The sequence below is a fragment of the Paraburkholderia graminis genome (genome assembly GCF_003330785.1).
Taxonomy (GTDB): domain Bacteria; phylum Pseudomonadota; class Gammaproteobacteria; order Burkholderiales; family Burkholderiaceae; genus Paraburkholderia; species Paraburkholderia graminis.
The window spans coordinates 570,747-627,667 of sequence record NZ_CP024935.1 but is presented as its reverse complement, the minus strand read 5'-3'; the positions used below and the strand labels follow the sequence as shown (position 1 = coordinate 627,667).

The window sequence follows — 56,921 nt, the reverse complement described above, 5'->3', positions numbered from 1 at the left end:
CCGATATTCCGCGCGGTATTCCGATGAGCCCGCCGGGGTCCTGTTTAAGGATAGCCACTTACGATCGGACACGCGATGCGACGCGGCGTCACCATGACAAGCTCGCACCGGGTAGCACGATCAATGTGCACTGTACCTGAACCGCGCCCTTTCCGTTCGGCAGCAACACTGTTTTGACTGACTGCGCCGCGGCGCCTGGAGATTGTCCAGAACATTGCGCGTGCAGACGCGGGTTGCAAGAAGCGGACCGCGGCACGCATGCCGGAGTTCGTTGCGCCGATCAGCGAACGGAAGCTGCTGCTCGCCGCGCGAGCGTCAGTCAGCGTCCTGCACGTTGGCCGCGCTCACCCACCACGCGTTCTTGCCTTGCGGCAATGCGACCAGCACCGCGGACGGATCGTCCACGCCGTCGTCCGCGACCTCGCACACGGCAAGTCCGTCGGGCAAATGCTTCACTTCCCCGGCCGACTGAAAGAGCGCGATGCGCTGCGCGTTCAGCGGACGGAGTTGACGATAGACATCGAAGCTGATGGCCGCGGGCACATCGCCGCGAATTTGCAGCGCGTCGGCTTTGCCGCAATGCGCCGGCTCGGCGGCGAACACGGGCGCGGCGCCGACCGCGCATGCAACGCTCAGCACGGCAAGCGTCGCTGCGGCAAGACGTGAATAAGTCATGGTAATTCTCCAGGAATGAGTTGATTCGGCGAGTTCGATGCGAAAGCCGCGTGCTGAAAGACGGCGAGCGGCGACGACAAGTAAGTAATGCGGGCTGGCGGCACGCGCTGACAAAAAGCGTTTGTGGGTCACGCCCGCAAAGCTGGAGACAGGATCGAGCGTTCCGGCGCATTCAACCTTTTTCGCAAGCGCGGCGCGATCCGCGCCGACACCAACCGTTACGGCTGCGTGCCGCGCCCCGCTGCGCGCCCGCTGTCGGCGCTGGTGGCGACATCCAGCCGGCTGATGTCGCAAGACTCCTGGCTAAAGCCAGAATAGACCACCGACCAATCACCGACGATCGCCGCCTGCGCTTCCGCAAGACTCAGCTTGCCTTCGCAGACGCAGCGCTTGAGCATGACCGCCGCGCGCGCCTTGCGCCGCTCGCCCTGCCGTCCCGCCCAAGGCAGAAGGCCGAGATTGGACGGCGCGTCCGGCGAGCCGCCGAGCACCACGGGCACGCGCCGATCGAGCGCGAACTCGGCGCCGTCGTCTGCGTCGATGCCGCGCTCCGCGAGCATCCGGTCCTTGTGCGCCATCAGTTCATCGAACGGCGGCGAGACCGCGCTCGCATAGCCAGGGCGGCAAATCGTCTCGCGGATGGATTGCTGCGTCACGCGTTCGTCGAGCATGGCCGCGTCCTGCGCATACACTGCGCCGACGCGCACTGCGAGCAGCGCGGCAAGACCCAGCGTCAGCGTGAAACGCGCGCGCCACGCGCGCCGCCGCGCGAACGCAACTGCGCGCGGTCGAAAGGTACTGCCTATGTGGTCGCCGGAAGCCTCGCCGCGACGCCTGTCTGCAATGCCTGCCTTCATTCGTCGGCGCGCCTGTCGAGGCACGCGGTAGTTCAATTCGCAAGGCAATTAAAACACATTCGATACGCATACGGAAAAAACCGCCGACTCTGAGCGGTGCGCGGGAGCGCTACCAACTTTCCACGGCGACCGCGACAGCCGCCGTGGAACCCCGCGCTTTCGCTATTGCGCCGTGCGCGCCTGCAACGCCCGGATGCGGCTAAGTGCCTCAGTGTTGGCCACCGTCGAGTCATACATGTGCGCGAGGTCCGCCTTCAGCGCGGTGCGCGAGCCGCCGTCGAGATAAATCATGTGGCCCGACGGATAAAAGCGCGCCGACAGGTTCTGCCGCACCTGCTGACTGAGCAGCGGCATTTGCTGCAAATCGAGCACCGTCTGATAGAACGGCGTGACGAAATCATAAAAGCCGTTTGCCGACAGCACCTTCAGATCGGGATTGAGCGCCATGACCGCCGCGAGGTCGCCGGCCGTGTACAGAATCACGTTGCCCTTGTCGTCCACGCCCTTCTGCGCGCCGGTCGGGTCGATGTGGCTGAAGTCCCAGAACTGGAACGCCTGGTCGTTGAGATCCGTGAAGGCCGAGTTCGACGTGTACTTCAACTGCTCGTTCAGATAGACGTTCCACATCGTCGTGTAGACGCCCGACACAGCCGTCATGGTCGGATCGTTGCCGCCCGAGTTCGGATCGATCTTGCCCGCAATGCCGGTGCCGATGGCGGTGACGCGGCCGTCGTAGGCACCGAGCACGAGACCCTTGGACTTGAGCAGCGTGGTCAGGAACAGCGAATTGCCGCGGCTGTCGTACGACGCTATGTCGAGACTCCACGCAAGCAAGGTCGTCTTGTCGATGCCGGTGTATTCGGCGAGCTTCTCGACCGTCGCTGCGTCGGTGGTGGGGAATTTGCGCAACGCCGCGAGGTAATCGGTGCGGGCGAACTGCGCGACTTCCTCGGCGAACGCGCCGAGATCGGTCGGCCGCGGCGCGATGCCGAGCTTCTTGTGATACCACGCGTCGGCGGCGGCCGTGGGCAGCGCGCCGACCGGATTGCCGGCCTGCGTGTAATCGAGTATCGACGATTGCAGCGTGATGCCGTTCAGATCGACGCCGCCTTCGTGCAACCGGTAAGCGACCACGCAACTGCGCGCCGTGCCGTACGACTCGCCGAACAGATACTTCGGCGAATTCCAGCGATTGTTCTTCGTCAGAAAGCGCTTGATGAACTGCGCGATCGAATCGGCGTCCTGGTCGACGCCCCAGAAGTCGCGGTTCTTCTTCGGCGCGACGGCCGCGGAATAGCCGGTTCCGACCGGGTTGACGAAAATCAGGTCGCTCTTGTCGAGCAGGCTGTCGGGGTTGTCTTCGATCGTGTACGGCGCGGGCGGCGTGAAGTTCGGCATCGACGTCCTGATGCGGCGCGGCCCGAACGAGCCGAGCAGCACGAACACCGCGGAAGAACCGGGCCCGCCGTTATAGAAGAACGTGAGCGGCCGGGTTTCTTCTTTCTGGTTGTCCTGCGTGAACGCGACGTAGAACATCCGCGCGGCGGGCTGCGAACTGCTCGGGTCGACGATCACCAGATGGCCGACCGTCGCCGTGTAGTCGATCTTTTTGCCGTCTATCGTGACCGAGTGATGCGTGATCGCAGCGTTCTCGTCGGTCGCGGTGACGGAATCGTCGGGGCCGTTGCCGTAGGCGACCGGATCGAAGAAGGGCTGGTCGCCCGCCTTATGCTTGCCCGCCGCTGCCGGCCTGGCTGACGCTTCGGAATTGTGCGGCGACTGCGGACTAACGGACGCTGGCTCTGTGCTTGTCATGATCGCTCCATGGGTACGTTCACGTCTTGTGCCGGTGCTGCGGGACTCGTGCCGATCGACTCGCTAGACAACTCGCCGATCAACCTGCTGACTATAGTGCGGCAGCCACTTTCTGACCATTGGGACTGCCGAGTCCCGTGCAGGCGTCCCAGCCCTTGGACGCCGCGAAGCTGCCGTTATTGCCCTGCGTGATGTCGTTGCACACGCCCGCCGCCTTGTACAGCTTCGGATTCACGAAGCCCGCCGGCGCGCCCTTCGCCGCGTTGATGCGCGCAATCAGCGCGGCCCACAGCGGCGCGACCGCGCTCGTTCCGCCTACCACCGTTTGCGTGCCGCCGACCAGCACCGTGTAGCCGGTCAGCGGCGAGGCATCGCCGGCGACATCGGGCACGCCGCGCTTCGCAAGCGGCTTCTTGCCGCCCGCCGACAACGCCACCGAAAGCCCCTCCTGCCACGCCGGCAACGCAAACGCGCCGCTCACGCCACCGCCGCCCGCGCCGCCTTGCGGCCCGTCGTTCCACACCACCTCGTGCGTGATCGACGTGCCCGACGCGGTGAGGCTCGTGCCGCCGCACGCGAGCACATACGGGCTCGCCGCCGGAAAGTCGACGTTATCGCCGCCATTGGCGCCGTCGCTCGAGCCGCTGTCGCCCGACGCCGCGCACACCGTCACGCCGAGCGCCGCCGCGGTTTGCAGCACGCTGTTGAACGCCTTCAGCGACTGGCTCGTCCAGATCGACTCCGGCCCGCCCCAACTGATCGAAATCACCGACGGCTTGTTGACCGTGTCGTGCACCGCGCGGCTCACCGCGTCGATAAACCCGGCGTCGCTGTTCGGCGCGAAGTACACCGCGATCGTCGCGCCCGGCACGATGGCGCCGACAATCTCGATGTCGAGCGTGACCTCGCCGTCCGGGCCGTTCGGATCGCCGGTCGGTTCGTTGCGCGCCTGGTCGACGCTGACCGATTTCACCGTGGGCGAAGGCACGCCGAGGCTCGCGAAGTACGACTTCAGATCCGCCGGATCGTAACCGCCGCCCAGCTCGATGATGCCGACGCACTGGCCGCTGCCGTCGCCCTGCGGAAACTTGTAGAGCGACGCCAACTGCAGCGGCGTGAACGAAGCCTGATGTGTTTTAGCCGGCCTGAACGGCGGACGAATGCGAAAGTGCGGCCGCGCCTGCGGACGGTTGTCGAGCCCAAGCACCGCCTCGACGACGTCGTGCAGATCGTCCGGCACGTTGACCGCGCCGGTCCGTCCGCGGAATTCGCCGGACGTATGGTGCTGATACTTTTCGAGCTTGACTTCGAACGCGCTCTGGAACTGCGCGACAGTGCCCGACAGCAGCACCGAGCGCGCGGCCAGATCCTCGCGTACCACCGTCAGCCCATGCGCGGCGGCAAATGCCTTGACTTTGGCGACGTCGTCGGGGGCTGCGCCGTAGTCTTTGGCCATCGCCTCGCGCGACAGCGGCTTCACGTTGGGGTCGCCGGCTTCGATCCGGCTCATCAGCGCGTCGAACTGCGCCTGCTGCTGACGGCGCAGCATCACGAAGACCTCGATCTTCTCCGATGGATCGCAGTCGCCGATGAGTTTGGAACCTCGTTCTACGTTGCGCTCGCTTCCGGGCAGCGGATGCTTGGTGGCCATGTGCGACTCTCCTCTTGGCATGACGGCGCCGGATGCGAGACGGACCGGCGCACGCGCCCATCCACTCAACGCCCGACGACAGCTATTGGAAGGTGCTGCATGCGAAGCGCGGCATGCGGGACTTCGCAAACCTTCGGACCAATGCATTCGAACACAGTTCCAGTCCGAGCGGCAGTCGGCCGAATGGCCAGGCGCCGCGGCGTCCGATGCATGGTCCGCGGCGCTCGGCTATGATGCTGCAGCGGCCGTTTAGCCGTTACATTGCATTGCCTCGCGCGTCCGCGCGCAAGATCGAAGAATCAGAGGAACCTCATGTCAATCTCGATGTATCAAGCATCACTGCCTGTGCTGATTCGCGGCCTCACCAATCTGCAAGGCATCCTCGGCAAAGCTCAGGCGCACGCCGCGCAAAAGCAGATCGAACCTGCGGTGTTCACGAACGCGCGCCTCGCGCCGGACATGTTGCCGCTCACGCGTCAGGTGTATATCGCAAGCGATACCGCGAAGGGCTGCGCCGCGCGGCTTGCGGATGTCGAAGCGCCCAAGTACGAAGACGTCGAACAGACTTTCGACGAACTGCACGCTCGCCTTCAAAAGACGATCGACTATCTGAAGGAATTCACCCCGCAGCAGATCGACGGATCGGAAGAGCGCGCGATCACATTGAAAATGCGCAGCGGTCCGATCGAGTTCACCGGTCAGTCGTATCTGCTGGGATTTGTGCTGCCGAACTTTTTCTTCCACGTGACGACCGCTTACGACATCTTGCGTCATAACGGTGTGGAGCTCGGCAAGCTCGACTATCTGGGCGGGCTGAAGTAAGAGCCGGCCTTGTGCGCGCGGCTGAAGTTCAGTGATCGGCCGCGCCGGCCGGCGTCGTCGAGACGCCGGCTGTGGGTAATAGCATCGGCACGCAGGCTGTCGGCGCACGACACGAGCCGCGAGCGCAGCGTTAACTCGCAGGCGTCCGCCCAAGCCGCGTCAATCGAGCGACAGCCGCACCGCGAAGCCGATCAGCGCCGCCGAAAAAGTCCAGCGCTGCAACGTTTGAGCAAGCGGATGCGCGCGCATCCATTGGGCGATCCGCGCGGCGCCGACTGCATACGCCAGGTCGAAGCAGAAGCCGACGGCGAGCAGCACCGAACCCAGCTCGATCATCTGCAACGCGACCGGTCCCGCTTCGGGACGCACGAACTGCGGCAGCAGCACCGAACAGAACAGCAGCGCCTTCGGATTCAGCAGGTTGGTCAGCAAGCCCTTGACGAACGCAGCCCGCAACTGCGGCATGCCCGTCTGCGAGGCCTGCTGCTGCACGCCGCCGGTCCCGTCGCGCGACGCGCCGCCCTCGGGCAACGCGAACACCGGCGAGCGAAAAATCTGGATGCCGACCCAGGCGAGATAAACCGCGCCGCCATAGCGCACGACGTCGTATAGCCACGGCGCGTTGCGAAGCAGCGCGGCCGCGCCGCAAGCGGACAGCGTGACATGCGTCGCACGCGCGACGCCGAGCCCGCAAGCCGCCGCAAAACCGCTGCGCACGCCGCGCCCAATACTGGTTTGCAGGATCAGCGCCATGTCCGGGCCAGGCACCGCGTAGACGACCAGCAGTGCGGCGATATAGACGGCGAGAAGATGTGCGGAAATCATGAGAGCCTCGTGGATTCGATGGCTCTATCTTGCTATCGTCGATGGAGGGTTTGTTGGCGAATTTCCGGCGCGGCGGCGTGAGGTTTGGTGGAATACGCTAACATCGCGTCATCTACATCAGCTTTCCCCCAGCACAAAACATCGGCCGCCCGACCATGACAACCGATCTCGACAAGACCGACCGCGCGATTCTCGCGGCGCTGCAAAAAGACGGCCGCATGTCGAATGCGAAGCTCGCCGAACTCGTCGGGCTGAGCGAGACGCCTTGCGCGCGGCGGCTCAAGCGCCTGGAAAACGAAGGCTATATTGGCCACTATCGCGCCGTGCTCGCGCGTCCGGCGCTCGGCTTCGGCGTGGTCGCTTTCGTTCTCGTGCGCTTTGCCGTGCACGACAAGAATCTCGCCAACCGCTTCGAGCGCGAGGTGCAGGCGATACCGCGCATCATCGCGTGCCACAACGTGTCGGGCAGCGCGGACTATATCCTGCAAGTGGTCGCGCGCGATCTCGACGACTACGGCACTTTCATGCGCGACCAGATGCGCAGCCTGCCTGGCGTGACGTCGGTGGAATCGGCGCTATCGTTGCGCGAGGTGAAGGCGGACAGCGGCTTGCCGCTATCGTGAGTGCGAACGTGGCATAGTCACGCCTTTTCACGGGGTGCGCGTTGCATCAACGTTGCATCGCAGGTGGCATCAATCTGACGCCGGCAACGCGTCGGCGAACACGGAGTTTTCATGGACAACATCGATCACGAGAAAGCGCGGGCGGAAGAAGCCGCCGCAATGGAGCGCGTATTGACGGCGACGCAGCGGGTCAAGACCGCGTTCGCTTCGTTGCAGTCGCAGTTTCCGCCGGCCGGCAGCGGCAATCCCTCGCAATTCGCGCTGCAAACTTTCGACGCCGCGCTGCAGGAACTCGAAGACGCCCAGGCCGCCTTCGACGAACTGCTGGGCGAGTTGCTCGACGGCAATCGGTAAGGCGCGTTGAACGTCCGGTAAAGGCGCGCGTTAGTGCTCAGCCCGCACGCGTTTCGATCGCCGGCTCGCAAAGAATCGGAAAATTGACCGAGTTCGCGATATAGCACTTGTCATGCGCCGTGTGGTGCAACTGCTGCGCCAGTTCGGCGTTGCCGCCCGCCTGAATGACCACGCGCGGACGCAGCACGATCTGCGAAAAGCGGCCCTGCTGAGGACTGTCGAGCATGGTCCCTTCGGCGTCGTCGCGATAGTCGACGACGACAATGCCCGCGTCCGAGCAAAGGTGCAGATACCACAGCTTGTGACACGCCGAGGCCGCCGCAACCAGCAGGTCCTCGGGGTTCCAACGCTTTGCGTCGCCGAGAAACGCGGCGTCGGACGAGCCCGGAATGTCCGGCTTGCTTCCCGAAGCGATCACGTGATCGCGGCTGTAGTCACGATAGCCGGATGTGCCGCTGCCGCGATTGCCCGTCCATTGAACGGAGACCTGGTAGTTGTGCTCGCCGTATGCCATGCGCGCTTCCTGTGATGGGGTGAACCGGTGGATGAAGCGTTCATTTTAAAGCCGCTTATGCGCTGCAAACCACCGCTCGCGCGCGTCGATCTAGCGCGGCGCCGCCGGCCTGCCGCTGAGACTCGGCACTCGCGGATCGGGGTTCTGATTCAGGCTCGTGCCGTTCGCTCGCATCGTGTTAGGGACGTGGCCTGAGTTCAGACCCGTGCCGACGCCGCCTGCGCTGAGGCCTGTGCCAATAGAGCCGCCAGGCGTCGCAAGTCCGGGCGAAGGCGTGAGCGTCGAGCCGACCGTTCCGCCGCCAGCCACGTTTCCGGTAGACGGCACCGCGCGCGTGCCGCCCGACTGCGCGTTCGCCGTTCCGACCGCGCCGCACAGGGACGCCGCGATCACCACTGTTGCTGCCATACGGCCCATTACGATTTTCATTGCTCCACTCCGTCATTTCCGTCCGTTCGACTGCGCGCGATAACGCGCCGCTCAACCTGTATGACGAACCGCGGCCTGCTTCGTTCACGCTCGTAACAGCTTATGTCCGCGTTTCGCCTCGGACCGCCTGCCGCTGTGCAAAGTCGTACAAATCCTTACAAAGCAGCGCGGGCGGAACGTGCACCGGACGCGTCGCGCAACCGTTATTGCAGGCACCTACCCGCGGAGACCGCAATGAACACGAACGTCACGACCAGCACTTCACCGCGCAGCCGTATCCATCCGTTGATCGCCGGCGCAGCGGTGGCCGTCATCGTCGCAAGCGCGACGGGGATCGCCGCGATGACCGGCTTGCTGCCCACGTCGCATGCAGTGACCGAACCCGCGGTTTCGCCCGCGGCGCTCGCCGCGCAAACCGCGAGCGGCACGCTCAACGCGCAGCAGCCGTCGGCGGCGCAGCAAACGGCGCAGCAAGCCGTGCCGCAAGCCGCCCAACAACCCGCCGCGCAAACGGCGCAAGAGCCGGCACAGCATGTCGCGCCCGCGAAACCGCCGGTGCATCGCACGCATAGCGGCGGCGCGACTGCGCCCCGCTACGCGAACAACAACGGCTACCAGACGGCCAACGAACCGGCGACGCGCCCGGTTCCCGCCGATCCGTACGCCGGCGAAGTGGTCGCGATCAACGCCGTGCAGTCGCCCGAGCCGACGACCGGCCTCGGCGCACTCGGCGGCGCGGTCGCGGGCGGGCTCGTCGGCAACCAGATCGGCGGCGGACGCGGCAAGATCCTGACGACGATTGCCGGCGCTGTCGGCGGCGGGCTGGCGGGCAACGGCATCGAGCATGCGGTGCGCAAGCAGACGAGCTATCAGGTGCAGGTGCGCATGCAGGACGGCAGCTACCGCAACTTCGACTATCAGACGCAGCCGCCGGTCCAGGTCGGCGAACGCGTGCATGTTTCGGGCGACCAGCTTTCGGCTTCGTGAGCGTGACGCTTAGCGTTTGACGGGCTTTCCTCGCGTATGTCGGCGCGCGGGGAAAGCACTCACAGAGAAAACGGCAGGACCGGCACCGCACGCCACCGCCGACGATGCAAACCCGCCGCGCGCGTTATGATCGACCGTCACGCCCAAACGGCCCAAACGGCTGATCGCGCACGATGGAGCAAGCGTACGTCCACCTCCTGCACCTGCTGGCCGGTCATCCGGAATGGCTGCTCACGGTCGTATTCCTCGCGGCCTTTCTCGAGTCGGTTGCCGTCATCGGCACATTCGTTCCCGGCAGCACCGCGATGTTTCTCGCGGGCGCGCTCACGGGCACCGGCTCGCTGAGCCTCGGCTGGGTGCTCGCGTGGGCGATCGCGGGCGCCATCGCCGGCGACGGCCTCAGCTTCTGGATCGGCAGCCGCTACAAGAGCCGGATCGTCAAGCTCTGGCCGTTCTCCCGTCATCCCGAAGTGCTGGAAGCCGGCTACCGCTTCTTCGGCAAGCATGGCGCGAAGAGCGTCGTGCTCGCGCGCTTCGCCGGACCGTTGCGCGCGATCGTGCCGGTCGTCGCCGGCATGCTCGGCATGTCGCCCGTGCGCTTCTACGCGATGAACGTGCTGTCCGCGCTGCTGTGGGCGCCCGCGCATATTCTGCCGGGCGTCGTGTTCGGCGCGTCGGTGCTGCTTGCCGGCGCGGTGTCGTTCCGGCTCGTCGTGATTCTCGCGCTGCTCGTCGCGAGCATCTGGCTCAGCTATCGCGCGGCGGCTTTTCTGCTGTCGCACGCTCACGCATGGTCGAATGCGGCCGGTCGCCACCTGGGCAGTTGGGCTTGCCGTCATCCGGGGCCGGTCGGCCGCGTCGCGCGCAGACTGCTCGATCCCGAAGCGCCGGATGCGACCAGCATCCTCGCTGCGTCGCTGATCGTGCTCGTATGCGGCGCACTGTTCTTCGGCATCCTCGAAGACGTGATCAGCGGCGACCCGCTGACGCACGTCGACCAGTCCGTCTATCGCTTCATGCAATCGGTGCGCACGCCGTGGGGCGACTCGCTGCTCGCCGGCCTCGCGACGCTCGGCAGCACCGGCACGCTTGCCGCGCTGATCGTCGCTGTCACGCTGTGGATGGCATGGGAGCGGCGCTGGCGCACCGTGGGCTACTGGCTCGCGGCCGTGCTCTTTTCGCAGTTGCTGATCTTCGCGTTGCAACTCGCGATGCAACGCGCCGCGCCGAACGCGCTGATGACCGACGCCTACGTATTCCCGAGCAATCACGTGGCGGCGACCGTCATCGTGTATGGCTTTCTTGCGTTCCTGCTCGCGCGGCGGGTCGGCATGCTCGAGGGTCTGCTCGTCGTCACCGCGAGCACGCTTGTCGTCATCGTCGTCGCGCTGGCGGGCGTGTACTTCGGCCGCTACTGGGTGTCGGACGCGATCGGCGGCGCGGCGCTCGCCTATGTGTGGGTGGCGATTGTCGCGCTCACCGCGATATTGCGGCATCCGCAGCCGCCGCCAGCGCGCCGCTGGATGCCGGCCGTCATGCTCGTGACGGTGCTCGTGAGCGTGGGCGTCCAGTCCGGCGTCGGCATGAGCGGCGCGCCGGCGGGCGGCCTGACGCTGGTGCCGCTGCCGCTCACGCACGTGACGCAGCAGCAATGGACGGATTCGGTGTGGAAGCAACTTCCCTGCTATCGCTCGGATATGGGCGGCGACCGCAAGGAGCCGCTCACGCTGCAATGGGTGTCCGACGGCGATACGCTGCGCCGGCAATTGCGCGAGCAGGGATGGATCGAGGGCACGACGCTCTCCGTGCATAGCCTGCTTTCGCTCGCCTCGCCCGATGTGCCCGCGACCGCGTTGCCCGTGTTGCCGAAACTGAACAACGGCGTGCCGTCGTCGCTCGTGTTCATGCGTCCCGGCGACACGCGCAATCGACGCGACGTGCTGCGCTTCTGGCCGAGCGGCTATGCGGTCGATAACGGCACGTCCGCCGTGCCGCTGTGGATCGGCTCGATCGCGCATGAACGGTTGTCGCGTGCATCGTGGCCGCTTAACCTCGTGCGGGTCGACAGGCAGTTATCTCGGGACGAGACAGGCGTGAAGCTCAATGGTAAAGAAGGCGTCGCGGTACTAGCGACAGTGAGCTGCCGCGGCGTGCCCGTATCCCTGCTCGCCGCTGCGGGAGAATGACCGGCGTCAGGCCGCGCGGATGAGATGCGATGAAATCGCGATGCGAGCCTGTCGCCCGTTGCCCGCTATCGCTATTGCACCGTGTAGCCCTTGCCTTGCATGCACGCGCCGTATGCATGCCAATAAGTCGTCATCGAAGATTGCTGCGACGCTGTAGCGGACTGCGCCTGCGCCGCATGCTGCTGACGGCTGCGCACTCCGCCGGCGAGCACGCCCGCGGTCGCGCCCACCGCGGCGCCGTGTCCCGCATCATTGCCGCTCACGTCCCCGACGATCGCACCCGCGGCCGCGCCTCGCGCCGCCCCTCTGACGCGCGCGCCGGTCGGGCCCGCTGGTGGCGCGGGCGTCTGCGCGACGACAGCCGGATCGATGCCGGTGCTTTGCTTCGCCCAGGCATAGCACGCGCCGTCATCCGACATCTGCTGCTGTTGGCTTTGTCCATGCGCGGGATAGGTTGCCGGTTTCTGGGCATAAGCAAGCGCGCTCGCGCTTGCCAGAATCAATGCGGCGAATCGCTTCATTTGAAACCTTCTAGTGAGGAACACTGACGGCTCATGCATCTGCTGAACAAGGGCAGTCTGCGAGGCGCACAGCTCAACGCATCTTACGTGGCAGGCTCGCGGCAGCCGAGAGCAATGCAGCTAAACACGAACAGCTTTGCTTAACACCGTGCGCACCGATTCATGCGCTACGATTCCCTTCACCGAATGATTCTTCCTGCTTGGAAGATAGAAAAGTCCATTAGCAAATGCAAGGCTATGCTTAGATATGCCTACGTTTTTTCGGACCTGCATTAACCTGTCCAAGTGCTAATTGAATACGGCGTTCATAGATCATCCTTTCGCCAAGTTCAACCCGAATTTATTTGGCTCGAGCATTGCAATTCCATATGGAATAGAGCTAATAATCTCGCCATTGAAACGGGGATATACCGACACGAATGCCTGACACGCTTACCGCACACGCCCATTCCATTCCCGCATTTCGCAGTCCAATGTTCGTCACGCCGTGCCCGTCGATTCATGTGCAAGCACGAGCGCACACCACGAGCCCGCCCTCATCCACATCACAACGAGACATGCAACTTCGACACACGGAGATTCCATCGTGAAACGCTCAAGCGCAATCCAGGGGGCAACGCTAATCGCGATTGCCATACTGGCCGGCTTGCCGGTCATGCTCGATGTCGCGACTCCCGCGGCCCACGCGCAAACCTCGGCGAAGATATCCAGTCAGCAACTCGATTCGCTGACCGCGCCGATCGCGCTCTATCCCGACGCATTGCTCGCCCAGGTGCTGATGGCCACGACCTTTCCGCAGGAAGTCACGTCCGCGGCGGCGTGGTCGAAGGCGAATCCGAACAGCAAGGGCGACGACGCGGTCAGAGCCGTCGCCGCAGAACCGTGGGACCCGAGCGTGCAATCGCTGGTGGCGTTTCCACAGGTGCTCGCCACGATGGATGGCGTCGAAGCCCGACTGGGTCGCGCAACTCGGCAACGCGTTTCTCGCGCAGCCGAACGACGTGATGGACTCCGTGCAACGTCTGCGCAAACAGGCGCAAACAGCCGGCAATCTGAAGACGACCGAACAGCAGAAGGTCATCGTCGAACAGAGCACGATTCAGATCGTGCCGGTCAATCCGCAGGTCGTTTATGTGCCCACGTATAACCCGACGGTGGTGTACGGCGTGTGGCCCTACCCTGCCTATCCGCCCGTGTATGTTCCGCCGCCGCCCGGCTATGCGGTCGCGAGCGGGCTCGCCGCGGGTCTCGCGTTCGGCGTGGGTATTGCGATCACGAGCGCGTTGTGGAGCGACGTCAACTGGAACAACCACAACGTCAACATCAATGTGAACCGATACAACAACATCAACGTGAACCGGCGCCTCGACGTGAACAGCAACACCACGCGATGGAATCGCGACACGACGTTCAACCGGAACGCATCGGCGAATCTCGGCGGCGGCGTGCAGCGCGACGCTTACCGCGGGCGCGACGTCTCCGCGTCACGCGCGCAAGCGCAGCAGGCGCTGCAGAACCGCACCGGTCAAAATCTCGGCGGCAGCGCGAGCGAGCGTCTGCAAGGCATTCAGCATGGCGGCACGAACGCCGGCAACATTCGGGCGAGCGCGCAGAACGTCAATCGCGACAACGCGCTGCGCGGCGCGGGCAACGGCCCGGCCGCACGGCAGGACATCGAGCGCGGCCAAGCAAGCCGCCAGGCGCAAGCCGGCTCGCACAACGGCCTCGGTGCAGGCGGTGGTGGACAGGAACGCGGCGGACTCGGCGCAGGCGGCGGCGGACAGGAGCGCGGCGGCCTCGGCGCAGGCGGCGGTGGACAGGAACGCGGCGGCTTCGGTGCAGGCGGCGGTGGACACGAACGCGGCGGCTTCGGCGCGGGCGGCGGTGGACAACGCCACCTCGGCCGGCAACGTTGAACGATACCCAGGAGCCGCTCATGAACCACATTCAATCGATTCGCGCTTGTCTCGCGAGATTCACCGCAGTGCCGCTGTCGCGCCATCTTGCTCACACGACGATTGCGATCTCGTCGCTACTCGTCTGCGCGGCACCGGCGCATGCGCAAGCCGTCTATCCGACACCGGAAGCCGCCGCCGATGCATTCGCCGACGCGCTCGCCATCAACGACCACGCGGCCATGCAGCACGTGCTCGGCCAGCACTACGACCGCTTCATTCCGTCGAAGGACGTCGGCGACGAGGACATCTACGAATTCCTCGGCGCGTGGGCCGCGGGCCATCGCATCGTCGACGACGCCGCGCCGCTTTATGGCCGCCCAAGCAAGCATCTGTCGGTCGGCACCGGCGGCTGGACGCTGCCGATTCCGCTCGTGCAGGCATCAAGCGGCTGGCGTTTCGATCCCGCGGCGGGCAGCGACGAAATCCTCACGCGCAGGATCGGCCGCAACGAACGCGCGGCGATCATGACGTCGCTTGCCTATCTCGATGCGCAGCGCGACTATCGTGCATCGGCCGGCCATTACGCGCAGCGCCTCCTCAGCACACCGGGTCAGCACGACGGCCTGTACTGGCCCACTGCTGCCGGCGAAGCGGAAAGTCCGCTCGGTCCACTCGCAGCCGCGATGCCGAACACGGGGTCGGTGAGCAAGGAGGGCTATCACGGTTATCGCTTTCGCATTCTGAGCGCGCAGGGTTCGCACGCGAAGGGCGGCGCGCTCGACTATGCGGAGAACGGCACGCTGACGAAGGGCTATGGCCTCGTTGCGTGGCCCGCCGAATACGGCAAGACCGGCGTGATGAGTTTCATCGTTAATCAGGATGGCCAGGTTTACGAAAAGAACCTCGGGCCGCAGTCGGCAAGAAAAGCGGCGGCGCTCCGATCGTTCGATCCTGATGCGTCGTGGGAACCCGTAGCGCCGTGAATGCCGATACCGACGCCGATGCCCGTATGAACGAAGAAAACCTGGTTGCCTGCCACGAGTGCGACGCGCTGTTCCGCAAGCGCCGGTTGCGCGGAAAGTCGTCCGCGCATTGCCTGCGCTGCGGCGCGATCCTGTATCGCGGCTTGTCGACGAACCTCGACGGCATTTGTGCGCTGACGCTCGCGTCGCTGTTCACGTTCGTGATCGCGCTCGGCACGCCGCTCCTCGAACTCGAAACGGGCGGCATTACTTCGCACACGAGCCTGTTCGGCGCACTCGTCGCGCTATGGAACGAGGACATGCAACTGGTCGCGGCCATGGTGTTCTGCTCGACGGTGCTGTTCCCGCTGACCGAACTGGCCGCGCTGCTATATGTGCTGACTTCCATTCGCCAGGGCTACGTGCCGCCGGGCTTTAATCGCGTGCTACGCGCCATTCAGTTCGTGCGGCCGTGGGGCATGATCGAAGTATTCATGCTCGGCGTGCTGGTCACGATCGTAAAGATGGTGAGCCTCGCGCGCGTGGTTCCGGGCGCAGCGCTGTTCGCCTTCGGTGCGCTCACGTTGATGCTGGTGCTCGTCGTCATGTTCGATCCTCGCACGCTCTGGGACTTCGCAGACGACATCCGCGCGCGCCGCGCAGCGCAGCCAGGACGCACGCGCGGCAACTGGCTGCCGGTCGCGGCTCCGCGCGGTCCGTGGCATAAACACCGGGTCACGCGATGAACACACTCACCGCATCGAAAGCCGGCCTGCTCACGTGCCACGCATGCGGACGCGTCGCGCGGCGCGCAACCGCTCATGCCGCTCATGCTGCTCAGTCTTGCCCGCGTTGCGGCGCGGCCCTGCATCGGCGCAATCCGAACAGCCTCGCACGCACGTGGGCGCTGCTGATTTCGGCCGCGATTCTGTATATCCCGGCTAATTTGCTGCCGGTCATGCATACGTCGTCGCTGGTCGGCTCGGAAGACGACACGATCATCAGCGGCGTCATCTATTTCTGGACCTCGGGGTCGTGGCCGCTAGCGATCGTCGTATTCGTCGCGAGCATTCTCGTGCCGATGCTCAAGCTCGGGGTGCTCGTGCTGCTCGCCGCAACCGCGCAACGCCGCTCGGCATGGCGTCCGATGGAGCGCGTGAAGCTGTTCCGGCTTGTCGAGCGCATCGGCCGCTGGTCGATGCGCGACGTGTTCGTGATCACGCTGACCGTCGCACTCGTGCGCTTCGAATCGTTTGCCGTCATCACCGCCGGGCCCGGCGCGCTCGCGTTCGGTTGCGTAGTGATCCTGACAATGTTGGCGTCGATGCAATTCGACCCGCGACTGATCTGGGACAACCTCGAAGGCGGCAGCCCGCCGATGTCCCGCCCCGTTACGGAGCCGCCTCATGAATAGCCCGCAAGGCGCCGCCGCGCCGCCCGATCTGCCGGACGCGCCCGATCCCGGCATCGAGCCGCGCCGCGGCTGGCTGCCCTCTCTCGTCTGGGTGGTGCCGCTGATCGCGGCGCTCATCGGCATCGCGCTCGTCGTGAAGTCGATCACCGAACGCGGCCCCGCGGTCACCATCAGTTTCAACAACGCGGAAGGTCTCGAGCCGGGCAAGACGCAGGTCAAGTACAAGGACGTCGTGATCGGCTCGGTGAAGAGCATCACGCTGTCGAAGGATCATTCGCAGGTGCAGGTGGCAGTGCAATTGAGCAACCAGGCCGACGACTTCGCGGTGAAGGACACGCGCTTCTGGGTGGTGCGTCCGCGAATCGGCGCGAGCGGCGTAACCGGCATCGGCACGCTGTTCTCGGGTGCGTATATCGGCGTGGACGCGGGCCGCTCGAAAGAGGCGCGCAGCGAGTTCGTCGGGCTCGAGGCGCCTCCGCCCGTCACCGGCGATCAGAAAGGCCGGCGCTTTACGCTGCACGGCGATTCGCTCGGCTCGATCGACATCGGTTCGCCGATTTTTTACCGGCGCGTGCAGGTCGGCCAGGTGTACGCCCTTTCGCTCGACAAGGACGGCACGGGCGTGACGATGCAGGTATTCGTGGCGGCGCCGTACGATCAGTACGTCGGCACGAATTCGCGCTGGTGGCATGCAAGCGGCGTCAACGTGCGGCTCGATTCGAACGGCTTTGTCGTGAACACGCAGTCGCTTACGTCGATCCTGATCGGCGGTCTGTCGTTCCGCGCGCCGCCGGGCCAGACGCCGGGGCCGCAGGCCGCGGACTACTCGAGCTTCCATCTCGCGTCCGACGAAGCCGATGCGATGCGCGCGCCGGACACCACGCCGGTGCGTACCGTGATGAAGTTCAACCAGTCGCTGCGCGGATTGTCGGTGGGCGCGGTCGTCGACTTCCGCGGCATCGTGCTCGGCCAGGTCACGGACATCGGCGTCGATTACGATCCGAAGACGCGCAGCTTCACGATGCCCGTCACGCTGGAGCTGTATCCCGACCGGCTGAGGCGCCGGGTGCACGGCACGGAGGTCCCCAAAGCCGGGACAGTGGAAAATCAGCGGCTGCTGCAACATCTCGTCGAGCGCGGGCTGCGCGGACAACTGCGCACCGGCAACCTGCTGACGGGTCAGTTATATGTGGCGCTCGATATTTTCCCGAAGGCCGCGCCCGTGAGCTTCGATCCCGCGCGCGATCCGCTCGAACTGCCGACCATTCCCAATTCGCTCGACGCGTTGCAAACGCAGGTCGCCGAGATAGCGAAGAAGCTGGAGCGCATGCCCTTCGATCAGATCGGCGTGAACCTCAACAATTCGCTAAAGAACGCCGACAAGCTATTCACGCAGTTGAGCACCGAGATCATGCCGCAGGCGCGCGACACGCTCGCGGCGGCGAAGCAGACTTTCGGTTCCGCCGAGGCCACGCTCAGGCAGGATTCGCCGGTGCAGGCCGACATGCATCAGGCGTTGCAGGAACTGACGCGCACGCTGCAATCGCTGAACGCGTTGGCCGATTATCTGGAGCGTCATCCGGAATCGCTCGTGCGCGGCAAATCGGAGGACAAGCCATGAGCCGCTATTCGCGTCGTCCGCTCGCCGGGTTTGCCGCGCTCGCGCCATGCGCGGCGTTGATGGCATCGGTGGCATCGGTGGCACTCGTCGCACTCGGCGCGCTCAGTGCCTGTTCGTCGCCGCCGAGCCGCTTTTATACGCTCGCCGGCGGGCTCGCATCGAGCGAAGTCCGCAGCGCCGCGCCGCCTCTGCTGATGATCGACGTCGCGGCCGTCGACGTGCCCGCGCAAGTCGCTCGGTCGGCGCTCGTCGTGCAGACCAGCGCGACTCGCGTGGACGTGCTCGAGCAAGCCCGTTGGGCGTCGTTGCCCGCCGACGAAATCCGTCTCGCGCTCTCGCAGCAACTCGCGCAACAGCTCGATGCGATCGACGTCTCGCGTTCTCCGCGCCCGGCCGGCGTGTCGGTTTATCGCGTGAAATTGAGTGTGCAGCGCTTCGAATCGTGGCCGGGCTCGCATGCGCTGATCGACGCGGTGTGGAGCGTGCGCGCGTTGTCCGAGGAAGCGGTGCTGACGTGCCGCAGCGTCGTCAGCGAGCCGGTCGGCGCGGGCAACGACGCGCTCGTGGCCGGTCATCGGCAGGCGCTTCAGCAGATTGCCGCCAATGTCGCCGACGGCATCCGAGCGCTCGACGCCGCGGCGCGTGCCCATCGCCTCGTGCGTGGGCAAACCGCGCCACCTTGCCCCGCGCAGTGAAAACCTTCAATTACAAACACCCTTCAGTATTCCGGCAGGCAGACGTAAACCAGATGTACGCCTCTTCTGGATACAGGAACGGAAATGAAAAACATGAAGGTCTCCACGCGCCTGCAAACCGGCTTCGGCCTGCTGACGGCGTTGCTTCTCGTGCTGGCCGGCATCGCGCTGTTCGGCTTGTCCGAGCTGAACGATAGTCTCGACGGCATTGCCCGCGTGAATAACGAGGAGACCCGTCTCGCGAACGAATTGCGCGCGTCGATTCAGGATCGCGCCATCGCGATACGCAACCTGGCGTTGATCACCGAGCCGCGCGACCTTGCCCAGGAAGCGGACCGCATCAAGAAGCAGGATCAGAATTATGCGGACGCCTACCAGCAACTCACTCGCCTGTTCGCGCAGGAGCCGGCCACGACTTCGGTGGAGCGCTCGCTGATCGAACAGCTCAAGCAGGACGAAGCCGCGGCGATGCCGCCGCTGCGCAAGGCGATGGATCTCGCACTGTCGCAGAACGCCGCGCTTGCGACGCAGGAGCTGCTGCAAAACGCGCGGCCGCCGCAGCGAGCATGGCTTGCCCGCGCGACGGAACTCGCGCGCGTCGAAGATGAGCAGAACAAGGAAGCGCAGCTCAGCGCCTTCGCGACTTACTCGACGGTCCGCACCATGATCTCGGTCATTGCCGCGATCGCATTCCTGCTGGGCGTGGCGACTGCCGCGCTCATCTCGCGCAGCATTCTGCGGCAGTTGGGCGGCGAGCCTCGCGCCGCGCAGCAAATGGCCGCGCAGATCGCAGAAGGCAACCTGACCGTGCGCGTGCAGGTTGCAGCAGGCGACCGGAGCAGTCTGATGGCGTCGCTCGAAGCAATGCGCGAGAAGCTCACCACGATCGTGTCGGGCATCAAGACGTCGGCGGAATCGATCTCGGTGGCTGCCGGCGAGATCGCACAAGGCAACCAGGACCTCTCGCAACGCACCGAGGAACAGGCCGCGTCGCTCCAGCAGACCGCGGCGAGCATGGAAGAATTGACGTCGACGGTGCGCAATAACACCGACAACGCGCGTCAGGGCAGCACGCTCGCCGCGGCGGCTTCCACGACCGCGGCATCCGGCGGCGAAGTGGTTCACCAGGTCGTGTCGACCATGCGCGACATTTCATCGAGTTCGACGAAGGTGACCGAAATCATTTCGGTGATCGAAGCAATTGCATTTCAGACCAATATCCTCGCACTGAACGCAGCGGTCGAAGCCGCTCGGGCAGGCGAAGACGGCCGCGGCTTCGCGGTCGTCGCGGGCGAAGTCCGCACGCTCGCCCAGCGCAGCGCGACAGCGGCGAAGGAGATCAAGGAACTGATCGAAGCCTCCGCGTCGCATGTGGCGAGCGGCTCGCAACTCGTCGAAAACGCAGGTCAGACGATGAGCGAAGTCGTGCGCTCGGTGCAGCAGGTGACCGACATCATGGGCGAGATCGCGTCGGCGTCGTCGGAGCAAACGAAGGGCATCGAGCAGGTCAACGTGGCCGTCACGCAGATGGACGAAGTCACTCAGCAAAACGCGGCGCTCGTCGAGCAGGCAACCGCCGCCGCGCAGGCCATGGCGGATCAGGCCGAAAGCCTCCGTTCGGCGGTATCGGTTTTCCGGGTGGATGCGGCCGGGCATAGTGGGCAAGAGGCAATGCGCACGGGTGTAGCCAGGTCCGCGCGCGGCGCCACGCCGCCGAAAAAGACGGCTGTGCCGGCGTCGAAGTCGAAGCCTATTAGCGCCGCGGCGCGCAAGGCGTTGCCGGAGTCTTCCTCGTCGTCTTCGTCGTCCTCGCACTTCAAGGAACGCGAACTCCAGACCGCCGGCGCGGAAAACTGGGAAACGTTCTAAGTCCGTCCCTTCCCGCAAGAACCGGCGCAGGAGCGCCGGTTTTTTTCTTGCAGCAAGCCAGCGCACGCGCCATGTCGCGTGCGTCTTCGCCCTTGAGAAAAAATTCTCACCGCCCCCGATGGTGCACTGCAGTGTGATCTCCCGATTCGCGCGTGCTACAAACGTACCGTACGTTTCAGGCTTCGGAGACACGCGGTGCGACGTAGCGCAGAATGTCTCCAGCACCCAGTTCGCGCTGAGTTCGCCCGGAGGCTCGTCATGCCCTACGTTCCGTCCACGAGACATATCGACCGCATATGCAACGTCATAGAAGGACGAACCCAGCGTCCGGGCGCCGACGGCAAACGGCTTGCCTCGTCGTATAGGCGCTCGCTCGAGCAATACCATCTCGATCCCGGCGCGACCGCCGGGCCGCGCATTCTGACGGTGCCCGAATTGCGCGACGTGCAGCATCGCGAGGAATCGTTTCTGCGCGCGTCGGGCCAGTGTCTGTCGCGGCTGCACGAGATGGTGCGCGAAGCCGACTACTGCGTGATGCTCACCGACGCGAAAGGCGTGACGATCGACTATCGCGTCGACAAGGACCGCCGCCACGACTTCAAGCGCGCGGGACTCTATCTCGGCTCATGCTGGTCGGAGAGCGAGGAAGGCACGTGCGGCGTTGCGACCGTGCTGCTCGACGCGGAGCCGATTACCGTTCATCGCAGCGATCATTTTCGCGCGGCCTTCACCACGCTCACGTGCAGCGCGTCGCCGATTTTCGGTTTGCACGGCGAACTGCTCGGCGTGCTCGATGCATCGGCCGTACGTTCGCCCGACGATCGCGAAAGCCAGCGGCTCGTCAATCACATCGTGCGGCAAAGCGCGCTGCTGATCGAGGACGCTTACTTCCTGAATGCCGCAACGGATTGCTGGGTATTGCTAGCGCACCGCAACCGCCATTACGTCGAGGCGCAGCCCGAGATTCTGATTGCCATCGACGCACGCGGCCACGCAGTCGCCGCGAACCGGCGCGCGCGCGAATGTCTGCCGGTGCTCAATCAGTTGCCGCGCCATGTGTCGGAGATCTTCGACGTTCCGCCCGAGCGTCTGTTCGACGCCAAGACAAGCCGCGGTCTCGTATCGCTGAGGCTCAACGATACCGGCTCGCCGCTCTATGCGCGTGTGCGCGCACCGGCCGCCGCGCGAATCTCCCGACGCACGCACGCCGCATCGCCAGAAGCAAGCACCAACAACGCAAACACCGCGCCGCACGATATGCCGCTCATGTCGGAGAGCGAAGCGCTCGAGCGCAGGCGCATCGTCGACGCGATGAACGACGCCAAGTGGCGCACGGACCTGGCCGCGCAGGCACTCGGCATATCGCGCGCGACTTTGTATCGACGCATCGCGAAGCTGCATATTCTGCCGCCGCACAAGTGTTAGCGACGCTGCACAGATTCCCTTAGCGGGCATAGAACCCGCGTTCTCTCTGAAGTTCGACTATCCGTTTCATATGGAGGAGCAACCATGTCCGAAAACACTGCAAATCAGGCTATCTCCGCTGTGCTGGAAAGCCTCGAAGCCGCGCTCAAACGCGGCGACACACAAGCCGCCGTCGACCTGTTTCAGCCCGACTGCTACTGGCGCGATCTCGTCGCATTCACCTGGAACATCAAGACGCTCGAAGGCCGCGAGCAGATCGCGGAGATGCTGAATACACAGTTGGCTGCAATCAAACCGTCCAGGCTGCGGCTTGCGGATAACGAGCCCGCAACGGAAGCGGACGGCGTCGCGCAAGGCTGGATCACGTTCGAAACCGGCGTCGCACGCGGCACCGGCTTCATTCGACTTAAGCAAGGCCGCATCTGGACCCTGCTCACCACGATGGCCGAATTGAAGGGCCATGAAGAGCCCAAAGGGCCGCTTCGTCCGATGGGCGCCGAGCACGGCGCACGCCGCGATCGCACGAGCTGGAAAGAGCGGCGCGAGGCCGAGCTCGACACGCTTGGCACGGCGGAGCAACCGTATTGCCTGATTGTGGGCGGCGGGCAAGGCGGCATCGGACTCGGTGCGCGGCTGCGGCAACTCGGCGTGCCGACCATCATCGTCGATAAGAACGAAAGGCCTGGCGATGCATGGCGCAAGCGCTATAAAACGCTGTGTCTGCATGACCCGGTCTGGTACGACCATATGCCCTACTTGCCCTTCCCCGACAACTGGCCCGTGTTCACGCCGAAGGACAAGATCGGCGACTGGCTCGAGATGTACACGAAGGTCATGGAGCTGAACTACTGGGGATCGACCGTCTGCAAATCGGCGCGCTACGATGAAGCGAAAGGCGAATGGATCGTCGAAGTCGAGCGCGGCGGAGAGCCCATCACATTGCGTCCGAAGCAACTCGTGCTCGCGACCGGCATGTCCGGCAAGCCGAATATTCCGAGCTTCAAAGGCATGGATGTATTCAAGGGCGAGCAGCATCATTCGTCGCAGCATCCGGGGCCGGACGCGTATCACGGCAAGAAGGTCGTCGTGATCGGCGCGAACAATTCGGCTCACGACATCTGCGCGGCATTGTGGGAAGCAGGCGTCGACGTGACGATGGTGCAGCGCTCGTCCACGCATATCGTGAAGTCGGATTCGCTAATGGAGTTGGCGCTCGGCGATCTCTATTCGGAACGCGCGGTGGCCGCAGGCATGACGACCGCGAAAGCGGATCTGACCTTCGCATCCATCCCGTATGCGATGCTTCACGAGTTTCAGATCCCGGTTTTCAACGCGATTCGCGAACGCGACGCGGAGTTCTATGCGCGCCTGGAAAAGAGCGGCTTCATGCTCGATTTCGGCGACGACGACTCCGGCCTTTTCATGAAGTACCTGCGGCGCGGTTCCGGCTATTACATCGATGTCGGCGCATCGCAACTCGTCGCCGACGGCAAGATCAAGCTGAAAAGCGGCGTCGATGTAGTCGAACTGAAAGAGCATTCGGTGCTGCTCAGCGACGGCAGCGAACTTGAAGCGGATCTCGTCGTGTACGCAACGGGCTATGGTTCGATGAACGGTTGGGCCGCGGATCTCATCTCACGCGAAGTGGCCGATAAAGTCGGCAAAGTGTGGGGCCTCGGCTCGAACACGACGAAAGATCCAGGGCCGTGGGAAGGCGAGCAGCGCAACATGTGGAAGCCCACTCAGCAAGAAGCACTCTGGTTTCATGGCGGCAATCTGCATCAGTCGCGGCATTACTCGCAGTATCTGTCACTGCAACTCAAGGCTCGCATGGAAGGCATTCCGACACCCGTGTTCGGATTGCAGGAAGTGCATCACCTTTCGTAGATGTGAAAGCATGGCGGCCGGCTTTTGCTTTGAGCCGGCCGGTCTATGCACTCTCTCTATGCACTCATTTCCGTGAGAAGAAAGTCGACCAGCGCGCGTTGATGCGCATTGAGCACGCCGCCGGAGCTGACGAGCGCAAGCTCTGTCGGCGGTAAAGGCGGTAAGCCGTTGCATAAGCGATGCTCCGGCAGTACTGCTGTAGTGGGCAGAACCGAAATGCCCAATCCCGACGACACCGCGGCCTGAATGCCAGTGAGACTATGGCTTCCGAATGCAATGCGCCAGCGCCGATGCGCCTTGTCGAGACCGCGAATCGCGCGCTGCCGGTACACGCAGCCTTGCGGAAATAGCGCGAGAGGAATGGGTTCGTCGGAAGAAGGTTCCAGCGCTTGTGCATTTGCGCCCTGCACCCACACGAGCGACTCCGGCCACGACGCGAGACACTCGCCGCTTGCCGGCTCGCGCTTGATCAGCGCGATTTCTATTTCGCCATTCGTGAGCCTGCGCTGCAAATCGGCACTCATGCCGGCCACTGTTTCGAGCCTGACGCCTGGCCTCGTTTTGACAAAGCCCGACAGCATGGCCGACATGCGGCGCGCGTCGAAATCTTCCGGAACGCCTATGCGAAGCGGCGTAACCGCAACGTCGCTCGTCAACGCATCTTGTGCTTCCTGCGCCAGCGCGAGCAGCCGTCGCGCATATTGCGCGAGCAGTTCGCCATGCTCGGTTGGCGTCACCTGATTGCCGGTGCGGTCACGCATCAGCAGCGTGCGGCCGACCAGTTCTTCGAGCCGCCGAACCTGTTGGCTCACCGTGGATTGCGTGCGATGCACGCGCTCGCCAGCACGCGTGAAGCTGCCTTCATCGACAACGCAGATGAGCGTATTCAACAGGTCGAGATCAAGCATGATGGACTCGCTTCGTTATTTGCGATGCAACTGACGTCGAGAGGTTAATTTAATTTTCCAATAAGTGTCAATGCGCCTAAGCTAAACGCCATTCACAGGTCCATCACTTCGGGAACACATTCCATGTCACTGCAAAACACCGCACGCCCGCGCTGGCTGACGTTCGACTGCTACGGCACGCTGATCCAGTGGGACGAAGGCTTGCAAGCCGCAGTACGCGAGATTCTTCAGAGCAAGCGTGGTCATGACGTGGACCCGGCGAAGCTGCTTGCGGTCTACGACCGGCACGAACACGCACTCGAGCAGACTCCGCCGTATCGCACGTTTCGCGAAGTCGCGGGCACTGCGCTGCGTATTGCCCTCGCCGAATTCGGCTTGCCCGGCGACGAAAGCGACGAGCGCGACGAGCGCGACATACGTACTTTGACGGACCGCATTTCCGCGATGCCGCCGTTTCCGGAAGTGGTCGACACATTGCGGCAACTCAAGCAGGATGGTTATAGCCTGTGCATCGTGTCGAATACCGACGACGACATCATTGCCGGCAACGTCGCGCAACTGGGCGGCTTTATCGACCGTGTGATCACTGCACAGCAAGCGGGCGCGTACAAACCGAACCGGCGGCTATTCGATTACGCGCATGAACAACTCGGCGTGACGCGCGATGAAGTCGTGCATATTTGCGCGAGTCCGCATCTCGATCACGCGGCCGCGCGCGACATCGGCTTTCGCTGCGTATGGATCGATCGTGCAACGGGCCGCACGCTACTGCCCGATTACACGCCCGATGCAACACTGTCCACGCTCGACCAGGTGCCGGCTCTTTTTGCATCGCTCGGCTGGTGACTTTGAGGAACGACGAACATGGCGCATACGCTTTCATCCATTGGCTCGGCGAAATCGTCGACGACATTACGACTCGATTCCGACGCTGTCATGGAGGCCCGTATCGAACTAGCGGCATGCTTTCAACTAGCGGCGCAATACGGTTTTGAAGAGGGAATCTGCAACCATTTCTCGGCGGTCGTGCCCGGACACGACCATCTGTTCTTCGTCAATCCGTATGGCTATGCGTTCTCGGAGATCACCGCATCGCGGCTTCTAATCTGCGATTTCGACGGGCACGTCGTGTCGGGCGAAGGCAAACCTGAAGCAACGGCGTTTTATATCCACGCACGATTGCATCGGTTAAAGCCGCGCGTGAAGGCCGCTTTTCATACGCATATGCCGAACGCCACGGCGTTATGTTTGCTCGACGGTCCGCCGCTGTTGTGGCTCGGGCAAACGGCACTGAAGTTCTACGGCCGCACCGCCGTCGATGAGAACTACAACGGCCTCGCGCTCGACGACTCGGAAGGCGACCGCATTGCCGCGACCATCGGCGACGCGGATATCCTGTTCCTCAAGAATCACGGTGTGATGGTGGCCGGCGAGAGTATTGCCGAAGCGTGGGATGATCTCTATTACCTGGAGCGTGCGGCTGAAGTCCAGTTAAAGGCAATGAGCAGTAATCGTCCGCTGAAACCCATACCGCACGAAGTGGCGCAGCGTACTTATGAACAGATGCGCGCCGGCGACAAGGAAAGCGCGCACGCGCATTTGCAAAGCGCAATGCGCGAATTGCGCAGGCGCGGCATCGCATTCGATCAATAGAACTATTTGCGCGTTCGATGCGCGGCGGCGACTGCATCGAGTCCCGCCATCACGAAGCAAATAAAGTCCTCCACCAGCGCATTTTTGTCTTTTGCAACGGCGGGCAGCAACGCTGCCTGCATTTGCCTGGGCGCGATCATCAGCGCGATGCAAGGCAGCACCGCGAACATCAGCGCTCGTTGCACCGCCGGCTCTTGCGGATTCAATTGCAATACCTCGCCGATCAATCCGAGTAGAACCGTTGCCTTTGGCCGCACCGCCTTTTCAATCAGCGCAGGAATAGCGGGCGACGGAGACAGTACTTCGCGCAGCATCAGCATGAATCCCCACGGCGCGCCGCTGCTGGTCGACAGACCCACGAATCGCGAGATTACCGCTCGCAACTTGTCCCGCGCATCGCCCGGCCCTTCTGTCAGCGCGGACAATTCATCGAGACTCACGACCTGGCGATGCGCTTCGACGAGCGCCGCTTCGTATAGCGCTTCCCGACTGCCGAAGTGATAGTTCACGGACGCCATCGGCGTGCCCGCGCGCTCGCATATTTCCTTGCTGGTGGCATCGGCGAAACCGCGCGCGGCGAATACCTGCCCCGCAATATCGAGCAGATGCTGGCGTGTCGCCGCACCGTCGGGACGGCTCGCGCGATTGACCGGCCGAGGCTGCTTTCCCTGTTCCGTGCGGGATTTGCGCGCCGCCGTCGTGGGTGTTTTCGTTGCGCCTGCCTGCTTGGTCCGCTCTTTCTGCTTTGCAGGAGTCGTCGCTCGTTTCGTCGGCATGGGAAAGTGCAGGCTCCGGAAATAGTTTGAATTCGAATTCAAATTCGCATATATTCATTGTACTTCATCCGTGCGGACGACACCTCCATGAGGAACTTCATTACCCGGCTCTGGCGGCCCGCATTGGCACTCTTTATCGGCGTACTGCTTGCAGGATGCGAGCATCGCGACGAGAACGCCTACCAGGGCTATGCAGAGGGCGAATATGTGTACCTGGGCTCATCGCAGGCCGGCACGCTCACGCAGTTGCAGGTCGCACGCGGTCAAACCGTAAAAGCGGGCGCGTCTCTTTTCGCGCTTGATTCAGTGGACGAAACGGCCGCGCTGCGGCAGGCGCAGCAGCAACTCGCGGCGGCCCGCTCGCAACTCGCCGACATTCAAACCGGCAAGCGCGTACCCGAAGTCAACGTCAATCGCGCGCAACTCGCCGAGGCCGCGGCGAACGCGCGCAAGGCGGCGCTGCAACTCACTCGCGACGAAGCGCAGTACAGCGCAGGCGGCATTGCAAAAGCGCAGCTCGACGATTCGCGCGCGAATGCAGAGGCGACGTCGGCGCAAGTGCGGCAGCTTACGAATCAGGTGGAAGTAGCGCGTTTGCCGGGCCGCTCGCAACAAATCGCTGCGCAGCAGGCTCAGGTCGCGGCGGCCGAAGCGGTCGTCGCACAGGCGCAGTGGAAGCTCGATCAGAAGCGCGCGAGCGCGCCCGCCGACGGGCTCGTCTACGACACGCTCTATCGCCTCGGCGAGTGGGTGCCGGCCGGCAGTCCCGTTGTGCAATTGCTGCCGCCGCAGAACATCAAGGTGCGTTTTTTTGTGTCGGAAACGCGGGTCGGCGCACTGGCGCCGGGCCGCGAAGTGTCGATCCATTGCGACGGATGCGCAGTGGATTTGACCGCGAAGATCACCTACGTTGCGAATAAAGCCGAGTACACGCCGCCGGTTATCTATAGCAACGAGAGCCGCGCGAAGCTCGTTTTCATGATCGAAGCACACACGTCGGTTGCAGATGCAACGAAGCTTCATCCGGGTCAGCCGGTGACGGTGGCGCTCAAATGAGTACACCCGCGCCAGAGTATGTGATCGACGTCCACGGCCTGAACAAGCATTTCGGCGACAAGCATGTAGTCAACGACGTTTCGTTGCAGGTCGCGCGCGGCGAGATCTTCGGCTTTCTCGGCCCTAACGGCAGCGGCAAGACGACGTCGATCCGTTTGATGTGCGGACTGCTGACGCCGGACTCGGGCACCGGCACATGTCTCGGCTACGACATCCGCAGCGAGAGTGCGCAGATCAAGCGCAATGTCGGCTATATGACGCAGCGCTTCTCGTATTGGGAAGATCTGACCATTCGCGAGAACCTCGACTTCGTCGCGCGTATCTACCAGATGCGCAACCGTCGCGAGGCCGTCGACAAATCGCTCGAATCGCTCGGACTGCAAAGCCGCGCGAATCAGCTCACAGGGTCGCTATCCGGAGGCTGGAAGCAACGCCTTGCGCTCGCAGCATGCATGCTGCACGAGCCCAGACTCCTGTTGCTCGACGAGCCGACTGCGGGCGTCGATCCCACCGCGCGCCGCGATTTCTGGGAAGAACTCCACCGGCTCGCGGCGCGCGGCATTTCCGTCCTCGTCAGCACGCATTACATGGACGAAGCCGAACGCTGTCACAAACTCGCCTATATCGCGTATGGAAAGCTGCTCGCGCAAGGCACGTCGCGAGAGGTGATCGAGTCGCAGAACCTTGCTACATGGTCGATTCAAGGCGAGCATCTGAGCGAATTGTCCGAGAAGCTGCGCGCGATGCCCGGCGTCGATCAAACCGTCGTATTCGGCGCCGCGCTGCATGCCAGCGGGCGCGATCACGCGGCATTGGAACACGCGCTCAAACAGGCCACCGCGGACACGCGTTTGCGCATGGAGCCGATCGAAACCGGACTCGAAGACGTGTTCATCTATCTGATGAGTCATTCGCGGGATAACTTCGGAGCGCGATCGTGAGCACAGGTACGGGCTTTTCGTTGATGCGCTGGTGGAGCGTGGTGCTGAAGGAGTTTCTTCAATTGCGGCGCGACCGCGTCACGTTCGCGATGATCGTCGGCATACCGATCGTTCAGCTCGCGTTGTTCGGTTTCGCGATCAACACCGACCCGAAGCATCTGCCGACTGCCGTTATCGTTCACGACCAAAGCGAGTTCTCGCGCAGCTTCATCGCGGCGATGAGGAACTCAGCGTATTTCGACATCGTAGAAACGCTGCCCGACGAAGAAGCCGGACGCCGTGCGCTCGCCCAGGGCCGCGTGCAGTTCGTGCTGAACATACCGGTCGATTTCTCGCGGAAGCTGCTGCGCGGCGAGCACCCTTCACTGCTTGTCGAGGCTGACGCCACCGACCCGACCGCGACTCACACCGCCGTTGCCGCACTGCCCAATCTCGTACAGCCCGTCGCCGACAAGGACATCACCGGACCGCTCGCGCATCTTAACGGCACGCCAGGCGCTTTCGGCGTGCAAGTCCACAACCTGTACAACCCCGAAGGAATTACGCAGTACAACGTCGTTCCCGGGCTCATGGGCGTCATTCTCACCATGACGCTCGTGATGATGACAGGCCTCGCCGTCACGCGCGAACGCGAACGCGGCACGATGGAAAATCTGCTTGCAACGCCGGTTCTACCCGTCGAAGTGATGACCGGCAAAATCATTCCTTATGTGGCCATTGGCCTGATTCAGGCGTCGATCATATTGATTGCCACACGCTTCGTATTTCATGTGCCGTTTGTCGGCAGTCCCATCGCAATCTATCTGGCCGCGTTGTTGTTCATTGCCGCGAACCTCACGGTCGGCATTACGCTGTCCTCGCTTGCACAGAACCAGTTGCAGGCGATGCAACTGACCATGTTCTATTTTCTGCCGAACATTCTTCTGTCCGGCTTCATGTTCCCATTCGCGGGCATGCCGAAATGGGCACAGTTCATCGGCAACTTCTTGCCGTTGACGTATTTCAACCGGCTCATTCGCGGAATCATGCTCAAGGGCGACGGATGGGCGGATCTGTGGCCCTCGGTGTGGCCCATGGCTCTTTTCACCGCCGTTGTGATGGCGATTGCGCTGCGTTTTTATCGGCGCACACTCGACTAGGAAGAACGTTCATGAAAACACTTCTTGTTGTGTGCGCATTTGGTTTGACCGGCTGCGCGGTAGGACCCGACTTTCACGCACCGGCCGCGCCCGACACTCAAAACTACACACAGCGCGCATTACCTGAGCAGACGGCCTCGTCCGAAGGGCCAGCGGGAGCCGCACAGACGTTCAACGCGGCGCCTGGTCCCATACCCATGTGGTGGCGTCAATTCCAGTCCGACGCGCTAAACCGTCTCGTGGATGAAGCATTGCTCCAGAATCCAACACTCGGTCAAGCGCGCGCAAGACTGATCGAGGCGCGCGAAAACTACACCGCGCTCGCGGGCGCAACGCAATTCCCGAGCATAGACGCAACGCTTTCCGGCTCAAGGCAGAAAGTCGACCCCGCTGCGTTCGGCATTCCGCACGTCGAGAGTCCCGGACCGTTCTCGCTGTTCAGTGCATCGGTCAGCGTCTCTTACGTGTTTGATATTTTCGGCGGCAATCGGCGCGCGCTCGAGGCAAGCATGGCGCAAGTCGATTACGAGTCGTATGAACTCGATGCAGCGCGCTTGAGTCTCGCCGGCAATATCGTGGCTACCGCGGTGCGGCGCGCGTCGTTACAGCAGCAGATTGCGCTGACGCAACGCCTGGCCGACGCACAGGCGCATCAACTGTCGATCGTTGATGCGCGCTTCACCGCCGGCGGCGTATCGCAACTGGATGTACACCGTCAGCGTACCCTGCTTGCACAGACACGCGCATCGTTGCCGCCGCTTGCAAGCCAGCTCGCGGCTGCGGATCATCAACTCGCCATTTTGCTGGGCAGAGTACCGTCGCAAGCGGATTTCCACGAACTCACTTTCGATGCGCTGCATTTGCCGCTGGATATTCCACTCGCTTTGCCGTCGACACTCGCCCGCGCGCGGCCCGATATAAAAGCGGCCGAGGCATTACTGCACGAGGCAAGCGCGAATGTGGGCGTCGCAACCGCTAACCTGTACCCGCAATTTTCATTGTCCGCGGGAATCGGCTCGCAGCGCACGCGGATCGGCGACATTGTGAATGGGCTGAACGTCTGGAATATCGGCCTGAACCTGACGCAACCCATCTTTCGCGGTGGAGAATTGCATGCGAAGAAACGCGCCGCAGAAGCCGCTTATGACGCCGCATTCGAGAACTATCGGCAAACGGTTCTCCAGGCATTGCAGCAGGTCGCCGATTCGCTGACCGCCGTGCAGAACGACGCCCGCGAGTTGCAGGCGCGCACCGAAGCCGCGCAGCAAGCGCAAGCCAGTCTGGACGTCGCCACTCGGCAATATGCGGCGGGTGGAATCAGTCAGCTCGCTCTTCTCGACGCGGAACGTGATTCGCTGCAAACGGCGATAGATCGAACCCAGGCTCAAGCAAACCGCTTTTCCGACACGGCTGCGTTGTTCCAGGCACTCGGCAGCAATCTATGACGGCTCGCGCGGCGTGTGCGAACTACAGTTGGGCTTCAATAGCCGCCTTATCGATAATCGACCAGACCCGGCCAATTTTTTCTCCGCGGAATTCGTAGAAGACATTTTCGGTGAAGGTCACTTTTCTTCCATTGACTTCGAGACCGAGAAATGTTCCTTGCGGTGTGCAATTAAAGCGCAGCCGCGCCCCGACATAAGCCGGGTCGGCAACCAGCAGATCGATGTCGAAATGAAGGTCGGGAATCTCGCGAAAGTCTCTCTCGAGCATTGCGCGGTAGCCTGCCGAGCCGATCTGCTTGTCGTTGTAATAGACATCGTCATGAACGAATTGCGGCAAGCGCTGCCAGTCCCGCCGGTTCAGGCAGGCGATATAGGTTCGATAGATGTCCGAGAGATCGGGTTCGGTCATGACAATCTTCCATTTTGGCTGTGCATCAACGAGACGGGCTGCGCGCGAGGCATACGCATTGCTGATTTCATGCAATGCGGCGCGCCCCTGCGCCGCCCTACGGATTTATTCGCGACCATGAAACATACACTCTTGTTGATTGCAGCCAGCGCGACTGCGCTGAGCGTGGCGCTTACCGGTTGCAACCGCTCCGGTCCATCGTCGGATCAGGCGGGCGCGGCCGCCGTCAGCGGCGCCGCGCAGAGTGGGCCTGCCGTCTCCGCGCCCGCCACGGCAGCAAGCGACGCGCCTGCCGGCGCAAGCCAATAGCGGCTTTTCGCGCTGTCCGCGTTGTGTGAGGTGAAGCTCGCGGCGTATGCAGTCTGCGTCGTGGGGAGGAATAGGCGTTGCTTAAACACTGCCTGTTGTCAGGCATTTCCCCCACTCGCATTGATACGGAGCACCTCATGAATGCAATTATCCCGAACCAGCCCGATGTCGGTCAGCAAAGCCATGCAATTGCCGCCTATGAACTTGCAGCTAAAGCCGTTGCGGGCTTTGAAAAAGTTGTCGAGTTGAATGTGCAGACCGTCAAGACTTCTTTGTCCGAGCAACAGGCACTGGTCGATGCCGCGCTCTCATCCTGCTCTCTCAACCAGATGATCGATCTGCAGTTTAAGCAGGTTCCGGCAGCAATAAAAAAGACGTGCGCCTATTGGGGGCACGTCGAGGACATTGCAGTGGACACGCATAATGATCTTGTGGATGCTCTACAAGACAGCGTGCAAAGTTATCTGTCCACGTTCTTCTCGTTGCTCGATAGTGCAGCCTCGATTGGCATAGTCTCAACGGGCCGCACGAACGTCACAAGTCCTCTCGTGATCGAGCAGCCGCCGGCCCCTCAGAACGACCCCGTCGTGATCGTGGACAGTTCGGGCAACGTCGTATCGTCGAGCCCCCGAATGGATCTGCACTAACCGAGTCAGGCACCGCGCGCTGTTTCGATCAGTTCTTTCACACGGCGCGCGATACTCGTCAAAATGTTCTGCGACGAAGCCGGTTGTTGCTTGCGATGCGGCATGCGCTGCAAATCTTCCCAGTCGCTTTCCACAGCACGCGCGTGACTTTCCGGCGTGAAGGGCCACTCCATCGCGACTGCTCGCACCGGCGAGTCGCGCCGCCCTTCTCCCGAGCGCTCGACATACGCATTGATAGCCAATGCCTCCTGCTCCGCCGCCTCTTTTGAAGCTGCTGCGATAAAGTCGTCAGGTCCTTCAATATGGACGCACCACAATTGTTCGCTCACGCGACGTTCCTCGCCGGGTACAGTCATAAGGGACTGGCGTTCAGCAGTTCCCATTTCAGGTCGGAAAAGCATGGGCCCTGCGTCGCCTCACTGAATTTCACGTCGTTGTGTTCGCCATTCCACTCCATCACCTGGACTTTGCCGTCGCTGTCGACTGTGACGTCCCAGCCTATGCAGCGCGCAAAAGGCACCTTGCTATGGAGTTGTAGCACCGTATCGACACAATCGTTGAATGCGGGCATCTTCAGGCCGGCAAATCTGACTTTCGAATCGGGGTGTTCTTCCGTCGCGCCCCAATCGGTCAGGAAACCCTCGCGCGCAAGTTCTCCTGTGCCGAGATCCACCGGCACGCAGATTTCGTCGTCGATCCTGATGTGGGTATGACGCGCTCTGCCGAGCCGCAAGAAAGCCGCACGAAGAGAAGTGCGGCCGAGATCGTCGACAGCCGTCGTCAGGCGCAAGGTCGCAACCGAGTTTGGAGCAAACGTGCTGAGAAGCGGATGCTGAACGATGAACTTCTGAATGACGCCATTGCCAAGCGATTTGATCAGGCCGCAGTCAAACGATTCCCGGTCGAAGAAATGAATACCTTTGCCTTGCGCCGAGCCGTCGAGTTTGAAAACGATCTTGTCGCATTCGCGGAAGACGACGTGCTCGATCTCCTGCTCGCGCACCACCAGATTGCGGTCCGTGAAGAAGAGACCGTTCGCGAAGTAGGCCAGGTCCGGGAACGCGTCACAGCCGAAGATAACCCGCGACATCGGCTTCAGATTGGAGATTCGTCCATATCCGCCTTTCATGCTGGGCACAACCACGCCGCCGTAGTAGTTGTCGGGAATCCAGCCTTCCTTGAAGGTCCCGCTAAACGCCGCGTAGACACGCAGCCACGGCGCATACTTTGCGTCGCCAAACACGTCCCGCGCATAGGTGTCGGCGAGCTTCAGGTTGGCCGGATCGGGAGGACCGTATTTCTTCTGCAATAGCCGAAGAACCTGTCTCGCCTGTGCGCGATGAACCTGGTGGAACGTGTATTGCCCCACCTTCTTGATTGAACGTCTGACTACTTTCTCTACGCCGTGTAGTTTCATTGTCCCCTCGTGATCAGGTTCTTGTTGACCCACTCCCATACCGCACAATCAACGACTCGATCCGACGCGGGGATCAGTAAGCGTTAGGATGATGCAGTCCCTTGAAAATGGTCGCGCAAATGATCTTGACGTCGAGTGCGAACGACCAGTTTCGAAGGTAGTACAAATCGTGTGCGACCCGGCCTTCCATCTTTTCGATGCGATCGGTCTCTCCGCGAAAGCCATTGATCTGCGCCCAGCCGGTAATGCCTGGCTTGATCCGGTAACGGTGAATATAGCCGGAGACGATGCCCTGATACAGGTCGTCGTGTTCGAGCGCGTGCGGTCTCGGACCGACCACCGACATATCGCCGCGCAGCACGTTGAAGAACTGCGGCAATTCATCGAGGCTCGTGCGCCGCAGGAAACGCCCGACCCGCGTAATGCGCGGGTCGCCACGCGTGGCCTGTTCGAGCACCCCCTGTTTCTGTTCATGCAGACGCATGCTGCGGAACTTGTAGATCATGAAGATGCGTCCGTCCGCGCCCTTGCGGCACTGTTTGAAGAACACCGGCCCGGGCGAACTCAGCTTGACCGCTATCGCACACGCGAGAAGAATCGGCGACACGGCAATCAATGCGAGCAGTGCAAAAACGCGATCGAACAATTCCTTTTCCACCATTGCATTCGGCGGCAATGGCGAGGCGGCGAGATTGATCGTCGGAAAGCCGAGCAACTCGGTCACGCTTCCATCGAAGAGCGCCAATGCGCGCACGTCCGGCATGAAGCGCACGTTAATCAGATCGTTGCGAAACTCATCGACCAGCTCGAGAATCGCGCGTTCTTCCGATAAAGGCAGCGCGAGCCACACTTCATCCACCTGCTGTTCGCGCACATACTTCGCAAAAGCCGCGCGCTGTTCGAACGTCGGCACGGAACTCGTCGTCTTGTTGACCGGGCGCAGGTTGTAGACGGCACTCGCGCGAAAACCCGCTGCCGGCTCCCGTTCCATTTTGCGCAGGATCTCGTCGCAATGTTCGCCGCATGCGGCAATAGCCACCTTTTGCAGATCCAGGCCAGCGTGGCGAACGCGCCCGAGCAGAACGTGCGTCATTATCCGGCCAGCGATCATTGCGCCACCCGCAATTCCCGTCCAGTACGCGAACCATAGGCGCGACACGAAGTCGATCCGATGCAACGAGAACATCAAAGCAAGCGCGCATGCCTGGACCAGCAGCCAGCCGAGTGCGACCTGGCCAACCAGTACACGTTTCGAGCGGCCGCGCCACGACTGATAGACGCCTAATGCCGGAAATACCGCGAGCGAAAACGCCGCCGCGAAAGCGACGAATGCCAGATAAAAGTTGCGTTGCGCGAAATCGTCGAAGCGGATATGAGAGGCAGCGAATGCGCCGCCGAGGATCATCGCCACATCGAACATTCTGGCCAGCAGACCGGTAATCAATCGCATAGCAGCCCCCTCGAATACGCTCTGGTTCGCCACGGCCGGTTAACCCGCACGGCCATATTTATCGTCGAACCGGACGATGTCGTCTTCGCCGAGATAGGCGCCGGACTGCACCTCGATGATCTGAAGCGGAACGCAACCTGGGTTCTCGAGACGATGCGTGACACCGAGTGGGATATACGTCGACTCGTTTTCGCCAAGCAGGAATTTTTCTTCTCCGCGTGTGACGAGCGCGGTGCCGCTCACCACGATCCAGTGCTCCGCGCGGTGATGATGCATCTGCAACGACAGGCGCGCGCCCGGCATTACCACGATGCGTTTAACCTGAAAGCGGTCGCCGTGATCGATCGAATCGTAAAAGCCCCACGGACGACGCACTTTGCGGTGCGCATCCGCTTCCGGCGAATTTTCGGCCTTGATGCGCGACACGAGTCCCTTGATGTCCTGCACATGCGAGCGGTCGGCCACCAGAACCGCGTCGTCCGTTTCGACGACGATCAGGTCGTTGGTGCCGACACATGCGACGAGCCGGCCGCCTTGCGAACGCGCATACGTTGCCGTCGCGCCTTCGAAAAGAACGCGTCCATTCGATGCGTTGCCGCACTCGTCCTTTTCCATTGCCTGCCACACGGCGTCCCATGAACCGAGGTCCGACCATCCCGCTTCGAGCGGCACGACGATCCCCGCGAATTGCGATTCGGGCTTGCCGAGATGTTCCATCACCGCGTAGTCGATCGAGTCCGACGGCGATTGCAGGAAGGCCTCGGCATCGGGAACGATGCAGCCGTCGTTGACCTTCGCGCCTTCGTAAGCGCGCACGCAGGCATCGTGAATTTGCGGCTGAAATTGCTTGATGACGGCAAGCCATACGGACGCGCGCACGACGAACATGCCGCTATTCCACCAGTAATTGCCGGACTCGACATACTGCGCTGCAAGTTCGGGCGCCGGCTTTTCAACGAAACGTTCGATGCGGCGCGCGCCGTCGTTCAACGCAGCACCTAGGCGGATATAGCCAAAGCCGGTATCCGCGCCAGTGGGCGGAACACCAAGCGTCGCGATTGCGCCCGCGTCGGCATGACGCGCAGCTATTTCGATTGCCTTATGAAGCGCATTGAGATCTGCAATAGCGTGGTCCGCGGGCATCGCGACGAGAATCACGTCGTTGCCGTCCGATGCTGCAGCCAGCGCAGCAAGCGTGAGTGCAGGAGCCGTATCACGGCGGCCAGGCTCGACGACGACCCGTGCCTTCACGCCGCTTTCGCGCGCCTGCTCGCAGGTTGCAAAGTAATGTTCGGCACCGCACACAATCACCGGTTCGGGAGCGACCGCCCACAGAGGACTGAAGTTATTCATGCGTCCCATCGTGGCCTGCAACAGCGTCTGATCGCCGATCACGTCGATAAGCTGCTTCGGGAACTGCTCGCGGGATACGGGCCATAGACGCGTGCCTGAGCCGCCTGCGAGAATCACCTGTGCGAGCGTGGTGCATTCCTGCGACGCGGCGCTTTGCGTCTCGTTGTCGTTCTCGTGTGCGGTTGCAAAAACTTTATCCATTTTTATTGCTCCTGGACGGGCAAGCCAAAGCGCGATTAATCGCATAAGCGCCGACGAAATACGCTGCACGTCGGCACTGCTCCGGTCTCACGTGTGATCAATAACGGGGTGTGGGCATCAACGGGCTCGGCGAGCCGTTCTGTCCGCGCAAAGCTAGGGATGCGCACCGAAGTTCTCGCACTAGGCGAGCGTTAGCGGCACACATATCGGCGTGGCGCCAGAAAGCCGATGCCACTCAAGCATGACTCGATGTGATCCATCATAGTCACCTCACGCTGCACCACAGCAATGGTGGCGCGTTCAGTTGAGGTTTTGGCCAGCCTCGTCGCATTCGCCCGCACATCGGCCACTGTGGCCTTTCTTATGGCCGCTGTGTGTGCGGTAGCGCGTGGAAATCAGTGCCTAGACGTGGTACCTTCGCGAGTACCTTCATGACAGATGGGCAGTTCGTTCATCGAGACGTAGGACCCCGATTCCGTTCAGGTGCACCGCCATCGTGGTGCACCGCACCTCCAACCAGGTTGTCTTCGCACGTAATGGCACTGTCATTGCAAGCTATGCGCCATTTGTTTTCCGGGAGTCGCAATGGCTTACATTTCGCTACTTGCGCTGTTTCTAACGGTTACGAATTTCGTGCCTCTCAGCGCGGTCGGCTTCGTGCCGATCTTCGTGTACGCGTGGCGCTTTTACGGTCGCCGCTATCCGGCGTTCATTACGCCGCTCACCGCGCTGACGGTCGTGATCGTCGTCTCCACGCTGCTCTACGATCCTCAGTCTTTCGCCGAATTCGATTTCTATCGGCGCGACGGTAACTTCTTCATTTCGTATGCTCCCATTTTTGCCGGTTGCCTGTACGCGCATCGTCTCGATCTGAACAAAGTACTTCGCGCGTTTTTTATTTTCGCGGTCGGCATCAATATCCCGCCGTACGCGGTGTACATCGTCAGCACCGGACTCCTCGGCATCTTCACGAATCCAGACAAGAGCTTCGGCAGCTACTTCATCGCGCGCAATGCGGCGGGCGGATTCTTCGCCATGCTGTTCTGCCTCGGCGTGGGGTGCTACCTGCAAAAGCGCAGCAAGCTACTGCTCGGGCTACTCGCGATGAACGCGCTGATGCTGTTCTCCACGTATAGCCGCGGTTCGCTGCTCGGCGCGGCTGCGGTACTGCCGTACCTCTATTTCGGCCGCAAGCGCTGGCTGCTGGCTGCGTTGATGGGCGTGCTCATAGCAGGTTCGCTTGCAATGGCGTTCTATCACACGGACGCCACCGTCGACTACATGGGCTACCCGTTCAGTATCCACAACCAGGATGCGAAGGTCGCCAATCTGAATATCCGGTATGAGTGGCTGTGGCCGCGCGCGCTCGCCTATTTCGAGCAGAGTCCGATCGTGGGTATGGGCTTCGGTTCTTTCGACGATCACATCGGCAATGTGACTTCATACTTTCGCCTGTTCGGTGCGCCGTCGAACGTCCTCGTCGAACATAGCGATTCGCACGCTCACAACTCGTACCTCAATTTCCTCGCGGAAACCGGTGTCGTCGGTCTTTTCCTGCTGCTGAGCTTCTTCTGGAGACTCGTTGATTGGAGCAAGCATGGAGCGGCTGCGGGCGCGCTCGTGGGAGGCGGTCAGAACTTCGCCGCCTTCCGGTTCGTCGAGATCTCTTCTATTTGCCTGCTGGTCATGGCGGCAACGGAACATCGCCTCGTGTCGCCTTCCAATGTCCTGATCCTCTCGCTCGTGATCTCGCTACTGCTGGCCTCGCAATCGGCCAATGCAATCTCGGCGGAATTCAATCGGCGGAACTCGCTGATTCGCTCGCGCGTCTGACAGTACCTGCGCCCACTCCGGTACAGCGGGAACATAAAGATCCCGCTGTAGAGAACCCAACAACAACGAGAACCCTATGTGGACTGTATTCACTAACATAGGCGATGCGGCCGTCACGTTGCCCGTGGCCGCTGTTTGCGCCTGCTGGATCGCACTATTCGACGTCAAGCTGGCCTGCCGGTGGATCGCGATGCTCGCAGCCGGCGTCGCTATTGTCGGCGCGAGCAAGATCTTCTATGCGGGCTGGGGCATATCGTTTCCGGCGTCTGATTTCCGCGTGATTAGCGGCCATGCGATGCTCTCCACCTCCGTGTGGATGGTGGCCCTCGCATTGCAGCTCAGATGGTGGCGTCTGCCGGCGTTTCTGGGTATTGCGGCCGGTCTGGTTATCGGTGCGTTGACTGGCGTGTCGCGCCTGATGGACCTTTCGCATTCCGTGCCGGAAGTCATTTCAGGCTGGATTCTGGGCGCAATCGTCGCGCTGCTCTTCTTGAGAAAGGCGCTTTCCGTGGAGTTCGAACGCCCACGGCCCGCATGGTCGGCGGCGAGCTTTCTGTGCGTCTGCGTGCTCGCCTATGGGCATCAGGCGCCGCTTCAGCGGCTCATTGAAACGCGCTCGCCGCAAATACATAGCCATGCTCATTCGATCATGGCTCTCGCCGGCCGCGTCAAATACCGCATTCAGTCTTACGAGGGCATACTCGCAAGGTGACGCTCCTCTGCCGTGCGCTCGCGCACCAGGTAGGGGCGAAGCTGTTCGATCGAGCTGCGCAAAAGCCGCGCGTCGATAAAGTCCGTCAATGCCGTCTTGAAGTTCTCGGTTGAGAACCGCTCGGCATTCTGACGGCAATTCACCGGATCGAATAAAGAGGCATTGCGCTCGAAGCGTGTCACCGCTTCGAGCAATGACTCCGCCGTCTGCTCGCCGAAGAAGACACCTGTGGGCTGCTCCAGAGGCAAGCCGATAACCGACTCGAGCGCACCGCCCCTGCCGAAAGCAATCACCGGCGTGCCGCAAGCCTGCGCTTCCACGACCGAAATACCGAAGTCCTCTTCCGCCGCGAAAACGAATGCGCGGGCGCGTCGCAAATGATCGACGAGTACTTCGAGAGGCTGGTGACCGAGTATCGTCACATTCGGCCCCGCAGTCGCTTTGATCCGCTTCATTTCCGGGCCATCGCCGATCACGACCAGCCGGCGCTCGGGTGTCTGCGAGAAGGCCCGCACGATCAAGTCGATGCGCTTATAAGGCACCATCCGCGAGGCCGTCACGTAGAAGTTTTCTTTCTGCGTGCACATCACCATGTTGTCGAGATCGACAGGCGGATAGATAACCGTCGCGTCGCGCTGATAAGCCTTCTTGATCCGCCGCGCGATGAAGTGCGAATTCGCCAGCAGATGATCCACGCCATTCGCCGAACGCGAATCCCAGCCGCGAATGTAGTGCAGCAGCGCGCGCGCCATGATCGACTTCACGCCCTTGTTCAGATGCGATTCGCGCAAGTACTGATGCTGCAGATCCCACGCATAGCGGATCGGCGAATGCACATAGCTGATGTGAATCTGATTGGGTCCGGTCAGTACACCCTTGGCCACCGCGTGCGAACTCGAAATGACCAGATCGTACGCGGACAGGTCCAGTTGCTCGATCGCAATCGGCATCAACGGGAGATAAGCTCTGTAGCGCTTGCGCGCAAACGGCATCTTCTGAATGAACGACGTGTTGACGGGTTTCCCTTTCACGCAATCGCGATCTTCGAGAAAGTCGACAATCGAAAAGACGTCCGCTTTCGGAAAGCATTCGATAATGTTCTTCAAAACCTTCTCTGCGCCGCCCGAAACCACCAGCCAATCGTGAACAATAGCGACTTTCACTTCTCTCTCCTGTGAGATGACGCGCCGGACGCTTCACCGGCGGCAATCCGTTTCACTTGTCTTTGGCCGCGCTTGTCTGGGCTCTTACACCCCACGCCAGCCCCAGCATTCCAGCGGCGCGCCGCGCGCCCGGCACCAGCCCGATCAGCTCGAGTCGGACCATGATGACCAGCAGGATCACGGCGAGCGTTGCTTCACCGAATACGCGAGCCATGGCCATGCCCATTGCTCCAAAGCGCGGCGCAAGAATCAGTGCCGCGGCCAGGTTGGCAAGGCCCGAGGCGAGCCCGGCAAACGCGAGCAGCCGGTCTTTCTTGCGCGGAACGAATACGTAAAACGCGACGAATTCGTTGAACGCGACGAACGGGAACATCCATGCGAAGCATTGAAGAATGCGCGCGGCAGGCTCGAACTCGGCGCCGAGAATCAACGGCAACAGGAACGGCGACAACGTCATTGCGCCGCAGAAAACGAGCAGTCCATAACCGAGCAGAAGCGCCGCGCCACGGCGCGTGGTCGCGTGCGCGCCCTCTTTGTCGCCGTGTGCGAGCTGCCGCGAAATAGTCGGCACGAATACCTGCGACGCCGGTCCCATCAAGCTCAGTGCAATGGTGGCGAAACGCTCTGCCGCGCCGAAATAGCCGACCTGAGCCGGCGTCGACAAGAGCGTCAATAGATAGGTGGACGACGCCGTCAATACAACGGAGCCTGACGAGTAGCAAAAGAGCATCGTCGAGCTGCGAATGAGCGGCATCACGCCTTCCACTTTCAGTCGGGGCAGTCCCAATTGCGACGTGGTGATGCCATACGAAATGATCGACGACGCCACGCCGGCAACCAGCAGACTCGCCAGCACCCACACGGAATCCTCGGGGGTTCTCACGAGGCTCAGCACCAGAACGAGGCTCACGGCAAAGCCGAATACCTCGATCATGATCGGCGTGCGAAAACGCTGACGGCCTTGGAATAGCCAGCCGAGATTCATCGCCGACACGATGCCGAGCAGCGTGCCCAGCACGCCGATCAGCGGCCGCTCGGACAAGGTGGGCGAGCACATCGTCGCAATCAGACCGATGCTTCCGCCAATCACGGCGAGCATGAGCCGCGCGCTCACATGGAGCGAATAGATTGCATTGCACTCCTTCACCGAATGGGCTTTCGCGACTTCCCGCATGCCGACGAAGGTGAAGCCGTAACTCACGAGCATCCAGATGACGTTCATGAGCGACATCGACGCGAGCACTCGCCCATACTCGGCGACGCCGAGAATTCTTCCGTAGAACGGCACCACGATGATGAGGTATACGTACCTCATCAGATATCCGCCGTAAACAAACGCAATGACGCTTGCGTTGTCTCGTCTTTCCATTCCGTTCTCCAAATGCCTGCTCCCGGGCTTAACGCTGCGCCATGCGCCGACGCGCAAGCGGGTTCGATATGTAGCGAACCACAAAGTCAGAAAGCGGCGAGTACGGCACGAGGCACAAGCCGGAAAGAACCACAGTTCCGAATTTCTTCTTCACACTCCAGAATGGATTGGCCAGGATCGCGTGGAAATAGCCCCGCGAATCGCGCATCATCCAGCGCCAGCGGTGCGCGAACGTCGCGCGATAGACGCTCGAGCAGAAGATCGCCTTCTCGTGGCCGAAATCATGAAACGTCGGCGACAACTCGATACCGAGACGCGACCGCGCGATGTTGCGCAGAATGGCCCAGCGCATGCCCAATGCTTTGGGCGCCTTGGAAATCTGCTCGGAATTGGCGAACGACACCGTGCCGCCATCGGCGTTATGCACGCGATAGCCGCCGAGCGATTTGCGCAGCGTCGCGACGGGGCCGACCAGCGCGGCACCATAGATCGCGAAGAAGTCGGCGCCGTAGCGATTGATGCCCGGTGCGGGAACCGGAAAGACCTGCTTGAGCGCACTCACCCGATACGCATTGCCCGAGGCGGGCGGCGACGGGTACAGCCAGCCCGCTTGCAACAGCTCTCCGCAATTGGGCGGCGGCTCGGTGTTCGGCACATAAGCGCCTGTCGTTGCGCCGTTTGCGTCCATCACGTCGAGCCTGAACTGCACCTTGGCCCACGCGCCGCTGGAGAAAAGCTTCATGACTTCCGATACGGCGCTCGGATACAGAATGTCGTCCGAATCGAGCAGGATCGCGTATTCCGTTTCGAGCGCGCTGATCGCATGGTTGTAGGCGGACACCTGGCCGCCGTTCTCCTGGAAAATCGCAGTGATGCGGCTGCCGTACTTCTCGATGATCGCGCGCGAGCCATCCGTCGAGCCGTCGTCGAGCACGACGACGCGCGTGCCGGGATAGTCCTGATTGAGCGCGGAGTCGATCGCGTCCGCTAAATAGCGTTCGTAGTTGTAGTTGCAGATGACAACTGTGACCTGGTTCATGGCATTCGACGCTGTCTGATGTTTCGGTGAATCGGAATGGCTACGCAAGGGAACGGACCGCGATATACGCAAGGTGGGTCGGCGGATCGTTTCCTGCACCGTTGACCCGATCGGGTACCTTGAAGCTCAATTGCAAACCGTCGTTACTCCAGGTGGTCGTCATCGCGTCCTGTGCACTTACTGTGCCCGTCAACGCATCTATGAACTCAACCTTTACTTCGCGCGACGCGGGGCGCTTGAGTCCCGCTACTGTCACCCTTCGCCAACCCGCCGACGCGCTCACCTGCAGCACGATGTCATTGCCCGAACGCAATCCGCTGCCCGAAGCGCCTGGACCAAATTGCAAAGGGTTCGACAAACTTGCCAGCGACCCAGAAACAGTCTGATGAAGCACGATGAGGCTCCTGCCCGACACGTTGTAAGTGCGTACGGGTGGGCCGCGATGAGTCAGACGGAATGGCTCATAGCCGTCCCAGTGATAGATCATCGAGACGTATTTGTTCGGATCGTCCCAGTTGTGATCGAGTGCCCACACCGCGAAGTCGAAGAAGTACTCCGGCAGGTAATGCGGGTCCTTCATATACGCATCGCCGATCTCGGTTTGCCAGATGCCTCTCGCCGGTCCGTTCTTCACATACCGCTGATACAGCTCGTCGAGATCGCGCACACCGAGGTAGTGAGTGTCGAGATAGTCGACCCAGTCCAGCATGCGTTCGTTCGATGCAGGACTTCTGTACTCGAGCCACTTACAGTAATTGGACAGACCGCCCTGATCGGGCCACCCGCCGTAGACGATATAGGCGTTGTACTTGCGGATAATGCGGGCAGCGGGCAGATGCACTCGCTCCACGTAATCCTGCATGGCACGCTCGTACGGCTTCTCGTGCTTGCCGTCCTTGCTGAAGGTCGGACCGTGCCAGAACGTCGCCTGCTGCGCGCCGCCAGACAACGTTCCGGCCGCCTCATTCCAGATCTGGAAGTAGCGCAGATTGAACGGCGGAGCGGAGTACTTGCGCACGGCAGCCTCGACATAGCGCGTCCACGCGCCGACATCCATCGGCGCGGAATTGCTGTCGCCGGGAACAGTGGCGTTCCACGGCGCCGTATAGCCGAGCAACAGCAGCGACTTGATGCCGTTGCGATTGTTCAAGAGCAGCGCTGTCGGAAGATCGGCGTCGAATTGCGAGCCGGTTTTGTCGACACGCATGGGTGCTCTCGGCGATTCCGGCTGCCCAGGGCCCACCGAATCGCGCCCCCATGTGATACCCATTTGACGCCACATTTCGACGTCACGGCTTGCGCCTGCCCATCCGTTCGCGCCGATCAGATCTGTGATCCTGCGACCGCCGCTGCTGCCCGTTTGCGGCGCGGCGCTTCCTGACGGCGATGTCTTGCCGTACGCGAGCGGTATCGCGGCGCCAAGGAGGCCCGCAATGGTTCGCAACGCCCGACGTCTGCCGGCACTCTTTCGAATGCGATACATTGGCCTGCCTACCGACATGCGTTAGCTCGCCGACGCGCGGGCCGGCACGCCCGACAACCGAACGCCCGCCTGCCCCTTGAGGATCTCGAGCACCGTCTGCGCCGTCACATCCCAGCGGAATTCGCGCGCCCGCGCGAATCCCATTGTCTTGTAGCGTTGACGGAGTGCGTCGTCGGTCATCATGAGCGATATCTTTTTGGCAATGTCGTCTGCGGACGTCGCGTCGCAATACAGCGCCGCATCTCCGCACACTTCGGGTATCGACGTCCGCGAAGAAGCGACGACCGGACATCCGCAGTACATGGCCTCAAGCGGCGGCAAGCCGAATCCTTCGTATAGCGACGGAAACACCAGACAGCCCGCGTTTTCATAGAGCGCCTTGAGTTCGCCGTCAGTCACGAAACCGGCCCACACCACTTTCTCCGACTGCGGCTTTTCCTCAGCCAGTTCGCTGTTGAAAATGCGCGCATTCTTTCCGCCGACCACGACGAACTTCACATGGTCGAGATGGCCGAGCTTCTCAATTGCTTCCAGCACGCGTTGCAGGTTCTTGCGCGGATCGAGACTCCCGACCACTACGCAATACGCGTCCTTGACGAGACTCAGGCGCTCCAATACCGCGGGCTCCGACGTCACGCGGTCGAGATGATCCGCTGCCGGATGCACGACTGCGACTCGCGACTCATCGATTTTCAGGTGATGGCAAATACGCGATCGGGAGAACTTCGACACGGTCAGGATCGTTGGCGCCATGCGCGGCAACATGAAAAAGCAGAGGCGATACCACAGCAAGAACTTCTTCGAGAATCCGCCGGGTACGTCATACACCGCCATGTCGTGAACCATGACGACCTGGCGGCGCTTGAACAGCGGACTCATGTTGCACAGATTCAGAAGCGTGACGCCTCTCGCGGCGATGGGCAGCGTGATCTGCTCCCATAGCGTGCCGCGCAGCCACGAAAAGCGCCGTTGCCATTTCAACAGCGCCCCCGGCTCTCTCGCATTGCGCGGGACGTAGATCTCGAGCTGCTCGCCTGCGGGAACCCGCATTTGCATCGCTCTCGTCAATTCATACGCGACTCTCTGAACACCCGTGACGGGTTGCGAAGTAAATTTCCCGTTAATTGCAAACGCCATCTGCTTCTCCGTTTTGCGAATTCATCGACGACAGTGGCAACTCGCTCACGTCCGGAGAGGTGCGCTGGTCGGATCGGCATCGCCGTAATCGCTGGCGTAGTTCGTCGCATATCCATAGGTGCGAGTACTGCGCCGAAGCGGAATGCCGTTGAACACAGCGCCTGCAATGCGTCCCTCGGCGCGCTCCATCTTCTTGATCGTGTCTTCGATCTCTTCCTCGCTCTGCATGCCCGAGCGCAAAACCAGCAGCGATGCACCGGCTTCGCTTGCAATGATCGACGCGTCGGTGACTGCGAGGAACGGCGGCGTATCGAAGATCACCAGGTCGAATTGCGCGCTAAGGCGTTCGAGTACTTCCTTGAAACGCGGCCTTGCGAGCAATGCGGCGGGGTTGTCCGGACGCGATCCGCATGAGAGGAACGACAAGCCTTCAATACCCGTGTGACGCAGCGCATTGCGTAGCGGCATCCGGTCGGAAAGCACTTCGGAAAGCCCGCCACGATTGCTCTGATTGAAGAGCGATGCGAGATGACCGCGGCGCATATCCGCATCGATAAGAAGAACGCGTGCGCCGATCTCTGCCTGCAAGGTCGCGATATTGGCCGCGACAAAGCTCTTCCCTGCCGACGGCGTCGGCCCAATCACCATCAGAATGTTGTTGCGTGCATGCGCCAGATCGCGCGCCAGCGAAGTGCGCACTGCTCGCAGCGCCTCGACGGAGTTATCGTTGGGGAAGCGTTCGGCCAGTACCCTGTTGCCGCCGGCCGCCACCTGTATTTCGGACGCACCGCCCGCCACCGGCTGCGGCAATCCGGCCCGCGCCGCGGCACCGGGCAATGACTTGGCGCCTGGACTGGTTCTGTCGAGCAACGACTGCTGCTGACTGAACAGGATCTCGCCGAACACCGGCACACTCATTCTGCGTTCGACATAACGCGGATCGGTAACGCCCGTCAGCACATGGCGGCGCATGAACACCAGCACGATGCCCGAGACGATGCCGAGTGCGAGACCGCCTGGCAGCACGAGAATCGGCTGAGGTTTCACCGGACGATGCGGCGTGATTGCCTGGTCGACGATATGCGCGCCGCCGGTAGTACTTGCGCGACGCACCTGCAATTGCTCAGCCTTTTGCACCATGCCCAGATAGATCGTCTCCGCGACTTTCTGCGCGCGCAGAAGATCGACGCTCTGGCGTTCGGAAGCGGGCATACCGTTGAAGTGGCCGCTGAAATTCGCTTTCGCGCTATTGAGCTGCGCGAGTTGCGTGTCGACGCTCTGCACCCAGCGGCTCTGCGGCGTATAGCGCTCGAGAAGCTGTGTGCGCTGCAATTGCAGTGTCGCGATCTGCCGGTCGATGTCGAGACCGCCTTGCAGGTAGGCTTGCGCCTCGGCCGTCGGCTGCATCGATTGCGAGTTGGCGCGGAATGACTTAAGCGCTTCTTCCGCCTTTCTCAGGTCGCCGAGCAGACGCGGAAGTTCTCCGTTGATGAACGCGAGCGTCGTCGTATCGTTGAGCTGGCGGCTCGCGATTGCCGTCGCCAGGTACTGTTGACCCAACGCATTGGCGACTTCCGCAGCCTTTGCCGCACTCTTGTCGGTGTACTCGATCTGCACAAGACCCGAGTCTTTCACTTTGTCGCCGACCTTGATGAGCGCGTCGAAACGCTTGATGGCGTCCACCGCGTTCCAGCGTACGACCGTGAACTCAGTGCCAGGCCGCGCGACCAGTGCATCGACGCGCATCGAAATGCCGTTGCTCGATACCGCTTTGCCGACCGTGCCCTGGAGGAATACCTGATCCTGCGGACCGCGCAACTCGTACGTGTTGTCGTCGCGGGCAACCAGCGTCATTTTTTCTTCTTCGAGATCTTTGGGAACGTCGAGCGCGCCGATCTTTACCTGCTCGCCTCCCCATGCGTATGACTTGAGTCCGAGCCATGGCCGCGAGGGCTCGCCAGGCGTCGCGAACTTCTCCGCGATATCGCCGAGCAGCGGCAGCTTGCGCGGCGTCACGGAGACGTCGAAGCGGAAGCGCTGAATAACCGGTTCGAGCACCGAGCGGCTGCGGATCACGCCCATTTCCGTCACAGGAGACGGAGCTGGCGGAGGCATGTTCTCCTGATTCTGGAGTGCGAGGCCGAGTGCATTCGGTTCTGGCGGATCGACGCGAATGAGTACATCCGCGGAATAGATCGGCGACGCAATCAGCAAATAGGCGGCGGCCAGGCTGAAAACGACGACCGTTGTCAGCACGATCTCCCAGATATGGTCGCGCATGAGACGGAGCATGGCGCTCGCGCTAAGCTGTCCACGCTCTGTACTGGCAGTGCCAGGGAGCGAATTCAGAGGATAGTAGTCCACCGGTTTGATCCTTCCATGTTTGATGGGCACAGTAATGAGTCGACACCGCCTTGGCTGCACCAACGGTCCACAGTCCAGAGCCGTCTCCGGCAGGAATGCGTATGGCGTAGCGCGACGCGTGGTCGAAGCTACGTCATGGTCTTGCCAAGCCAAGTGGCTGTCCACCTGCTTGAACGATCAAAGGCTGCACCGCCAACAGCACGGCTCGCCCCGTCTCCAGACTTCGAATCCCCCAATCTCCGGACAACGGCTTTACGCCGCGCACCGCGTTTTATTTGGTTCTACAAATGGTTCGCTTGTTCAATGAAGCGCTGAGCGAATCGTCGAGTCGCCAATACGCAGTCCGGCCCCGGACTTGCGTGAGCGTTGCCTCGTCGTACTTCGTCAGTGCACGGCACTTCGGGACACGGCAATAACTACACCTCAATGGAACCATCCACGCCAAAAGGTGAAGATATTGCGCATTGCTGGCATTCCATAGCGCCTACCGCGGCAACCGCTATTTCTGCAGATGTTGCAGTGAAGCATAGCGCTCGTGCGAATGAGTGGATCGATAGCGGCATAAATTCGGGTGCTAATGGCCGATTCCGCCGAAGCGATTTCCGCGCAACACCCCATCCAGAAAGTGTTGTAGCTATGTGCAATGGATGTAACAGAGTGATACGCGTTAGCCAATTTTCTGTCACTAACATTTAGTGACACTTCAGAGGGTTGATCGCGGCATTCAATGCACGTTGCGCCCCCAGCGGCCTTGTCGGACGGGCTTCTCGGGCGAAAGAGCACTGCGACCCTTATTAGCGGCTTCTGAATTATGCTAAGCAAATCTTGCTGCTTTGCACTGCCTTTTGTATGGCTTTATTTAGCCAGGCAAGGTAACAATTTCCCCAATCATCACTATTGCGCCAAAACACCATCGATTACCGGCCAGGTTCGCAAGGGTGATTTGAGTACGTTAATCTCGTCACGTAGACAGTGATTCACCCTGTTTGGAGAACTAAGCGTGACAACTTCCACCGACTTTCTTTCGTCGTATCTTGATACGCACCGCAGCGGCCCAAGAGTGGCGACACGGAAACCTGCAAAGCACATTGGACTACTGGTGTCGCAGGAATGCTCGATGGCGACTGCTGGAGCAATCGGCGACGCGTTCCGGCTCGCAAACGAATTGTCTGAAGGCGCGACCGACGACTCACCCTATCGTCTTTCAGTACTTTCTGAAAGCGGCGGGCTCGTGACCAGTTCCTCCGGCATTTCGATCTGGACCCAAAGCATCGAGCGCAATCGGCTCGGTGACTTCCATGCATTGTTTGTCGCGTGCCGCGACGCTGCGCGGGCACTGGAGTCGAATGACCGCCTGCTCTCATGGATAGCGCGCCAAGGCTCTATTGCGTCGTTCGACATTCAGCAAGGCGCGAACCTGGTGGTCATTTGCAAGGACCCGTTGCATTCCACCGTGCCGATCTTCCTGTTCGACGATGCGCCGACCACGACCCGTCCCAACAGCGCGACGCCGACCGATCTTGCGCTCGCGCAAATCGAACGCGACCTGAGTACCGAAGTCGCGCGGAAGATCGCCGACACGCTGCAAACCACCTACGTCGAGTCGGACAAATTCGAACTGGACGATGCGAGCATTACGACGACAACGGAGAAGATCCGTGAGTCGGCGCGGTGGATCAAGGAGAACTACAGCAATCCTATTTCCGTCGCGAAAGCCGCGGAGTGCGCGGCAATGAGCAAGCGCAACTATCAGCGCCGGTTCAAGTTCGAGTTCGGCATGACGCCCCTCGAGTACTTGCTGCGCACACGCTTCGAAGTCGTCCGCGCAATGCTGCGCAATACCGATCTGCCCGTCGACAAGATCGCGCGGCGTTGTGGAATGGGCGACGGCAATCGTCTCGGCCGCCTTTTCAAGGAACGCTATGGAATGTCTCCCACGCAATTCCGCGCGCAGCAGCGCCTGGAAGTCGCGGAACGATGCGTGGCAATCGACGATTGACGATTGACGGCTAATGCCAGTGTGAGCGGGAGCCGCGCCACTCATATATAGAGCGATAGCGCGCCGTCCCCGCTGGCCCTGGCAGGCTACGCACGCCGATTGAGCGTCGAGCCGCTATTCAAAAGGGACCGGACAATGACAACAACGAAGTCTGTACAGTTCTCCAACACCGCCGATATGCCGGAGGACACCGCGAGCCACCACTTGGCGCCGCGCAAGGAATCTCCGGCTAGACGGCTAAAAGAAGCAGCCAAGTCGATGCTGCCGGCACCGATATTTCTGAGCCTGCTGCATCACAAGGAAATTGGCCGCTATCCGAACCTGCTGCGCCCCACTACGTTCAACGAAAAGATCCTGCAGAAAAGCCTGCGGCCCGACCCGTGGTTCGTCGAGCTGACCGACAAGCTGACGGTCCGCGAGTATGTTGCGAGGAAAATCGGCGAACAGCACGTCATACCGTTGCTGGCTACGCCCGACGTCTTCACGAAAAAAGTATTCGACGCGCTGCCTAATGCATTCGTCATGAAGGCCAACCACGGCAGCAGTTACGTCGAGGTGGTCAAGGATAAATCGGCAACATCGTTCGAGAAACTGCGGGATCTCGCGAACTACTGGCTGTCGCTCGATTTCTACAAGATCGCGCGCGAAAGACACTATCGGCAGATCAAGCCACGCATCTTCTTTGAGCAACTGCTGCTCGACGAAAGCGGCAAGATTCCTGCCGACTACAAACTGCACTGCTTTGGCGGAAGAAGCGGACGCCCGATCATCTACATTCTGGTGATTTCGGACAGATTTGGCGGGAATACGCGGGGGGACGTCTATGACGTCGACTGGAATCATCTCGACATAGCGATTGGCTACTACAAGCGCAGCCCGATACCGGCGCCGCGTCCCGAGAATCTCGAGGCCATTCTGCACGCGGCCACGAGACTTTGCGAAGACTTCGACTACGTTCGCGTCGATCTATACGCGCCGGATAACCGCGTTTATTTCGGTGAGCTAACTTTCACTCCCGGCGCGGGTGTTCTGCCTTTTACGCCAGACAAGATCGACTACGAGTGGGGGAAACTGGTGCCGCAGAGCTTCTGCCGCTGATATAAACCTGGCCTCGCCCGACAAGTGAGGCGAGAACCAGGTTCATTGCAACAGCATCTTTAGACGTCGTTCAGGTGTCCGCGTGGCCGGACGTGAAGCTGGTGAACGCGTTGTACGGTGCGTCGATTGCCTTACCGTCGACCATTATGCCGTACGTGTTGTTTCCGCTATCCAGAACGTAGTACATGACCGACTGGATGTTGTGGGTCTTTCGGGCATTGTAGAACGCGGCGAGTCTGTCCGAGATGTAAGTCCCGCGATAGCTCTCCGACTTCTCCGGCCCGGTGTTCCACTCGGTGACAATCAGCGGCACGCCGTAGCGGGCCTTGCAATACGTGGCCAAGTCGAAGCCCGGTCCCGCACCGTCGGTGCCGACGTTGAACAGGTCGCCGTATACTTCATAGTTGTGCCACGTCGTGACGTCCCAACGCACCGTCGGATGGCCCCCGCTGCCGTCCGGCTGCCGGCCTTCCCATAGTGCATCCGAGGCGCCCACGTCCGCCACGCAGAAATTGATCCCGCACTTCGCGGACGGCTGCGCCGACTTCACGCCGTCGATCATGCCGCGCATGACACCGCGCATGATCGGCCAGTTCTGATTGTTGAAGTCGCTCGCCTTCGAACCCGCGTACGTGAAGTCCACCACGGTTGCGTCTTGTCGCGTCAACTCGTTGCCGCACTCGTAAATCGTCACGCCATACGGCTTCAACGCGTTAGCGACGGTTGCGCCGACCGAATAACCGCGATTGTAGGCAACGGATTCGCTGCCCATCAGGCCGCCCGATTCATACACGCCCTGGTCGATCAGCACGAGCAGCGTAAGTCCTGCCGACTGAAACGCTTGCGCAAGCTTGACGACCGCATTCAGATCTTTCGGATCGTCGGTCACGCCAACGCGATAGCTCGTGCAATTCATCCCCTTCAGAATCGACACGACCTGTTCCGGCGTATACGTGTAGTCAGCGTGTCCGTTCATACCGTAGAAGCTGCCCGGAATGGGCGCCACGTCGATACGCGGGTCGCTGCAATGCAGCCATTTTTCGGGCACATCATCCGCGTTCACATAGAACTGACCGCCGGTGCCGCAATGCCATATCTTGCCGCCATACCAGAGCACGAGCGACACGCTATACGTATTGCCGACCGTCGAGCCGTTGCGGTAAATCACGCCGTTGACGAGCGTCCACACGTCGCCGTAACCGTCAATGATCGAAGCGGCTCCCGGCATCACCGTACCGTTTGCCGAGGCGTTCGCGGCCGAGACTTTCGCCATTGGACTCGCGGAGGCCTTTGCTGTTGAACCCGTGCTGCCGTCGCCGGAGCCACCGCCGCCGCACGCGCTGAGAAGATAGCTGCCGGCCAGGGCCGTCAAGCCGCCGAGGAATTGTCGTCGTTTCACCATGTTTGTTTTTCCCACTGTCGAGAAAGTTCTCGATAAAAAATCAAAAGATGAGTTTGTGAAGTTCGGTAGAACCTGCGATTATTCAAAAAAACAATTGTTATTAATTCGTTGTGCTTATCTATGCACAATTGCATGCTGCGCCATCGGCACTTTGCATAAGTGCGATCACATTGCCGGAGACAACGTGGAATAAATCGGTTGGCGGTAGAAAAAGCTCCGCCCGTCGCGATGCGCTCGACGCCGCGATTCGTTAATGGACCACCTGGAAACGCCACTGCGAGACAGCTGTTACCGGTCACTCGCTCGGAAAGTTGTTCGCTTCTCCGTGGCGACCGGGGTAAATCGTACCCGGTAATGCTGGACAGGTCACACGGAAATCGGTGCTTTTGGGGCAAAAAGCAGGAATCTTTCCGAGAACTTCGCGTAACGCAAAAATTCCTGCTTTCAGATGATGATCGGAAGATTAGATGGACGGCGCGTTAGTGCATCCGACCCTAGGACAATTGTTCTCTTTTCCATCAGCTTGCAGTAAGTCTTTCTTTCTAGCGCAGAAGTGGTGCACGCCATAGGAAAAATTAACCATCATCAGACGAAAGCCGATCTAACAACGCACGCCGCCTAGGCAACGACGGATGGAATTTTCCGCATTCAATCATCCGACGAAATTTCCTTTCTCGTGGTTAACGCTATTCGAGCGCATTCAAGCGGGGTGCGAGTCGTTGGCAACTGACAAAAACAACCTAGCGTTCGCAAACTGGGCAACAAGCAAGGCTCTCAACAAGCGAGATTAAAACCTCCCTCGCAAATAGATATATAAGCACCTGACAGCATGCATTAATGGCTATTTGACCTATTAGCAAACCCGCACACCGCATCAAGAACACGACAACTGCGTTTAGTGCGTCAACACACGTACGCGCCGATCGCGCCGCTATAGTGTTGAGTGCCGTGCGCTAATCCCCTCACACCGACCCTTGTTTCTCTTGCGCCGCGGCCATCTGCACACTACCTTCGTTGTACATACTCTGGTGACTATCGGATAGTGTCCGCGAATCGATCCTGCAAACATGCTCTTGCGCCTCTGTCGGCGCTTCTATTCGGCGCTCTCGCCGGCTTTTCTTCTTGCGCACAGGCGCAGGAGTTCTCGCTACTGGCGGGTCCCCTTTTTAGTGCAGGCTCGAATACCTACTCGTGGAGCGCGACGTATCGCGAAGGTTTGGGGCGCTACGCAGCGTGGAGCTTTTCCTGGCTCAACGAAGGGCATCTGCCCAACCATCATCGTGACGGACAGGCGCTGCAAGCTTGGGGACGTATGCCGCTATGGAACGATCGCCTCGAATTGTCGGCGGGCGCCGGGCCATACCGGTACTTCGACACCACCGCGGCAAGCGCCGGGGGCGATTATTCGAACACCCACGGCTGGGGCGTATTGGCTAGCCTGCGCGCCGCCTATTATTTCGACCGACGCTGGATTGCCCTCGCCCAACTGAATCATGTACATGCGTTCGGCGGTCCCAACACGACCGCACTGCTATTCGGCGTCGGTTATCAACTCGAGGCGTCCGGCGAGCCGGGCCCGCGCGAGCGACCCGTACCGCGAAGCTCGAACGTGACCAACAACGAGCTAACAGTCATGTTCGGCAAAACGATCCTCAACAGCAACGAGTCAGAATCGGCGAGTGCGGGAAGCCTTGAATACCGGCGCGGCTTATGGCGCTATGTCGACGTGAGCGCGTCATATCTGCACGAAGGCGGCCACATTCAATCGCGGCGCGACGGCGTCGCCGTGCAGTTATGGGCAACGCGCGCATTCTTCGGCGACAGCCTCACGTTATCGGCGGGCGTTGGTCCTTATGTTGCGATCACGCAGACCGACAACCTTCCGCAAGACCGCACGGGCGACGGCCGCGTTTCCGCGCTCTTCGCCGTGTCCGCGAGCTATCGGTTCGGCTCGCGCTGGCTCGCCCGCGTGACGTGGAATCGCGTGGTCACCCGCTATAACCGCGATACGGATTTGATCGAGGGCGGCATCGGTGTGCGGTTTTGATCTCGCGCCATCGGGCACCGAGCACGCGCGAACGTAAGCGACATCCGCTGCTAGCCGCGGCGTTGCTGCTGCGGCACCTGCCGGCCCGCCCGCAGATTCATCCGTCGATCGCGAACTAACTGCCACGGCCGCAACGCATACGCGAGCGAAGCAAAGCCGCTCCATACATGCACCAGCCGCGTGAACGGGAAGATCAGAAACACCGTCATGCCGAGCACCATATGCGCCTTGAAAACCCAGCTCACGCCGTCGAGCAGTTGCACCGCGCCTGACCTGAACGTCACGATGTGCTGCGCCCAGCCGGCGAGCCTGAGCATCGTACTGCCATCAAGATGTTGCGCGGACAACGGAATCGTGCCAAGCCCCAAAACCAGTTGCACCCACAACAACACGAGCAGAACAATGTCGCTCGTCTTCGACGTCGCGCGAATACGCGGATCGCCGAGACGCCGGCGCAACAACAGCGTCACGCCGATCAGCGCGAGCAGGCCGGCAATTCCGCCGGAGACCATCGCGACGATCTGCTTCGTGCCCGCGCTGATGAACGGCTCGTACACGAAGTGCGGCGTCAACATGCCGAAGAAGTGCCCGAATAGCAGGAACAGCACGCCGATATGAAACAGATTACTGCCGCAACGCAGCGTGCCGGAGCGCAGTAGCTGCGACGAATCGCTTTTCCACGTGTACTGCTCGCGGTCGTAGCGCAGCAGGCTGCCGACCAGAAACACCGTGACGCAGACATAGGGATAGATGCCGAAGAGAAGCGTGTCGATAGCAGTCATAGCAAGCCTTCCTTGCGCACAGCGAAAGAAGTGGCGTCGCGCCGAACGAACTGAATGGTCCGAACATCGGGCGCGTAATGCGAACCGCTTGGCGAGCATCCGCCAAATGCGTCGGGCTCGCGCCATTCGTCATCGATCGCAGGTTCGGCAGGCGCTCGCGCAACGGCATCGGGCGGCTGCACCGGCTCGCCCGCGAGATCCAGCGTCGCCGCCACCGCTGCGGCATAGGGACTGTGCTGACACACGAGCGCCGCATGAATCGATTGCAACAGATGCGCCATCTCGGCCAGGAACTCGCGCGCCGTATGCTGCGGCTGCATCGCGGCGAATTCGAGAACGACCGGCAGGTAATCCGGCAATTCATCGGCGGTGAGAAACATACCTTGTTGTGCGTACGTTTGTTGCAGATCGATCAGCGCGGGACCGCGCTCGCGCGAATCGCCGTGCACATGTTCGAATAGATGAAGCGACGTTCGCCGTCCGCGATCGAATGTGTCGACATATAGCGCTTCGGCGTCCAGCGCGTCGGCGTCTTGCAGAGTGTCGATCAGCGAGACGACGGCTTCACGGCTCTCGTCGGAAAGCGCCCGCTCTGATGACTGCAGCGCAACGCGCAGATCCGGCAAAGCCGCGCGCAGCTCGGCGCCGGGATAGTCCAGTAACGCCGCCAGCACGCGAGCGGCCACATGATGAGCGTCACTATTCATGTCGGCCCGTTTCATACCTGCTCCCTGATCGGAATGGTGCGTCTCTTCTTGC

Annotated in this window: 51 protein-coding genes and 1 pseudogene (1 of these 52 only partly in view); 27 read left to right on the top strand and 25 right to left on the bottom strand. The window is 61.5% G+C overall.

Going from position 1 to position 56,921, the window contains the following annotated elements:
* Positions 1-315: 315 nt before the first annotated feature.
* From CUJ91_RS20995 to CUJ91_RS20980, 4 genes are all read right to left on the bottom strand, one after another.
* Positions 316-675 carry a hypothetical protein gene (locus tag CUJ91_RS20995; RefSeq protein ID WP_006052077.1) on the bottom strand — a complete coding sequence of 120 codons (360 nt, stop codon included), beginning with the start codon at positions 673-675 and terminating at the stop codon, positions 316-318.
* A 218-nt stretch (positions 676-893) separates the two neighbouring features.
* Complete coding sequence (locus CUJ91_RS20990) at positions 894-1,532, bottom strand: hypothetical protein (protein WP_029966092.1); 639 nt, start codon at positions 1,530-1,532, stop codon at positions 894-896.
* A gap of 162 nt (positions 1,533-1,694) precedes the next feature.
* Entirely contained in the window at positions 1,695-3,347 is a 1,653-nt protein-coding gene (locus CUJ91_RS20985) for a S10 family peptidase (protein WP_006052075.1), read from the bottom strand.
* A gap of 91 nt (positions 3,348-3,438) precedes the next feature.
* A complete protein-coding gene (locus tag CUJ91_RS20980; RefSeq protein WP_006052074.1) occupies positions 3,439-4,998 on the bottom strand; it encodes a S53 family peptidase in 1,560 nt (519 codons plus the stop codon).
* Positions 4,999-5,310: 312 nt separating this feature from the next.
* On the opposite strand from CUJ91_RS20980, the gene CUJ91_RS20975 reads away from it, so the two are divergent.
* The gene (locus tag CUJ91_RS20975; RefSeq protein WP_006052073.1) at positions 5,311-5,820 is read left to right on the top strand and encodes a DUF1993 domain-containing protein; all 510 of its coding nucleotides are present in this window, start codon (positions 5,311-5,313) and stop codon (positions 5,818-5,820) included.
* A 159-nt stretch (positions 5,821-5,979) separates the two neighbouring features.
* Here the strand turns inward: CUJ91_RS20975 and CUJ91_RS20970 are convergent, their stop codons facing one another.
* Complete coding sequence (locus CUJ91_RS20970; protein ID WP_114157026.1) at positions 5,980-6,645, bottom strand: LysE family translocator; 666 nt, start codon at positions 6,643-6,645, stop codon at positions 5,980-5,982.
* A gap of 155 nt (positions 6,646-6,800) precedes the next feature.
* Between CUJ91_RS20970 and CUJ91_RS20965 the strand changes: the two genes are divergently transcribed.
* Together CUJ91_RS20965 and CUJ91_RS20960 are read left to right on the top strand one after the other, a co-directional pair.
* Positions 6,801-7,268 (top strand): Lrp/AsnC family transcriptional regulator, encoded by a 468-nt coding sequence (locus CUJ91_RS20965; protein WP_006052071.1) that lies wholly within the window; start codon positions 6,801-6,803, stop codon positions 7,266-7,268.
* A gap of 111 nt (positions 7,269-7,379) precedes the next feature.
* Positions 7,380-7,622: a hypothetical protein gene (locus tag CUJ91_RS20960; protein WP_053859393.1), complete on the top strand. Its 243-nt coding sequence runs from the start codon at positions 7,380-7,382 to the stop codon at positions 7,620-7,622.
* A 37-nt stretch (positions 7,623-7,659) separates the two neighbouring features.
* Here the strand turns inward: CUJ91_RS20960 and CUJ91_RS20955 are convergent, their stop codons facing one another.
* The gene (locus CUJ91_RS20955) at positions 7,660-8,136 is read right to left on the bottom strand and encodes an OsmC family protein (protein ID WP_114157025.1); all 477 of its coding nucleotides are present in this window, start codon (positions 8,134-8,136) and stop codon (positions 7,660-7,662) included.
* Between the two features lie 90 nt (positions 8,137-8,226).
* Positions 8,227-8,565, bottom strand: coding sequence for a hypothetical protein (locus CUJ91_RS20950; protein WP_114157024.1), 339 nt, complete (start codon positions 8,563-8,565; stop codon positions 8,227-8,229).
* Between the two features lie 234 nt (positions 8,566-8,799).
* Here CUJ91_RS20950 and CUJ91_RS20945 point away from each other — a divergent pair, with 234 nt between their 5' ends.
* Positions 8,800-9,552 carry a glycine zipper 2TM domain-containing protein gene (locus CUJ91_RS20945; RefSeq protein ID WP_114157023.1) on the top strand — a complete coding sequence of 251 codons (753 nt, stop codon included), beginning with the start codon at positions 8,800-8,802 and terminating at the stop codon, positions 9,550-9,552.
* Positions 9,553-9,725: 173 nt separating this feature from the next.
* On the top strand, positions 9,726-11,738 hold the full coding sequence (locus CUJ91_RS20940) for a bifunctional DedA family/phosphatase PAP2 family protein (RefSeq protein ID WP_107707562.1): 2,013 nt from the start codon (positions 9,726-9,728) through the stop codon (positions 11,736-11,738).
* A 71-nt stretch (positions 11,739-11,809) separates the two neighbouring features.
* Here the strand turns inward: CUJ91_RS20940 and CUJ91_RS20935 are convergent, their stop codons facing one another.
* A complete protein-coding gene (locus CUJ91_RS20935; RefSeq protein WP_006052065.1) occupies positions 11,810-12,259 on the bottom strand; it encodes a YMGG-like glycine zipper-containing protein in 450 nt (149 codons plus the stop codon).
* A gap of 586 nt (positions 12,260-12,845) precedes the next feature.
* Between CUJ91_RS20935 and CUJ91_RS20930 the strand changes: the two are divergent.
* The 9 genes and pseudogenes from CUJ91_RS20930 to CUJ91_RS20890 all read left to right on the top strand — a co-directional run bounded on the left by CUJ91_RS20930 (position 12,846) and on the right by CUJ91_RS20890 (position 24,030).
* A pseudogene (locus CUJ91_RS20930) lies at positions 12,846-14,175 on the top strand (DUF3300 domain-containing protein).
* A gap of 20 nt (positions 14,176-14,195) precedes the next feature.
* Positions 14,196-15,140 (top strand): DUF2950 domain-containing protein, encoded by a 945-nt coding sequence (locus CUJ91_RS20925; protein ID WP_114157022.1) that lies wholly within the window; start codon positions 14,196-14,198, stop codon positions 15,138-15,140.
* Positions 15,141-15,166: 26 nt separating this feature from the next.
* Positions 15,167-15,865 carry a paraquat-inducible protein A gene (locus CUJ91_RS20920; RefSeq protein WP_029966112.1) on the top strand — a complete coding sequence of 233 codons (699 nt, stop codon included), beginning with the start codon at positions 15,167-15,169 and terminating at the stop codon, positions 15,863-15,865.
* On the top strand, positions 15,862-16,533 hold the full coding sequence (locus CUJ91_RS20915) for a paraquat-inducible protein A (protein ID WP_114157021.1): 672 nt from the start codon (positions 15,862-15,864) through the stop codon (positions 16,531-16,533). Before CUJ91_RS20920 ends, CUJ91_RS20915 begins: the two co-directional genes overlap by 4 nt.
* Complete coding sequence (locus CUJ91_RS20910; protein ID WP_114157020.1) at positions 16,526-18,154, top strand: PqiB family protein; 1,629 nt, start codon at positions 16,526-16,528, stop codon at positions 18,152-18,154. Before CUJ91_RS20915 ends, CUJ91_RS20910 begins: the two co-directional genes overlap by 8 nt.
* Positions 18,151-18,849 (top strand): PqiC family protein, encoded by a 699-nt coding sequence (locus CUJ91_RS20905; protein WP_114157019.1) that lies wholly within the window; start codon positions 18,151-18,153, stop codon positions 18,847-18,849. The genes CUJ91_RS20910 and CUJ91_RS20905 overlap by 4 nt, the downstream gene beginning before the upstream one ends.
* A gap of 84 nt (positions 18,850-18,933) precedes the next feature.
* Positions 18,934-20,718, top strand: coding sequence for a methyl-accepting chemotaxis protein (locus CUJ91_RS20900; RefSeq protein WP_114157018.1), 1,785 nt, complete (start codon positions 18,934-18,936; stop codon positions 20,716-20,718).
* A gap of 258 nt (positions 20,719-20,976) precedes the next feature.
* Complete coding sequence (locus tag CUJ91_RS20895; RefSeq protein WP_029966119.1) at positions 20,977-22,143, top strand: sigma-54-dependent Fis family transcriptional regulator; 1,167 nt, start codon at positions 20,977-20,979, stop codon at positions 22,141-22,143.
* Between the two features lie 84 nt (positions 22,144-22,227).
* Complete coding sequence (locus CUJ91_RS20890) at positions 22,228-24,030, top strand: NAD(P)/FAD-dependent oxidoreductase (protein WP_006052056.1); 1,803 nt, start codon at positions 22,228-22,230, stop codon at positions 24,028-24,030.
* Between the two features lie 56 nt (positions 24,031-24,086).
* Here CUJ91_RS20890 and CUJ91_RS20885 read toward each other — a convergent pair whose 3' ends face one another.
* Positions 24,087-24,938 carry a LysR substrate-binding domain-containing protein gene (locus CUJ91_RS20885; RefSeq protein ID WP_029966121.1) on the bottom strand — a complete coding sequence of 284 codons (852 nt, stop codon included), beginning with the start codon at positions 24,936-24,938 and terminating at the stop codon, positions 24,087-24,089.
* 123 nt (positions 24,939-25,061) lie between these two features.
* Between CUJ91_RS20885 and CUJ91_RS20880 the strand changes: the two genes are divergently transcribed.
* Both CUJ91_RS20880 and CUJ91_RS20875 read left to right on the top strand, forming a co-directional pair.
* Entirely contained in the window at positions 25,062-25,784 is a 723-nt protein-coding gene (locus CUJ91_RS20880; protein ID WP_114157017.1) for a haloacid dehalogenase type II, read from the top strand.
* Positions 25,785-25,802: 18 nt separating this feature from the next.
* Positions 25,803-26,591 carry an aldolase gene (locus tag CUJ91_RS20875; RefSeq protein WP_029966125.1) on the top strand — a complete coding sequence of 263 codons (789 nt, stop codon included), beginning with the start codon at positions 25,803-25,805 and terminating at the stop codon, positions 26,589-26,591.
* 2 nt (positions 26,592-26,593) lie between these two features.
* On the opposite strand, the gene CUJ91_RS20870 is transcribed toward CUJ91_RS20875, so the two are convergent.
* Positions 26,594-27,367: a TetR/AcrR family transcriptional regulator gene (locus CUJ91_RS20870; RefSeq protein WP_114157016.1), complete on the bottom strand. Its 774-nt coding sequence runs from the start codon at positions 27,365-27,367 to the stop codon at positions 26,594-26,596.
* An 87-nt stretch (positions 27,368-27,454) separates the two neighbouring features.
* Between CUJ91_RS20870 and CUJ91_RS20865 the strand changes: the two genes are divergently transcribed.
* The 4 genes from CUJ91_RS20865 to CUJ91_RS20850 are packed head-to-tail and all read left to right on the top strand — an operon-like array spanning position 27,455 to position 31,948.
* A complete protein-coding gene (locus CUJ91_RS20865; protein ID WP_114158015.1) occupies positions 27,455-28,423 on the top strand; it encodes an HlyD family secretion protein in 969 nt (322 codons plus the stop codon).
* Positions 28,420-29,364, top strand: coding sequence for an ABC transporter ATP-binding protein (locus CUJ91_RS20860; RefSeq protein WP_114157015.1), 945 nt, complete (start codon positions 28,420-28,422; stop codon positions 29,362-29,364). Before CUJ91_RS20865 ends, CUJ91_RS20860 begins: the two co-directional genes overlap by 4 nt.
* Before the next feature lie 23 nt (positions 29,365-29,387).
* The gene (locus tag CUJ91_RS20855) at positions 29,388-30,503 is read left to right on the top strand and encodes an ABC transporter permease (RefSeq protein WP_044021901.1); all 1,116 of its coding nucleotides are present in this window, start codon (positions 29,388-29,390) and stop codon (positions 30,501-30,503) included.
* Between the two features lie 11 nt (positions 30,504-30,514).
* The gene (locus CUJ91_RS20850; protein WP_114157014.1) at positions 30,515-31,948 is read left to right on the top strand and encodes an efflux transporter outer membrane subunit; all 1,434 of its coding nucleotides are present in this window, start codon (positions 30,515-30,517) and stop codon (positions 31,946-31,948) included.
* A 22-nt stretch (positions 31,949-31,970) separates the two neighbouring features.
* On the opposite strand, the gene CUJ91_RS20845 is transcribed toward CUJ91_RS20850, so the two are convergent.
* Positions 31,971-32,357 (bottom strand): ester cyclase, encoded by a 387-nt coding sequence (locus CUJ91_RS20845; RefSeq protein ID WP_114157013.1) that lies wholly within the window; start codon positions 32,355-32,357, stop codon positions 31,971-31,973.
* 117 nt (positions 32,358-32,474) lie between these two features.
* On the opposite strand from CUJ91_RS20845, the gene CUJ91_RS20840 reads away from it, so the two are divergent.
* Both CUJ91_RS20840 and CUJ91_RS20835 read left to right on the top strand, forming a co-directional pair.
* On the top strand, positions 32,475-32,666 hold the full coding sequence (locus CUJ91_RS20840) for a hypothetical protein (RefSeq protein ID WP_029966135.1): 192 nt from the start codon (positions 32,475-32,477) through the stop codon (positions 32,664-32,666).
* A gap of 137 nt (positions 32,667-32,803) precedes the next feature.
* A complete protein-coding gene (locus CUJ91_RS20835) occupies positions 32,804-33,313 on the top strand; it encodes a phasin family protein (RefSeq protein ID WP_114157012.1) in 510 nt (169 codons plus the stop codon).
* 5 nt (positions 33,314-33,318) lie between these two features.
* Here the strand turns inward: CUJ91_RS20835 and CUJ91_RS20830 are convergent, their stop codons facing one another.
* The 4 genes from CUJ91_RS20830 to CUJ91_RS20815 all read right to left on the bottom strand — a co-directional run bounded on the left by CUJ91_RS20830 (position 33,319) and on the right by CUJ91_RS20815 (position 37,734).
* Positions 33,319-33,669: a hypothetical protein gene (locus CUJ91_RS20830; protein ID WP_029966137.1), complete on the bottom strand. Its 351-nt coding sequence runs from the start codon at positions 33,667-33,669 to the stop codon at positions 33,319-33,321.
* On the bottom strand, positions 33,666-34,691 hold the full coding sequence (locus CUJ91_RS20825; protein WP_114158014.1) for a sugar-transfer associated ATP-grasp domain-containing protein: 1,026 nt from the start codon (positions 34,689-34,691) through the stop codon (positions 33,666-33,668). Before CUJ91_RS20825 ends, CUJ91_RS20830 begins: the two co-directional genes overlap by 4 nt.
* Before the next feature lie 112 nt (positions 34,692-34,803).
* Positions 34,804-36,180 carry an undecaprenyl-phosphate glucose phosphotransferase gene (locus tag CUJ91_RS20820; RefSeq protein ID WP_006052043.1) on the bottom strand — a complete coding sequence of 459 codons (1,377 nt, stop codon included), beginning with the start codon at positions 36,178-36,180 and terminating at the stop codon, positions 34,804-34,806.
* Positions 36,181-36,219: 39 nt separating this feature from the next.
* Positions 36,220-37,734, bottom strand: coding sequence for a mannose-1-phosphate guanylyltransferase/mannose-6-phosphate isomerase (locus tag CUJ91_RS20815; RefSeq protein WP_114157011.1), 1,515 nt, complete (start codon positions 37,732-37,734; stop codon positions 36,220-36,222).
* Between the two features lie 585 nt (positions 37,735-38,319).
* On the opposite strand from CUJ91_RS20815, the gene CUJ91_RS20810 reads away from it, so the two are divergent.
* Positions 38,320-39,567 (top strand): O-antigen ligase family protein, encoded by a 1,248-nt coding sequence (locus CUJ91_RS20810; RefSeq protein WP_114157010.1) that lies wholly within the window; start codon positions 38,320-38,322, stop codon positions 39,565-39,567.
* A 76-nt stretch (positions 39,568-39,643) separates the two neighbouring features.
* Positions 39,644-40,279 (top strand): phosphatase PAP2 family protein, encoded by a 636-nt coding sequence (locus CUJ91_RS20805; protein WP_006052039.1) that lies wholly within the window; start codon positions 39,644-39,646, stop codon positions 40,277-40,279.
* On the opposite strand, the gene CUJ91_RS20800 is transcribed toward CUJ91_RS20805, so the two are convergent.
* Genes CUJ91_RS20800 through CUJ91_RS20775 form a run of 6 tightly spaced genes read right to left on the bottom strand, consistent with a single transcriptional unit; the run spans position 40,255 to position 48,762 of the window.
* Positions 40,255-41,442 carry a glycosyltransferase family 4 protein gene (locus tag CUJ91_RS20800; protein WP_006052038.1) on the bottom strand — a complete coding sequence of 396 codons (1,188 nt, stop codon included), beginning with the start codon at positions 41,440-41,442 and terminating at the stop codon, positions 40,255-40,257. The two genes, CUJ91_RS20805 and CUJ91_RS20800, sit on opposite strands and share 25 nt — an antisense overlap.
* A 52-nt stretch (positions 41,443-41,494) precedes the next feature.
* Positions 41,495-42,811, bottom strand: a complete 1,317-nt coding sequence (locus tag CUJ91_RS20795) for a lipopolysaccharide biosynthesis protein (RefSeq protein WP_114157009.1) — start codon at positions 42,809-42,811, stop codon at positions 41,495-41,497.
* Positions 42,812-42,839: 28 nt separating this feature from the next.
* The gene (locus CUJ91_RS20790) at positions 42,840-43,850 is read right to left on the bottom strand and encodes a glycosyltransferase family 2 protein (RefSeq protein WP_053859418.1); all 1,011 of its coding nucleotides are present in this window, start codon (positions 43,848-43,850) and stop codon (positions 42,840-42,842) included.
* 40 nt (positions 43,851-43,890) lie between these two features.
* Entirely contained in the window at positions 43,891-45,333 is a 1,443-nt protein-coding gene (locus CUJ91_RS20785) for a hypothetical protein (RefSeq protein ID WP_114157008.1), read from the bottom strand.
* A gap of 21 nt (positions 45,334-45,354) precedes the next feature.
* A complete protein-coding gene (locus CUJ91_RS20780) occupies positions 45,355-46,470 on the bottom strand; it encodes a glycosyltransferase family 4 protein (RefSeq protein ID WP_006052034.1) in 1,116 nt (371 codons plus the stop codon).
* A gap of 45 nt (positions 46,471-46,515) precedes the next feature.
* Complete coding sequence (locus CUJ91_RS20775; RefSeq protein WP_035569443.1) at positions 46,516-48,762, bottom strand: polysaccharide biosynthesis tyrosine autokinase; 2,247 nt, start codon at positions 48,760-48,762, stop codon at positions 46,516-46,518.
* A gap of 1,189 nt (positions 48,763-49,951) precedes the next feature.
* Here CUJ91_RS20775 and CUJ91_RS20770 point away from each other — a divergent pair.
* Together CUJ91_RS20770 and CUJ91_RS20765 are read left to right on the top strand one after the other, a co-directional pair.
* The gene (locus tag CUJ91_RS20770) at positions 49,952-50,833 is read left to right on the top strand and encodes a GlxA family transcriptional regulator (protein ID WP_006052032.1); all 882 of its coding nucleotides are present in this window, start codon (positions 49,952-49,954) and stop codon (positions 50,831-50,833) included.
* 135 nt (positions 50,834-50,968) lie between these two features.
* Positions 50,969-51,931, top strand: a complete 963-nt coding sequence (locus CUJ91_RS20765) for an ATP-grasp fold amidoligase family protein (protein WP_114157007.1) — start codon at positions 50,969-50,971, stop codon at positions 51,929-51,931.
* A gap of 70 nt (positions 51,932-52,001) precedes the next feature.
* On the opposite strand, the gene CUJ91_RS20760 is transcribed toward CUJ91_RS20765, so the two are convergent.
* Positions 52,002-53,333, bottom strand: coding sequence for a hypothetical protein (locus CUJ91_RS20760; RefSeq protein WP_114157006.1), 1,332 nt, complete (start codon positions 53,331-53,333; stop codon positions 52,002-52,004).
* A 1,081-nt stretch (positions 53,334-54,414) separates the two neighbouring features.
* Between CUJ91_RS20760 and CUJ91_RS20755 the strand changes: the two genes are divergently transcribed.
* Positions 54,415-55,380, top strand: coding sequence for a hypothetical protein (locus tag CUJ91_RS20755; RefSeq protein ID WP_244231086.1), 966 nt, complete (start codon positions 54,415-54,417; stop codon positions 55,378-55,380).
* Positions 55,381-55,430: 50 nt separating this feature from the next.
* On the opposite strand, the gene narI is transcribed toward CUJ91_RS20755, so the two are convergent.
* The 3 genes in view from narI to narH are tightly spaced (each overlapping or abutting the next) and all read right to left on the bottom strand, a layout consistent with a single transcriptional unit that may run on beyond the window.
* The gene (narI, locus tag CUJ91_RS20750) at positions 55,431-56,162 is read right to left on the bottom strand and encodes a respiratory nitrate reductase subunit gamma (protein ID WP_114157004.1); all 732 of its coding nucleotides are present in this window, start codon (positions 56,160-56,162) and stop codon (positions 55,431-55,433) included.
* Positions 56,159-56,884: a nitrate reductase molybdenum cofactor assembly chaperone gene (narJ, locus tag CUJ91_RS20745; RefSeq protein ID WP_114157003.1), complete on the bottom strand. Its 726-nt coding sequence runs from the start codon at positions 56,882-56,884 to the stop codon at positions 56,159-56,161. The genes narI and narJ overlap by 4 nt, the downstream gene beginning before the upstream one ends.
* A protein-coding gene (gene narH / locus CUJ91_RS20740) for a nitrate reductase subunit beta (protein WP_114157002.1) crosses the window boundary here: on the bottom strand, positions 56,881-56,921 show its final stretch. Its footprint extends 1,483 nt past the window's final position; only the last 41 of its 1,524 coding nucleotides appear in the window; its start codon lies off the right edge, out of view; the stop codon is at positions 56,881-56,883. Before narH ends, narJ begins: the two co-directional genes overlap by 4 nt.

Excerpts from the sequence above, each read along its gene's own strand:
- CUJ91_RS20995 (WP_006052077.1), bottom strand. The coding sequence starts at position 675 with ATGACTTATTCACGTCTTGCCGCAGCGACGCTTGCCGTGCTGAGCGTT.
- CUJ91_RS20990 (WP_029966092.1), bottom strand. The coding sequence starts at position 1,532 with ATGAAGGCAGGCATTGCAGACAGGCGTCGCGGCGAGGCTTCCGGCGAC.
- CUJ91_RS20985 (WP_006052075.1), bottom strand. The coding sequence starts at position 3,347 with ATGACAAGCACAGAGCCAGCGTCCGTTAGTCCGCAGTCGCCGCACAAT.
- CUJ91_RS20980 (WP_006052074.1), bottom strand. The coding sequence starts at position 4,998 with ATGGCCACCAAGCATCCGCTGCCCGGAAGCGAGCGCAACGTAGAACGA.
- CUJ91_RS20975 (WP_006052073.1), top strand. The coding sequence starts at position 5,311 with ATGTCAATCTCGATGTATCAAGCATCACTGCCTGTGCTGATTCGCGGC.
- CUJ91_RS20970 (WP_114157026.1), bottom strand. The coding sequence starts at position 6,645 with ATGATTTCCGCACATCTTCTCGCCGTCTATATCGCCGCACTGCTGGTC.
- CUJ91_RS20965 (WP_006052071.1), top strand. The coding sequence starts at position 6,801 with ATGACAACCGATCTCGACAAGACCGACCGCGCGATTCTCGCGGCGCTG.
- CUJ91_RS20960 (WP_053859393.1), top strand. The coding sequence starts at position 7,380 with ATGGACAACATCGATCACGAGAAAGCGCGGGCGGAAGAAGCCGCCGCA.
- CUJ91_RS20955 (WP_114157025.1), bottom strand. The coding sequence starts at position 8,136 with ATGGCATACGGCGAGCACAACTACCAGGTCTCCGTTCAATGGACGGGC.
- CUJ91_RS20950 (WP_114157024.1), bottom strand. The coding sequence starts at position 8,565 with ATGAAAATCGTAATGGGCCGTATGGCAGCAACAGTGGTGATCGCGGCG.
- CUJ91_RS20945 (WP_114157023.1), top strand. The coding sequence starts at position 8,800 with ATGAACACGAACGTCACGACCAGCACTTCACCGCGCAGCCGTATCCAT.
- CUJ91_RS20940 (WP_107707562.1), top strand. The coding sequence starts at position 9,726 with ATGGAGCAAGCGTACGTCCACCTCCTGCACCTGCTGGCCGGTCATCCG.
- CUJ91_RS20935 (WP_006052065.1), bottom strand. The coding sequence starts at position 12,259 with ATGAAGCGATTCGCCGCATTGATTCTGGCAAGCGCGAGCGCGCTTGCT.
- CUJ91_RS20925 (WP_114157022.1), top strand. The coding sequence starts at position 14,196 with ATGAACCACATTCAATCGATTCGCGCTTGTCTCGCGAGATTCACCGCA.
- CUJ91_RS20920 (WP_029966112.1), top strand. The coding sequence starts at position 15,167 with ATGAACGAAGAAAACCTGGTTGCCTGCCACGAGTGCGACGCGCTGTTC.
- CUJ91_RS20915 (WP_114157021.1), top strand. The coding sequence starts at position 15,862 with ATGAACACACTCACCGCATCGAAAGCCGGCCTGCTCACGTGCCACGCA.
- CUJ91_RS20910 (WP_114157020.1), top strand. The coding sequence starts at position 16,526 with ATGAATAGCCCGCAAGGCGCCGCCGCGCCGCCCGATCTGCCGGACGCG.
- CUJ91_RS20905 (WP_114157019.1), top strand. The coding sequence starts at position 18,151 with ATGAGCCGCTATTCGCGTCGTCCGCTCGCCGGGTTTGCCGCGCTCGCG.
- CUJ91_RS20900 (WP_114157018.1), top strand. The coding sequence starts at position 18,934 with ATGAAAAACATGAAGGTCTCCACGCGCCTGCAAACCGGCTTCGGCCTG.
- CUJ91_RS20895 (WP_029966119.1), top strand. The coding sequence starts at position 20,977 with ATGCCCTACGTTCCGTCCACGAGACATATCGACCGCATATGCAACGTC.
- CUJ91_RS20890 (WP_006052056.1), top strand. The coding sequence starts at position 22,228 with ATGTCCGAAAACACTGCAAATCAGGCTATCTCCGCTGTGCTGGAAAGC.
- CUJ91_RS20885 (WP_029966121.1), bottom strand. The coding sequence starts at position 24,938 with ATGCTTGATCTCGACCTGTTGAATACGCTCATCTGCGTTGTCGATGAA.
- CUJ91_RS20880 (WP_114157017.1), top strand. The coding sequence starts at position 25,062 with ATGTCACTGCAAAACACCGCACGCCCGCGCTGGCTGACGTTCGACTGC.
- CUJ91_RS20875 (WP_029966125.1), top strand. The coding sequence starts at position 25,803 with ATGGCGCATACGCTTTCATCCATTGGCTCGGCGAAATCGTCGACGACA.
- CUJ91_RS20870 (WP_114157016.1), bottom strand. The coding sequence starts at position 27,367 with ATGCCGACGAAACGAGCGACGACTCCTGCAAAGCAGAAAGAGCGGACC.
- CUJ91_RS20865 (WP_114158015.1), top strand. The coding sequence starts at position 27,455 with ATGAGGAACTTCATTACCCGGCTCTGGCGGCCCGCATTGGCACTCTTT.
- CUJ91_RS20860 (WP_114157015.1), top strand. The coding sequence starts at position 28,420 with ATGAGTACACCCGCGCCAGAGTATGTGATCGACGTCCACGGCCTGAAC.
- CUJ91_RS20855 (WP_044021901.1), top strand. The coding sequence starts at position 29,388 with ATGCGCTGGTGGAGCGTGGTGCTGAAGGAGTTTCTTCAATTGCGGCGC.
- CUJ91_RS20850 (WP_114157014.1), top strand. The coding sequence starts at position 30,515 with ATGAAAACACTTCTTGTTGTGTGCGCATTTGGTTTGACCGGCTGCGCG.
- CUJ91_RS20845 (WP_114157013.1), bottom strand. The coding sequence starts at position 32,357 with ATGACCGAACCCGATCTCTCGGACATCTATCGAACCTATATCGCCTGC.
- CUJ91_RS20840 (WP_029966135.1), top strand. The coding sequence starts at position 32,475 with ATGAAACATACACTCTTGTTGATTGCAGCCAGCGCGACTGCGCTGAGC.
- CUJ91_RS20835 (WP_114157012.1), top strand. The coding sequence starts at position 32,804 with ATGAATGCAATTATCCCGAACCAGCCCGATGTCGGTCAGCAAAGCCAT.
- CUJ91_RS20830 (WP_029966137.1), bottom strand. The coding sequence starts at position 33,669 with ATGACTGTACCCGGCGAGGAACGTCGCGTGAGCGAACAATTGTGGTGC.
- CUJ91_RS20820 (WP_006052043.1), bottom strand. The coding sequence starts at position 36,180 with ATGCGATTGATTACCGGTCTGCTGGCCAGAATGTTCGATGTGGCGATG.
- CUJ91_RS20815 (WP_114157011.1), bottom strand. The coding sequence starts at position 37,734 with ATGGATAAAGTTTTTGCAACCGCACACGAGAACGACAACGAGACGCAA.
- CUJ91_RS20810 (WP_114157010.1), top strand. The coding sequence starts at position 38,320 with ATGGCTTACATTTCGCTACTTGCGCTGTTTCTAACGGTTACGAATTTC.
- CUJ91_RS20805 (WP_006052039.1), top strand. The coding sequence starts at position 39,644 with ATGTGGACTGTATTCACTAACATAGGCGATGCGGCCGTCACGTTGCCC.
- CUJ91_RS20795 (WP_114157009.1), bottom strand. The coding sequence starts at position 42,811 with ATGGAAAGACGAGACAACGCAAGCGTCATTGCGTTTGTTTACGGCGGA.
- CUJ91_RS20790 (WP_053859418.1), bottom strand. The coding sequence starts at position 43,850 with ATGAACCAGGTCACAGTTGTCATCTGCAACTACAACTACGAACGCTAT.
- CUJ91_RS20785 (WP_114157008.1), bottom strand. The coding sequence starts at position 45,333 with ATGTATCGCATTCGAAAGAGTGCCGGCAGACGTCGGGCGTTGCGAACC.
- CUJ91_RS20780 (WP_006052034.1), bottom strand. The coding sequence starts at position 46,470 with ATGGCGTTTGCAATTAACGGGAAATTTACTTCGCAACCCGTCACGGGT.
- CUJ91_RS20775 (WP_035569443.1), bottom strand. The coding sequence starts at position 48,762 with ATGCTCCGTCTCATGCGCGACCATATCTGGGAGATCGTGCTGACAACG.
- CUJ91_RS20770 (WP_006052032.1), top strand. The coding sequence starts at position 49,952 with ATGGCGACTGCTGGAGCAATCGGCGACGCGTTCCGGCTCGCAAACGAA.
- CUJ91_RS20765 (WP_114157007.1), top strand. The coding sequence starts at position 50,969 with ATGACAACAACGAAGTCTGTACAGTTCTCCAACACCGCCGATATGCCG.
- CUJ91_RS20760 (WP_114157006.1), bottom strand. The coding sequence starts at position 53,333 with ATGGTGAAACGACGACAATTCCTCGGCGGCTTGACGGCCCTGGCCGGC.
- narI (WP_114157004.1), bottom strand. The coding sequence starts at position 56,162 with ATGACTGCTATCGACACGCTTCTCTTCGGCATCTATCCCTATGTCTGC.
- narJ (WP_114157003.1), bottom strand. The coding sequence starts at position 56,884 with ATGAAACGGGCCGACATGAATAGTGACGCTCATCATGTGGCCGCTCGC.